41 protein-coding genes are annotated in these 46,632 nt (G+C 71.9%); 16 read left to right on the plus strand and 25 right to left on the minus strand.

Going from position 1 to position 46,632, the window contains the following annotated elements; translation table 11 throughout:
* Positions 1 to 292 precede the first annotated feature (292 nt).
* Together RL72_RS02925 and metX are read left to right on the plus strand one after the other, a co-directional pair.
* Positions 293 to 1,276: a hypothetical protein gene (locus tag RL72_RS02925; RefSeq protein WP_156156674.1), complete on the plus strand. Its 984-nt coding sequence runs from the start codon at positions 293 to 295 to the stop codon at positions 1,274 to 1,276.
* A gap of 192 nt (positions 1,277 to 1,468) precedes the next feature.
* Positions 1,469 to 2,677 (plus strand): homoserine O-acetyltransferase MetX, encoded by a 1,209-nt coding sequence (gene metX / locus RL72_RS02930; RefSeq protein WP_045249318.1) that lies wholly within the window; start codon positions 1,469 to 1,471, stop codon positions 2,675 to 2,677.
* A gap of 54 nt (positions 2,678 to 2,731) precedes the next feature.
* On the opposite strand, the gene RL72_RS02935 is transcribed toward metX, so the two are convergent.
* From RL72_RS02935 to RL72_RS02955, 5 genes are read right to left on the minus strand one after another with little or no spacing between them, the layout of a single operon-like run.
* Complete coding sequence (locus RL72_RS02935) at positions 2,732 to 3,379, minus strand: NUDIX hydrolase (protein ID WP_045249319.1); 648 nt, start codon at positions 3,377 to 3,379, stop codon at positions 2,732 to 2,734.
* A 51-nt stretch (positions 3,380 to 3,430) separates the two neighbouring features.
* On the minus strand, positions 3,431 to 4,672 hold the full coding sequence (locus RL72_RS02940; RefSeq protein WP_045249320.1) for an MFS transporter: 1,242 nt from the start codon (positions 4,670 to 4,672) through the stop codon (positions 3,431 to 3,433).
* Positions 4,673 to 4,681: 9 nt separating this feature from the next.
* Positions 4,682 to 5,014, minus strand: a complete 333-nt coding sequence (locus tag RL72_RS02945) for a thiamine-binding protein (protein ID WP_045249321.1) — start codon at positions 5,012 to 5,014, stop codon at positions 4,682 to 4,684.
* Positions 5,014 to 6,357 carry a hypothetical protein gene (locus RL72_RS02950; protein WP_248700357.1) on the minus strand — a complete coding sequence of 448 codons (1,344 nt, stop codon included), beginning with the start codon at positions 6,355 to 6,357 and terminating at the stop codon, positions 5,014 to 5,016. The genes RL72_RS02945 and RL72_RS02950 overlap by 1 nt, the downstream gene beginning before the upstream one ends.
* Positions 6,354 to 7,304 (minus strand): ADP-dependent NAD(P)H-hydrate dehydratase, encoded by a 951-nt coding sequence (locus tag RL72_RS02955; RefSeq protein ID WP_082071992.1) that lies wholly within the window; start codon positions 7,302 to 7,304, stop codon positions 6,354 to 6,356. The genes RL72_RS02950 and RL72_RS02955 overlap by 4 nt, the downstream gene beginning before the upstream one ends.
* Positions 7,305 to 7,412: 108 nt before the next feature.
* Between RL72_RS02955 and RL72_RS02960 the strand changes: the two genes are divergently transcribed.
* Positions 7,413 to 8,480 carry an NADH:flavin oxidoreductase/NADH oxidase gene (locus RL72_RS02960; RefSeq protein WP_045249322.1) on the plus strand — a complete coding sequence of 356 codons (1,068 nt, stop codon included), beginning with the start codon at positions 7,413 to 7,415 and terminating at the stop codon, positions 8,478 to 8,480.
* Positions 8,481 to 8,502: 22 nt separating this feature from the next.
* On the opposite strand, the gene RL72_RS02965 is transcribed toward RL72_RS02960, so the two are convergent.
* The 4 genes from RL72_RS02965 to guaB1 all read right to left on the minus strand — a co-directional run bounded on the left by RL72_RS02965 (position 8,503) and on the right by guaB1 (position 13,828).
* Entirely contained in the window at positions 8,503 to 9,564 is a 1,062-nt protein-coding gene (locus RL72_RS02965; protein ID WP_045249323.1) for a hemolysin family protein, read from the minus strand.
* A complete protein-coding gene (locus tag RL72_RS02970; RefSeq protein ID WP_045249324.1) occupies positions 9,561 to 10,874 on the minus strand; it encodes a hemolysin family protein in 1,314 nt (437 codons plus the stop codon). Before RL72_RS02970 ends, RL72_RS02965 begins: the two co-directional genes overlap by 4 nt.
* 261 nt (positions 10,875 to 11,135) lie before the next feature.
* Entirely contained in the window at positions 11,136 to 12,104 is a 969-nt protein-coding gene (locus tag RL72_RS19030; RefSeq protein ID WP_052674146.1) for a hypothetical protein, read from the minus strand.
* A 260-nt stretch (positions 12,105 to 12,364) separates the two neighbouring features.
* Positions 12,365 to 13,828, minus strand: coding sequence for a GMP reductase (guaB1, locus tag RL72_RS02980; protein ID WP_045249325.1), 1,464 nt, complete (start codon positions 13,826 to 13,828; stop codon positions 12,365 to 12,367).
* Positions 13,829 to 14,077: 249 nt separating this feature from the next.
* On the opposite strand from guaB1, the gene RL72_RS02985 reads away from it, so the two are divergent.
* Complete coding sequence (locus RL72_RS02985) at positions 14,078 to 17,776, plus strand: multifunctional oxoglutarate decarboxylase/oxoglutarate dehydrogenase thiamine pyrophosphate-binding subunit/dihydrolipoyllysine-residue succinyltransferase subunit (RefSeq protein ID WP_082071993.1); 3,699 nt, start codon at positions 14,078 to 14,080, stop codon at positions 17,774 to 17,776.
* Between the two features lie 10 nt (positions 17,777 to 17,786).
* Here the strand turns inward: RL72_RS02985 and RL72_RS02990 are convergent, their stop codons facing one another.
* Genes RL72_RS02990 through RL72_RS03005 form a run of 4 tightly spaced genes read right to left on the minus strand, consistent with a single transcriptional unit; the run spans position 17,787 to position 21,437 of the window.
* The gene (locus RL72_RS02990; RefSeq protein WP_045249326.1) at positions 17,787 to 19,127 is read right to left on the minus strand and encodes an APC family permease; all 1,341 of its coding nucleotides are present in this window, start codon (positions 19,125 to 19,127) and stop codon (positions 17,787 to 17,789) included.
* Positions 19,128 to 19,156: 29 nt separating this feature from the next.
* Positions 19,157 to 20,461 carry a GNAT family N-acetyltransferase gene (locus RL72_RS02995; protein ID WP_045249327.1) on the minus strand — a complete coding sequence of 435 codons (1,305 nt, stop codon included), beginning with the start codon at positions 20,459 to 20,461 and terminating at the stop codon, positions 19,157 to 19,159.
* Between the two features lie 59 nt (positions 20,462 to 20,520).
* Entirely contained in the window at positions 20,521 to 20,766 is a 246-nt protein-coding gene (locus tag RL72_RS03000; RefSeq protein WP_045249328.1) for a zf-HC2 domain-containing protein, read from the minus strand.
* The gene (locus tag RL72_RS03005; protein WP_082071995.1) at positions 20,763 to 21,437 is read right to left on the minus strand and encodes a sigma-70 family RNA polymerase sigma factor; all 675 of its coding nucleotides are present in this window, start codon (positions 21,435 to 21,437) and stop codon (positions 20,763 to 20,765) included. Before RL72_RS03005 ends, RL72_RS03000 begins: the two co-directional genes overlap by 4 nt.
* Positions 21,438 to 21,500: 63 nt before the next feature.
* On the opposite strand from RL72_RS03005, the gene aroA reads away from it, so the two are divergent.
* The 3 genes from aroA to bcp are packed head-to-tail and all read left to right on the plus strand — an operon-like array spanning position 21,501 to position 24,416.
* Positions 21,501 to 22,838, plus strand: coding sequence for a 3-phosphoshikimate 1-carboxyvinyltransferase (aroA, locus tag RL72_RS03010; RefSeq protein WP_045249329.1), 1,338 nt, complete (start codon positions 21,501 to 21,503; stop codon positions 22,836 to 22,838).
* Positions 22,835 to 23,902, plus strand: a complete 1,068-nt coding sequence (gene rsgA, locus RL72_RS03015; RefSeq protein WP_045249330.1) for a ribosome small subunit-dependent GTPase A — start codon at positions 22,835 to 22,837, stop codon at positions 23,900 to 23,902. Before aroA ends, rsgA begins: the two co-directional genes overlap by 4 nt.
* Before the next feature lie 37 nt (positions 23,903 to 23,939).
* Positions 23,940 to 24,416 (plus strand): thioredoxin-dependent thiol peroxidase, encoded by a 477-nt coding sequence (bcp, locus tag RL72_RS03020; protein WP_045249331.1) that lies wholly within the window; start codon positions 23,940 to 23,942, stop codon positions 24,414 to 24,416.
* 17 nt (positions 24,417 to 24,433) lie between these two features.
* On the opposite strand, the gene RL72_RS03025 is transcribed toward bcp, so the two are convergent.
* Positions 24,434 to 24,847 carry a hypothetical protein gene (locus RL72_RS03025; RefSeq protein ID WP_045249332.1) on the minus strand — a complete coding sequence of 138 codons (414 nt, stop codon included), beginning with the start codon at positions 24,845 to 24,847 and terminating at the stop codon, positions 24,434 to 24,436.
* A gap of 252 nt (positions 24,848 to 25,099) precedes the next feature.
* On the opposite strand from RL72_RS03025, the gene RL72_RS03030 reads away from it, so the two are divergent.
* Positions 25,100 to 25,348 (plus strand): WhiB family transcriptional regulator, encoded by a 249-nt coding sequence (locus RL72_RS03030; RefSeq protein WP_045249333.1) that lies wholly within the window; start codon positions 25,100 to 25,102, stop codon positions 25,346 to 25,348.
* Between the two features lie 75 nt (positions 25,349 to 25,423).
* On the opposite strand, the gene RL72_RS03035 is transcribed toward RL72_RS03030, so the two are convergent.
* Positions 25,424 to 26,914, minus strand: a complete 1,491-nt coding sequence (locus RL72_RS03035; RefSeq protein ID WP_045249334.1) for a sensor histidine kinase — start codon at positions 26,912 to 26,914, stop codon at positions 25,424 to 25,426.
* A gap of 60 nt (positions 26,915 to 26,974) precedes the next feature.
* Entirely contained in the window at positions 26,975 to 27,358 is a 384-nt protein-coding gene (locus tag RL72_RS03040) for an Rv3235 family protein (RefSeq protein WP_428838616.1), read from the minus strand.
* A 135-nt stretch (positions 27,359 to 27,493) separates the two neighbouring features.
* On the opposite strand from RL72_RS03040, the gene RL72_RS03045 reads away from it, so the two are divergent.
* The gene (locus tag RL72_RS03045; RefSeq protein WP_045249336.1) at positions 27,494 to 28,090 is read left to right on the plus strand and encodes a hypothetical protein; all 597 of its coding nucleotides are present in this window, start codon (positions 27,494 to 27,496) and stop codon (positions 28,088 to 28,090) included.
* A gap of 51 nt (positions 28,091 to 28,141) precedes the next feature.
* Here RL72_RS03045 and RL72_RS03050 read toward each other — a convergent pair whose 3' ends face one another.
* Complete coding sequence (locus RL72_RS03050) at positions 28,142 to 28,420, minus strand: helix-turn-helix domain-containing protein (RefSeq protein ID WP_045249337.1); 279 nt, start codon at positions 28,418 to 28,420, stop codon at positions 28,142 to 28,144.
* A 97-nt stretch (positions 28,421 to 28,517) separates the two neighbouring features.
* On the opposite strand from RL72_RS03050, the gene RL72_RS03055 reads away from it, so the two are divergent.
* Positions 28,518 to 29,078, plus strand: a complete 561-nt coding sequence (locus RL72_RS03055; RefSeq protein ID WP_248700358.1) for an SAF domain-containing protein — start codon at positions 28,518 to 28,520, stop codon at positions 29,076 to 29,078.
* Between the two features lie 43 nt (positions 29,079 to 29,121).
* Positions 29,122 to 30,369: a CpaE/TadZ family protein gene (locus tag RL72_RS03060; RefSeq protein WP_052674147.1), complete on the plus strand. Its 1,248-nt coding sequence runs from the start codon at positions 29,122 to 29,124 to the stop codon at positions 30,367 to 30,369.
* A gap of 24 nt (positions 30,370 to 30,393) precedes the next feature.
* Here RL72_RS03060 and RL72_RS03065 read toward each other — a convergent pair whose 3' ends face one another.
* The 3 genes from RL72_RS03065 to secA form a co-directional block, all read right to left on the minus strand.
* Positions 30,394 to 31,617 carry a pyridoxal phosphate-dependent aminotransferase gene (locus RL72_RS03065; protein ID WP_045249338.1) on the minus strand — a complete coding sequence of 408 codons (1,224 nt, stop codon included), beginning with the start codon at positions 31,615 to 31,617 and terminating at the stop codon, positions 30,394 to 30,396.
* A gap of 112 nt (positions 31,618 to 31,729) precedes the next feature.
* The gene (locus RL72_RS03070; RefSeq protein ID WP_045249339.1) at positions 31,730 to 32,389 is read right to left on the minus strand and encodes a GntR family transcriptional regulator; all 660 of its coding nucleotides are present in this window, start codon (positions 32,387 to 32,389) and stop codon (positions 31,730 to 31,732) included.
* Between the two features lie 123 nt (positions 32,390 to 32,512).
* Positions 32,513 to 35,314: a preprotein translocase subunit SecA gene (gene secA / locus RL72_RS03075; RefSeq protein WP_045249354.1), complete on the minus strand. Its 2,802-nt coding sequence runs from the start codon at positions 35,312 to 35,314 to the stop codon at positions 32,513 to 32,515.
* A gap of 232 nt (positions 35,315 to 35,546) precedes the next feature.
* Between secA and RL72_RS03080 the strand changes: the two genes are divergently transcribed.
* Together RL72_RS03080 and RL72_RS03085 are read left to right on the plus strand one after the other, a co-directional pair.
* Positions 35,547 to 36,140: a PadR family transcriptional regulator gene (locus tag RL72_RS03080; protein WP_045249355.1), complete on the plus strand. Its 594-nt coding sequence runs from the start codon at positions 35,547 to 35,549 to the stop codon at positions 36,138 to 36,140.
* Between the two features lie 90 nt (positions 36,141 to 36,230).
* Positions 36,231 to 37,559 (plus strand): coiled-coil domain-containing protein, encoded by a 1,329-nt coding sequence (locus RL72_RS03085; protein ID WP_045249340.1) that lies wholly within the window; start codon positions 36,231 to 36,233, stop codon positions 37,557 to 37,559.
* A gap of 68 nt (positions 37,560 to 37,627) precedes the next feature.
* On the opposite strand, the gene hpf is transcribed toward RL72_RS03085, so the two are convergent.
* From hpf to mtrA, 5 genes are all read right to left on the minus strand, one after another.
* On the minus strand, positions 37,628 to 38,281 hold the full coding sequence (hpf, locus tag RL72_RS03090) for a ribosome hibernation-promoting factor, HPF/YfiA family (protein ID WP_045249341.1): 654 nt from the start codon (positions 38,279 to 38,281) through the stop codon (positions 37,628 to 37,630).
* Between the two features lie 177 nt (positions 38,282 to 38,458).
* Positions 38,459 to 39,139 (minus strand): ComF family protein, encoded by a 681-nt coding sequence (locus RL72_RS03095; RefSeq protein WP_045249342.1) that lies wholly within the window; start codon positions 39,137 to 39,139, stop codon positions 38,459 to 38,461.
* A 96-nt stretch (positions 39,140 to 39,235) separates the two neighbouring features.
* Complete coding sequence (locus tag RL72_RS03100; RefSeq protein WP_045249343.1) at positions 39,236 to 40,951, minus strand: LpqB family beta-propeller domain-containing protein; 1,716 nt, start codon at positions 40,949 to 40,951, stop codon at positions 39,236 to 39,238.
* Complete coding sequence (gene mtrB, locus RL72_RS03105; RefSeq protein ID WP_045249344.1) at positions 40,948 to 42,639, minus strand: MtrAB system histidine kinase MtrB; 1,692 nt, start codon at positions 42,637 to 42,639, stop codon at positions 40,948 to 40,950. The genes RL72_RS03100 and mtrB overlap by 4 nt, the downstream gene beginning before the upstream one ends.
* Positions 42,640 to 42,703: 64 nt before the next feature.
* Positions 42,704 to 43,384 carry an MtrAB system response regulator MtrA gene (mtrA, locus tag RL72_RS03110; RefSeq protein ID WP_045249345.1) on the minus strand — a complete coding sequence of 227 codons (681 nt, stop codon included), beginning with the start codon at positions 43,382 to 43,384 and terminating at the stop codon, positions 42,704 to 42,706.
* Positions 43,385 to 43,584: 200 nt separating this feature from the next.
* Here mtrA and RL72_RS03115 point away from each other — a divergent pair, with 200 nt between their 5' ends.
* The 3 genes from RL72_RS03115 to RL72_RS03125 form a co-directional block, all read left to right on the plus strand.
* Complete coding sequence (locus tag RL72_RS03115; RefSeq protein ID WP_045249346.1) at positions 43,585 to 44,958, plus strand: glycerophosphoryl diester phosphodiesterase membrane domain-containing protein; 1,374 nt, start codon at positions 43,585 to 43,587, stop codon at positions 44,956 to 44,958.
* Positions 44,955 to 45,620: a DUF4129 domain-containing protein gene (locus tag RL72_RS03120; protein ID WP_052674150.1), complete on the plus strand. Its 666-nt coding sequence runs from the start codon at positions 44,955 to 44,957 to the stop codon at positions 45,618 to 45,620. The genes RL72_RS03115 and RL72_RS03120 overlap by 4 nt, the downstream gene beginning before the upstream one ends.
* Positions 45,617 to 46,632, plus strand: a 1,016-nt coding sequence (locus RL72_RS03125) for a DUF4350 domain-containing protein (protein WP_052674148.1), incomplete at its 3' end; no start/stop codon positions are given. The genes RL72_RS03120 and RL72_RS03125, both read left to right, overlap by 4 nt.

Consider the following 46,632-nt stretch of genomic DNA (forward strand, 5'->3'; position numbering starts at 1 on the left):
GGGTCCGGTCATGTGCGGACGGGCGTCCGATCCTGTCCTCCGCCCTCGACGGGAAAAACTCTCCCTCCCCGTGGTGCCCTTTCCCCAGCGTTTCCCTCCCCTGGGTGCCATTCCCTCCGCCGGCTGACGCAACTGCGGGGAGGGAACGATGCTGCGGGGAGGGAGAGTTTTTCCCGTCGAGGGCGGAGGACAGGATCGGACGCCCGTCCGCACATGACCGGACCCTGCGAGGATCTGCACCGGTTGCGTGCTCCGGATCCCGTGGCCGGCGCCGCACACTCACAATCTCGGCATGACGAAGACCCTCGGCATCGCCGACGCCCGCGCCCTCGTACACTCTCGCGAACAGTTGCAGTCCTCCGGGACGACTGACCGCGCGATCGAGGCAGCACTCGCGGCAGGCGCGTTGCTGCGACTGCGACGCGACTGCTATGTCGACGCGAGCGCGTACGAAGGCCTGTGGACCGAAGGCCGACATCTCGTCCAAACGATCGCCGCGGCCAGGAACCTCAACGACCGCGGCACGGTCTTCTGGGGTCCGTCCGCAGCCGTGCTGCACGGCTTGCCGCTCTACCGCCTCCGTCCGGCGATCGTGCACACGGTGGCGACCGGCGCACATCACGGCCGCACGCGGGCGGGCGTCCGGCAGCATGAGGTCGCTCTCGGCGAAGACGACGTCGTCGACATCGACGGCATGCTCTGCACCTCACTCGACCGCACAGTGCTGGATCTGGCGTGCACCCTCCCTACTGACGCGGCGCTGTGCGCAGCCGACGCCGCGCAACGTCGGGAAGCGGTCGACGGGCACGAGTTCGATCCGGATCGCGCCGCCTTATGGCAGGCACGGATGCACCATCGCGCCTCCGCGAGCCGGGCCTGGGGGATTCGGCGCGCCCGCGAACTGCTCGCGTTCTCCGACGGCCGCGCTCAGTTGCCGGGCGAAAGCGTCAGCCGGCTGCAACTGCAGCGACTCAGTTTTCGCGATGTGCTCCTCCAGGTTCCGATCACCGGTGCGGACGGTGACAGATACTGGCTGGACTTCGGCTTTCCGGGCTCGAAGGTGTTCGGAGAATTCGACGGCCGGGGCAAGTATCTCGACGACGACCTCCGCAGCGGGCGCACTGCGGAGGTCATCGTGCTCGATGAGAAGCGGCGCGAGGACGATGTGCGTGGCGTCACCGGCTGGCGCTTCGCGCGTTGGGACAGCACGCACATCCGGACGGCCGAGATCCTGGGCCGACGCCTCACGCAGTTCGGCCTGCGTCCGCCCGGCTGAACCGCCCGGGCGCAGCTCGCATTCCCCTCCGCGGTCTGACTTTCCCTCCCCTGGCACACGTCCATGCGGGGAGGGAAAGTCGCCGTGGGGAGGGAAAGTCCCCCTGCGGGGAGGGAAAGCACAGGATCGCGGATGACCGCCCCGAACCGTAACCTTCCGCGCTCGGCGGTTCGCACCCGGGAGAATGGATCCATGGACTGGCAGACCACCTCGGAGGACACGGTGCCCTCGGCGCGCGTCTCGGAGGCGGACGCCCGCCTGCTGCGCGCCCGCCCGCCCGCCACCGGCGCCTGGCGGGACGGGGACCCGGCCGGGGATCGGCTGTTCGAGGCGTTCGGCCCGTTCCGCACCGAGGGCGGCGAGGAGCTTCCGCTGATCCGGATCGCGTACGAGTCCTGGGGCCGCCTCAACGCCGCCCGCGACAATGCCGTGCTCGTCCTGCACGCCCTCACCGGCGACAGCCACGTGGTCGGCGAGGCCGGCCGCGGGCACGCGACGAGCGGCTGGTGGGGCGACGTCGTGGGTCCCGGCCGCGCGATCGACACCGATCGCTGGTTCGTGATCGCCCCGAACATGCTCGGCGGCTGCCAGGGCTCCACGGGGCCGGCGAGCATCGCCCCCGACGGCTACGAATGGGCGTCGCGCTTCCCCTACCTCACCATCCGCGATCAGGTCGCCGCGCAGGTGCTCCTCGCGGACGCCCTCGGGATCGAACGGTGGGGCGCGGTGATCGGCGGGTCCATGGGCGGCATGCATGCCCTCGAGTGGGCGGTCGGCCAGCCGGCGCGCGTCGAGCGTCTCGCGATCCTGTCCTCTCCCCCGGTGACCACCGCCGATCAGCTGGCACTGAACTTCGTGCAGCTCGAGACGGTGCGCATGGATCCCCGCTTCGCGGGCGGCGAGTACTACGACGCCCCGGTGGGCGAGGGACCGCACCGCGGGCTCGCCCTGGCCCGGCGCATGGCGCTGCTGAACTATCGGAGCCCGATCGAGCTCAATCAGCGGTTCCAGCGCTCCTGGCAGTCGGATGTGTCCCCGCTCGGCCACGGGGGGCGCTATGCGGTCGAGAGCTACCTCGACTTCCACGGCAACAAGTTCACCCGCCGCTTCGACGCCAACAGCTACCTGACGCTTGTGGAGGCGATGAACTCGCACGACATCGGACGCGACCGCGGCGGCGTCGAGGACGCGCTCAAGCGCGTGACCGCGACCACCCTCGTGCTCGGCATCGACACCGACCGGCTGTTCCCGGTCGACGGACAGCATCGCATCGCGCGCGGGATCCCGCGCACCCTCGACGGCAACGAGGCGGTCGTGCTCTCCAGCGACTTCGGCCACGACGGCTTCCTCATCGAGACCGACGAGGTCGGCATGCATCTGGAGCGGCTGCTCGGATCCTGATCCGCCCGGCGGAACGTCCGGTGGAACGGATCCGCGCCGTCGCCGGCTCCGCGATCAGCGGCCCTCGAGCCGCCAGACAGGGTCTTCCGCGATGAGACGCTCCCGCGAGCCGACCGGCGCTCCGGCGAGCTCGTCGCCGTCCCAGAAGAAGAGGATTCCCGCGGCCGTGCGCTGCATCCGGGTGCGGAAGACGCCCGGATCCGCGACGCGCGCCAGAGCATCCTCGACGTCCGTCGCGCTGCACAGCGCGTGCAGCGTGCGCCAGGTCGGCGGCATGAGCGCGATCTCCCCGGCGTCCCGCGCCGCGAGCGCCGACTCCGGCCCGAACCACCGTGTCTCCACGACCTCGTCGGGCGCCGGACGGATCGCGTCGCCCGGATCCGGAGCGAGGAAGAACCAGGTGCGCACGCGTTTGGGGATGCCCGCCGGCGGCACCCAGCACGACAGCGGCACGAGGCGCTCGAGCTCGAGTCCCACCTCCTCCGCGGTCTCGCGCACTGCGGCACGGCCCGCGTCCTCCTGCTCGGGCGCGCCAGTCACGCGGTCTCCGGGGTCGACCATGCCGCCCGGGAACACCCAGGCGCCCGCGAACGAGCCGCGATCCGGCCGGCGCAGCAGCAGCACCTCGACGCCTCGCGGTGCGTCGCGCAGGATCACCGCGGTTCCCGCGACGGGCAGGTCCTCGTCCTCGTCGACGCTCATCCGCCCATGCTAGGGCGTGCGCCGGATCCCCGCGGCGAGCGGTCTGACGGCCTACGCCAGGTCGCGCACCCGCACGGATCCGGTCTCGGTGTGGTACCGGCGCTGCACCGCGTACGACGCGAGCGCGATGCCGAGGCCGAGGACGGCGAGCCCGGCACCCACCCAGGACGGCGCGGCGAAGCCCCAGCCCCAGGCGATCACGAGTCCGCCCAGGAACGCGCCGAGGCTGTTGCCGATGTTCAGCGCGGAGTGGTTCAACGCCGCGGCGATGGACTGGTTGTCGCCCGCGACCTCCATGAGCCGGGTCTGGATGGCAGGGCTCAGGATGGACGACAGCAGCGCCATCACGAACGACAGCGGCACGAGCAGCCAGATCGAGAACGACAGGACCGCCAGCAGCACGAGCACCACGGCCATCGCGGCGAGGCCGACGAGCAGCGTGAGCCGCAGGTTGCGGTCGCCGAAGACGCCGCCCAGCAGGTTGCCGATCGTCATGCCGAGCCCGAACACGACGAGCGTGATCGGGACCATCCACTCCGGCGCGCCTGCGCGCTCGGTGACGACGGGGGCGATGTAGCTGTACACCGCGAAGAAGCCGCCGAAGCCGATCGCCCCCGTGGCGAGCGCGAACCACACCTGCGGACGGCGGAACACGCGCAGCTCGGCCCGGAAGGTGCGCTCCGGATCCCCCGCGTGCTGCGGTACGAAGAGGGCGATGCAGACGGTCGCGAGCGCGAAGACGATCGTGACGACGAGGAAGGCGCTGCGCCAGCCCACGTGCTGTCCGAGGAACGTGCCGGCGGGCACGCCCACGACGTTGGCGATCGTGAGGCCGGTGAGGATGAACGCGACGCCCTTCGCGCGCTTGCCCGGGCCGAGCACGTCGGAGGCGACCAGGGCGCCGATGCCGAAGTACGCGCCGTGCGGGAGCCCGGCGATGAAACGGGCGAGGCCCACCGTCTCGAACGTCGGCAGGACGACCGCGAGCCCGTTGCCGAGCGTGAGGGCGATGGCGAGGCCGACCATCACCCGGTGTCGCGGGAACCGGGCCACGAGACCCGCGATCGTGGGGGCTCCGAGCACGACGCCGAGCGCGTACAGCGAGACGAGGATGCCGGCGCGGCCGATCGCCTCGTCGGGGTTCTGCGCCCACAGCTCGGGCAGCAGATCCTGCGCGATGTTGGGCAGCAGGCCCATGGCGACGAACTCGGTCATGCCGATGCCGAAGCTGCCGATGGCGAGGGAGAGGAGCGCCCGCATCGCCGCACCCCTCGAGAGGCTCGAGGGTTTCATCCCCCCAGCTTAGAGGGCGCCGCCGTCCTCGATCGCACGCTCGAGCCGCGCGATCTTCCCGTCGATCTCGCCGCTGTAGCCGGGGCGGATGTCGGCCTTGAGCACGAGCGACACCCGGGATCCGAAGGGCATCACGGCCTCGGTCGCACGCTTGACGACGTCCATGACCGTGTCCCAGTCGGGACCCTCGATCTCGGTGAACATGCTGGTCGTTCGATGCGCGAGCCCGGAGGCGCGCACGACGGCGACCGCGGCGGCGACCGCGTCGTGCACCGAGGCGTCGGCGCTCTCGGGCCGGTCGGGGGCGGATCCGCTGGGAGCGACGGAGAAGGCGACGAGCATCAGGACCTCCGGGTTTCGGTGACGGCAGGGACGGCGATCGGCGTGCGCACGATCGCCCGGATCGCGACCACGCAGATGACCACGACGAGGATGTTGCGGGCGCTCAGCAGCGCGATCGGCAGCGCCTGCGCGGCCAGCAGCTGGTCGTACACCACCGGGTAGACCGCCTGGGTGAGCGCGTAGTCGATCAGGACGAGGATCGCGGGAACCCGCACGCGGGGCCCGTCGAACAGCCACCACAGCACCAGGGGTGCGAGCATCCACACCTGGAACTGCGGGGATCCGACCTTGTTGCACGCGATCAGCACGGTCACGAGCGCGAGCGCGGTCGCGGGCAGCAGCCGGCGCGCGGAGGCTCCGGCGCGGAGCTTCCACAGGGCCAGGGCGGCGATCGCCAGCACGGCGAGGGCCATGAGGGGCGTGAGCACGGCCGCCACGAGGTCGACCCCGGGGCCGGCGAGCTGGAAGGTCAGGATCTGCCGGTCGTACTCGATGCGCGTCACGCCGACCTGGGTGAGCCACAGCAGCGGCGTGGCTCCGACGGCCTCGATCTGCAGACCGCGGCCGCTCATCTGGCTGAGGAAGCCGAGGAGGTTCTTCCCGCCGCCCAGCAGCACGAGCCCGAGGACGACGACGAAAGTGACGATCGCCGCGGAGACGATCATCCGGATCCGGCCTCGCAGCAGCGCGAGAGCCGCGACGAACAGCGCGCCGGGCCAGATCTTGATCCAGGCGCCGATCGTGAACAGGGCGCTCGCGACCGCGGGCCGGGAGAACAGCCACAGGCCGCCGATGATGGCGATCGGCACCGTGACCGCGTCGATGCGGAACATCGCGATCGGCCCGAGCAGCACGAGGGCCGCCATCCAGAACAGCCCGGCATGCCGCCGGATCCGGCTCCGCCGCGCCTTCGCGCCGCCGAGCAGGAACGCGAAGCCGACCGCGTCGAGCGCGGTGATCAGGATCGACCACGCCACGACGTAGCTCGCGGATCCGACCGCGTAGGCGCCGGGGAACAGCGGATGGATGAGCTGCGAGATCCCCTGCGCGACGAGCATCGGCAGGAGCGCGAGCTGCGGGTAGACCCAGCTCTCCGTGACGCCCACGATCGCGCCGCCTCCGAGCGCGTTGCGCGACCACGGCTCGTAGACGAACACCGTGTCGCCCATGGGCAGCGCGGGCATCCGCCAGCCGATCGTGGCGACGTACACGTGGGCGACGGCGAAGGCGACCCAGAGCAGGGTCAGCGGCAGTCCCGCCCCGCGCACGACGGCGGCGCCTCGCGCCACCGCTCCCCCGCTCGTCTCGGCACGGGTCGCGCCCGTCGGCTCGGCAGCGCTCACGCGTGGTCCTCCTCGGTCCGGTGGTCGTGCATGTCGTCGGCGACGTCGGCCAGCGCTGCGGCGATCGCCGCAGGCAGCGCCTCGGCGACGTCCAGGGCGACGAGGGGGCGGCCGGGGCGGCCGCCGTCCACGTGGGCGGCGAGGCGTCCGGCTCGTCCGTGCAGCCAGGCCGCCGACGCGGCGAGCGCCGCCGGCGCAGACCCGCGTCCTGCGGCACGGTCGGCCGCGACGAGCGCACCGATAACGCCCGCGAGCACGTCCCCCGTCCCCGCGGCGGCGAGCCAGCCGGTGCCGGCATCGATGGCGATCACGGGCGCGGCTCCGGGGCCTGCGACCAGGGTGGTCGCGCCCTTCAGCAGTACGGTGCCGCCCAGCGCCTCGGCCGTCTCGCGCACGGCGGCGGCGCGCCGTGCCGGATCCTGCAGCGCCTCAGCGCGTTCCGGCGCCAGGCCGAGGCGCGCGCGCAGCCGGGCGAACTCCCCCTCATGCGGGGTGGCGATCACCGGGGCGTCGGCCGGGAGAAGATCGAGCGCGCCCGCATCCACGACGACCGGCACGGCACCGGCGAGGAGATGCCGCAGCGCGGCGGTCTCCTCCGGCGGGCGCAGCGCGGGGTCGGTTCCGGAGCCGATCACCCACGCATCGGCGTGCACCGCGGAGACGGACGCAGGCTCGGCCACGACGGTCTCCGGCCGGCGCGCGAGCACGAGGTCGGCCGGTCGCCGGGGGCCGATGTACCGCACATACCCGGCCCCGGCACGCCAGGCGGCCTCGACGCCGAGCACCGCGGCTCCGGGATACGCGTCGGATCCGGTGCGCATCGCGACCGTGCCCCTGGTGCGCTTGTCGTCGGACGCACCGGGGACGCGCAGCAGTGCGCGGACGTCACCGCCCGTCCACACGAGACGGCCCTGCGCGTCGAGCGCGCCGGCGGACGGAGAAGGCATGGGACCAACGGTACTGGGCCGCGGCTGTGGATGCCGCCGACGTGCGCGATGCGCTCGGATCGTGCGCGGGCGCGCCCGCACCCCCGTCACGGCGGGTAGCGTCGTCCCGTGAGCCTTCTGTTCTCCCCGCTGACCCTCCGTTCCCTCACTCTGCCGAACCGCCTGTGGGTGTCGCCCATGTGCATGTACAGCGCCGTCGACGGCGTGCCGCAGGAGTGGCATCACACCCACCTCGCACAGTTCGCGTCCGGCGGCGCGGGTCTCATCGTCGCCGAGGCCACCGCGGTGCTCCCGGAGGGACGGATCAGCCCGCGGGACACCGGTCTGTGGAACGACGCGCAGCGCGACGCCTGGGCGCCGATCGTGGACGCGGTGCACGCCCGCGGCGCGCACCTCGGCGTGCAGCTCGCGCACGCCGGTCGCAAGGCGTCGACGTGGTGGCCGTGGGCGGCCGAGAACGGATCCGTCCCGGAGGATCAGGGCGGATGGCCCACGGTGGCGCCCTCCGCCATCGCGTTCGACGGCTTCGCCGAGCCTGCGGCCCTCGACGCCGACGGCATCTCCGCCGTGATCGAGGGCTTCGCCGACGCCGCCCGCCGCGCCCTGGATGCGGGCTTCGACGTGCTGGAGATCCACGGGGCGCACGGCTACCTGCTGCACCAGTTCCTCTCCCCCCTCAGCAACCGCCGCGACGACGAATACGGCGGGTCGCTGGAGAACCGCGCCCGGCTGCTGCGGGAGGTCACCGAGGCCGTGCGCCGGGTGGCCGGAGACGCGGTGCCGGTGTTCGTGCGCATCTCGGCGACCGACCACGCGCCCGGCGGATTCACCCCGGAGGAGGCGGCCCAGGTCGGCGAATGGGTCATGGCCGACGGCGCCGACCTCATCGACGTCTCCAGCGGCGGTCTGGTCGCGCATCAGCGCATCGATGTGCACCCGGGCTATCAGGTGCCGCTCGCGGCCGCCGTACGCCAGGGCGGCCGCATCCCCTCCTCCGCAGTGGGCCTGCTCACCGACGGCGCGCAGGCCGAGGCTGTGCTCGCGAAGGGCGACGCGGACGCGATCTTCGCCGGGCGGGAGTGGCTGCGCGACCCGCACTTCGGCCTGCGGGCCGCGCACGAGCTGGGCGACGACGTGGCCTGGCCCGACCAGTACCTCCGCGCCCGCTGGCGCTGAGGCACTGGTCGCCGGCGCCGGATCAGCGCCCGAAGCCGCGCCGGGTGATGTCGCGCACCTCGCCGACCAGCTCCTCGATGATGTCCTCCAGGAACAGGATCGCGGTGGTGCGGCCGGCCGCGTCGCGCACCTGCGCCAGGTGACGTCCCGCGCGGCGCATGATCGCCAGCGCGTCCTCCAGATCCGTGTCCTCCTGCATCGGCACCATCTGGTGGATGCGCTTCGGGGGGATCGGGTGACCGGCGCGGGCGGCGGCCTCCGGCCCCTCGGCCGAGCGGATCACGTCCTTGAGGTGCACGTAGCCGAGCGGCAGGCCCTCGGCGTCCACGATCACGTAGCGCGAGAACCCGTGCTTGGCGACCGCGCGCTCCACGTCGTCCGGCGTCGCGCCGAACGGGAGGGTGACCAGGTCCGAGAGCGGCACCGCCACGTCGCGCGCGTCCTTGTCGGTGAACTCCACCACCGCGCTGACGGTTCCGGCGGAGTCGTCCAGCACTCCCTCGCGGCGGGACTGGTCGACGATCGTCGCGACCTCCTCGAGCGTGAACGTCGAGGCGGCCTCGTCCTTCGGCTCCACCCGGAACAGGCGCACGACGCCGTTCGCCGTGGCGTTGAGCGCCCGGATGACGGGGAAGAAGATCTTCGAGATCCAGACGAGCGGCGTCGCCAGGATCAGCACCGCGCGATCCGGCACCGAGAACGCGAGGTTCTTCGGCACCATCTCGCCGAACACGACGTGCAGGAACGAGACGATCACCAGGGTGATGACGAATGCGATCGCGTCCACGGCGCCCTCGGCGAGCCCGATCGCGCTCAGCGGCGCGGCGAGCAGATGGTGCATCGCCGGCTCCGAGACGTTCAGGATCAGCAGCGAGCACACCGTGATCCCGAGCTGCGAGGTGGCGAGCATGAGCGTCGCGTGCTCCATCGCGTACAGCGCGGTGCGCGCGGAGCGGGATCCGCGCTCGGCGAGCGGCTCGATCTGCGAGCGCCGTGCGGAGATCACGGCGAACTCCGCGGCCACGAAGAACGCGTTGAAGGCGAGCAGCACGAACAGCCATGCGATTCCGGCCCAGTCGCTCATCGCTCGCCCCCTTCCTCGGTCGCCGGCGCCGCGGTGAAGCGGATCCGGTCCACGCGGCGGCCCTGCATGCGCACGACGTGCAGCATGCCTCCCGGCACGGGCACCTCGTCGCCCGCCTTGGGCAGCCGCTCCAGCACGCTCATGACGTAGCCGCCGACGGTGTCATAGACGTCGCCCTCCGGCACCTCGATCCCGGTGCTGGCGCGCAGCTCGTCCGGGCGCAGCTCCGCGGGGAAGGTGATCCCGTCGCGGCCCCTGACCACACCGGCCCTGCTGCGGTCGTGCTCGTCGGACACCTCGCCGACGATCTCCTCGACGAGATCCTCGAGGGTGACGATGCCGGCGGTGCCGCCGTACTCGTCCACGACGATCGCGAGCTGGTACCCGCCTCCGCGCAGCTCCGCCACGAGAGCGTCCAGGTGCACCGTCTCCGGCACGCGCAACGGCTCGGACGACAGCGCGCCGACGGGCACGTCGGTGCGCCGCTCGCGCGGCACCGACACGGCGGCCTTGAGGTGCACCACGCCGGTGATGTCGTCGAGGTCCTCGTCGTAGACCGGGAAGCGGCTGTGGCCGGTGCGCCGGGCGAGGCCGATCACGTCGTCGGCGGAGTCCGCCGCGGCGATCGCGTGCATGCTGGGGCGCGGGGTCATCACATCCCCCGCGGTGAGGCGGGCGAAGCCGAGGCTGCGGTCCAGCAGCGTCGCGGTGTCCTCCTCGAGCACGCCGGCGCTCGCCGACCGCCGCACGAGAGAGCTGAGCTCCTCGGCCGAGCGAGCTCCGCTGAGCTCCTCCTTCGGCTCGATCCCCATCGCCCGCAGCACGGCGTTCGCGCTGCCGTTGAGCACGGCGACCACCGGACGGAACACCATCGTGAAGACGGTCTGGAAGGGGATGACCACCTTGGCGGTCGCGACGGGCAGCGCCATCGCGAAGTTCTTGGGCACGAGCTCGCCGAGGATCATCGACAGCATCGTGGCGACCGTCATGGCGACGATCACGGCGATCGTCACGGTGACGGGCTCGGGGATCCCCCATGCGCTCAGCACAGGACGCAGCAGGTTCGACAGCGCCGGTTCCATCGTGAATCCGGTGAGCAGCGTCGTGAGGGTGATCCCGAGCTGCGCCGAGGACAGATGCGTCGAGGTGATCTTGAGCGCCGCGATGGTCATGCCCAGCCGGCTCTCGCCGCGGTCCCGGCGCGCCTCCAGATCGGCGCGGTCGAGGTTGACCAGGGCGAACTCGCTGGCGACGAACAGTCCCGTCCCCACGATCAGCAGGAGCCCCACGCCCAACCAGATGTAATCCATCACGGTGTCACCTCCGCCGGAGCGGAGAACGGGCAGTGGGGCGATGTACTACACGAGGGAGGGTCGTCCATGGTGCGCTCGATTCTACTGGCACCCGGCGGCGACGAAGCTGAGCGATCGCTCCGTGCCGCCACGCGCCCGTCCGCGCAGTTCTGCACGAACCCGACCCGGATCCGATCCGCTGCCGAAACCTGACGACGCTGCGAACATCCGAGCAGCGCCCACGGCTTTCGACAGCGCAGCCGGTAACGCGTGTCGCACTCACCATTGCGCACCGCTCCGGGGGCGCGACAGGCGCGAGGGGAGGCCATCGGCGGTGAGGATGTCGTAGAGCAGCCGTGGATCCCTCAGTGCGGGTGTGCGCCATCGCGACAGCGTGCGCACCTGTCGACGAAGCGCGTCGCCGCGGTCTTTCTCGGCGAGAAGGGCCTGCTCGGGCGAACGACCGCCGAGGAGCACCGGATCCAGATACTTCCCGGTTCCGTCGAACTCCCCGACCTGATCGCGCTCCTCGAACCAGAAGTCCGCGCGTGCGATCCCGAAGCCAGGCAGCGCGAACTCCTTCTGGAGAACGGGTGCCGGGAATCCGAGGAGATCGATGAGCACTCTGCTCTGCGACTCGCGCACCGAGTCCGAGAGCTGCGTCGAGAACTCGACGGCACGGCGCACGCGGCTGCGCTCGCGCCGCTGTCCCGCGAGCGTCGTGCGGATCTGCTCGAGAGTCGCCAGCCGCCCGCCTCGCCTCCGCGCCCAGCGAGCCTGGTCGAGGGCGATCACGCCGTCGACGAACCCCGCCTCGGCGGCGAGATCGATCACGGTCTGTGCGGGCGAAGTGATCAGGTGCCCTCTCCACGGAACGAGGTCCACCCCGTCATAGCCCAGCGCACGCCGGCGGATCGCGCCCGACGATCGTCCGCCCGAGGCTGTCGGGATCCTCACCTCGACCTGTGGAGGCCACGCGGCGATCCTCTCGACACCCCAGCACGCTGCCGCGGCGGAATGGGTGAAGACGAGCGGCGCGCGGGCCCGATCCGCGACTTCGAGGACGCGCACGAGGTGCCGCTGCCGGGGTGTGAGATCGCGCCACCCCGAAGCGGACGCGTAACTGCCCGCGACGATCCGCACCTGCTGTCCCTCGCGGACGAGCCGCCGAAGTCTGCGGTCGTCGACGGGGCCGTGCTGTTCGCGCCGTCGATGGACGACGATCGGATGCTCGGTCTCGGCTCTCATCCGGCTACCGTGACACGCGGTTCGCTCCCCCAGGACGACTCCCGCTCGAAGGGTACGCAACTCCACTCGGAGCACAGCTGTGGAGGATCCTCCTCCTATCCCGGACGGCCGTGGACCCTGCCGCCCGCGCTGCGGAAACCTGATGATGCTGCGAACATCTGAGCCGCGTGAACAGCTTTTGACAGCGCGAGCGCTCCCGACTCAGGAGATCGCAACGCGAGCAGCAAACTGCAGCGCGACCGAGCTGCCGCTCGACGCGCTCACCAGCTGACCGGCAGTGCCTTGCCCTCTTCGTAGCCCGCGGCGGACTGCAGCCCGACGAGCGCACGCTCGTGGAACTGCGGGACGGAAGAGGCGCCCGCGTACGTGAACGACGACCGCACGCCCGAGGTGATCATGTCGACCAGGTCCTCGACGCCGGGGCGCAGCGGATCCAGGTAGATCCGCGACGACGAGATCCCTTCGGCGAAGAGCTCCTTGCGCGCGCGCTCGTAGGCGTCGAGACGGCCGAAGCGCGCCTGCACGGCCTTGGTCGAGGCCATGCCCCAGGACTCCTTGTAGATGCGCCCGTCGGGATCGGTCTGCAGCTCGCCCGGCGCCTCGATCGTGCCGGCGAACCAGGATCCGATCATCACCGAGGCGGCTCCCGCCGCGAGGGCGAGCGCGACGTCGCGCGGGTAGCGCACTCCACCGTCGGCCCAGACGTGCGCGCCGAGCTCGGCCGCGGCCTGCGCCGTCTCCAGGACGGCGGAGAACTGCGGGCGCCCGACCGCGGTCATCATCCGGGTGGTGCACATCGCGCCGGGCCCGACGCCGACCTTGAGGATCGATGCGCCTGCCTCGACGAGGTCGCGCACACCGTCCGCGGTGACGATGTTGCCCGCGACGATCGGGATGCCGAGGTCGAGCGCGGCGACGGTGCGCAGCGCCCGCAGCATGCCCTCCTGGTGGCCGTGCGCGGTGTCGACCACGAGCACGTCCACGCCGGCGGCCGCGAGGGCCTTCGCCTTCGCCGCGACGTCGCCGTTGATCCCCACGGCCGCGGCGACGGCCAGCCGCCCCGAGGCGTCGACCGCGGGGCGATACAGGGTGGAGCGCAGCGCGCCGCGGGCGGTCTGCGTGCCGACCAGGTGCCCGTGCTGCAGCACCGTGACCATCTCGGCCTCGACCGCCGTGATCGCGTCGAATGCCGCCCGCGGATCGGACACGTCCTCGGCGTCGAGGGACGGCGAGTCGGCGCGCGTGAGGTCGCCCAGCTGCGCGTCGCGCAGGGCGGTCGCGAGGCGCGACGCGGGCAGCACGCCATGGATCGCGTCGACATGGAGCCCGTCCCGGCCGCTCGGCGCGTCGGCGACGACGATCCCGTGCCCCTCGGAGGCGGGCATCAGGCGCAGCGCGTCCTCGACGGTCGCGAGCGGCGACAGCACGATCGGCGTGTCCCAGGCGACGGGCTGACGCTTGACCCAGCGGATCGCCTCGTCCAGATCCTGCAGCGGCATGTCCTGGGGCAGCACGCCGATCCCCCCGCGGCGGGCCAGCGTCGCCGCGAGCCGGGGGCCGGTCACCGAGTTCATGTTCGAGGACACCAGCGGGATGGTCGCGGGGGTGCCGTCCTGCGGGGCCAGATCCACCTGCAGCCGGCTCGTCACATCCGACCGGCGCGGCACCAGGAACACGTCGGAATAGGTGAGGTCGACCATGGGGAGCTCGCCGGAGAACTGCATGGTCTCAGGGTAGCCGTCCCGTCGCTCCGCGTCCCCGTGACGTGCCCCGGGCCGCCCGACGGGGGCGCACGCCGGATCCCCCACGGAGCCGGTGCGCGGACCAGTCCGGATCCGACCCGCCGCAACAGCGCTCAAGGGGCCCGCGATGCGCCCTCGACAGGTTAGGCTTGACACCCGGATGAGTGGCCATACCCGGAGACCACCGGGGACGGATCCCACCGATTCAGCGATGAAAGAGGGCGATCGAGCGTGTCGAGCCAGGTGACCGGCGTCGGGACTTCTGGAGATGGAGAGTTCGGGGCCAATTCCTGGCTCGTCGACGAGCTGTACGAGCAGTTCAAGGTCGATCGCAACTCCGTCGACAAGGAGTGGTGGCCGGTTCTCGAGAACTACCGTCCGTCCGACGCTCCCGCTGCCGCCCCCGCTGCTCCGGCCATGCCCCATTCGGCGGCGCCTGCCGCGGCGCCCGCCGCGCATCCGGTGACGGCGCCCATCCCGGTGATCGGCCAGCAGCCGGTCGCCCGCACCACGACCAAGCCGGCGCGTCAGGCGCCGATCCCCGCCCAGGCGCAGGACCGCGCGACGGGCGAGGCCGGCGCCGAGCAGCACGAGGACGTCGTGACGCCGCTGCGCGGCATGCCCAAGACCCTCGCGGCGAACATGGACGAGTCGCTGACCGTCCCGACCGCGACGAGCGTGCGCACGGTCCCCGCCAAGCTGATGATCGACAACCGCATCGTCATCAACAACCACATGTCCCGCACCCGCGGCGGCAAGGTGAGCTTCACCCACCTCATCGGCTGGGCGCTGATCCAGGCGATCAAGGAGTTCCCGAGCCAGAACGTCTACTACGCGGAGGTCGACGGCAAGCCCAGCGTCGTCGCCCCCGCGCACGTCAACCTCGGTATCGCGATCGACATCCCCAAGCCCGACGGCACCCGCGCCCTGCTCGTCCCGTCCATAAAGCGCGCCGAGACGCTGACCTTCAGCGAGTACCTCTCCGCGTACGAGGACCTGGTCACCCGCGCCCGCGGCAACAAGCTGACGGCCGCCGACTTCCAGGGCACCACGCTCTCCCTCACCAACCCCGGCGGCATCGGCACCGTGCACTCGGTCCCCCGCCTGATGAAGGGGCAGGGCTGCATCATCGGCGCCGGCGCGCTCGAGTACCCGGCCGAGTTCCAGGGCTCGAGCCAGAAGACGCTCGACGTGCTCGGCATCGGCAAGACCATCACGCTCACCAGCACCTACGATCACCGCGTGATCCAGGGCGCCGGATCCGGCGAGTTCCTCAAGAAGGTGCACGAGCTGCTGATCGGCGAACGCGGCTTCTACGAGAGCATCTTCCGCGCGCTGCGGATCCCCTACGCGCCGATCCGCTGGAACAAGGACATCGCGGTCGACCTGGCCGAGCGTATCGACAAGACCGCCCGCGTGCAGGAGCTCATCAACTCCTACCGCGTGCGCGGCCACCTGATGGCCGACATCGACCCGCTCGAGTACGTGCAGCGCACGCACCCCGACCTCGAGATCGAGACGCACGGGCTGACCTTCTGGGACCTCGACCGCGAGTTCGTCACGAACGGCTTCGGCGGGCACCGCCAGCTCAAGCTGCGCGAGATCCTCGGGGTGCTCCGCGACTCGTACTGCCGCACGATCGGCATCGAGTACATGCACATCCAGGATCCGGAGCAGCGCCGCTGGTTCCAGGACAAGGTCGAGGTCAAGTACGTCAAGCCCGGCCACGATGAGCAGCTGCGCGTGCTCAGCAAGCTCAACGAGGCCGAGGCCTTCGAGACGTTCCTGCAGACGAAGTACGTCGGCCAGAAGCGCTTCTCGCTCGAGGGCGCGGAGTCGCTCGTGCCGCTACTGGACGAGATCCTGCAGGGTGCGGCCGGCGCGGGCCTGGACGGCGCCGCGATCGGCATGGCGCACCGCGGCCGCCTCAACGTCCTCGCGAACATCGCGGGCAAGACGTACGGACAGGTGTTCCGCGAGTTCGAGGGATCCACCCTCCCGGGCAACCAGCGCGGCTCCGGCGACGTCAAGTACCACCTGGGCAAGGAGGGCACCTTCGTCGCCGACGACGGCGCCGAGCTGCCGATCCTCCTCGCCGCGAACCCGTCGCACCTGGAGACCGTGGACGGCGTACTCGAGGGCATCGCGCGCGCCAAGCAGGACCGCAAGCCGATCGGCACCTTCACCTGGCTGCCCATCCTCGTGCACGGCGACGCGGCCTTCGCCGGCCAGGGCGTCGTCGTCGAGACCCTGCAGATGTCGCAGCTGCGCGGCTACCGCACCGGCGGCACCGTGCACGTGGTCGTCAACAACCAGGTCGGATTCACGACCCTGCCGAACGACTCGCGCACCTCGGTGTACGCCACCGACGTCGCCAAGACGATCCAGGCCCCCGTGCTGCACGTGAACGGCGACGACCCTGAGGCCGTCGTGCACGTCGCACAGCTCGCCTTCGAGTACCGCGAGCGGTTCCACCGCGACATCGTGATCGATCTGGTCTGCTACCGCCGCCGCGGGCACAACGAGGGCGACGACCCGTCGATGACGCAGCCGCTGATGACCGACCTGATCCAGGCCAAGCGCTCGGTGCGCAGCCTCTACACCGAGGCCCTCGTCGGCCGCGGCGACATCACCCAGGAGGAGTACGACCAGGCCAAGGCCGACTTCCAGAACCGCCTGGAGATCGCCTTCGCCGAGACCCACGCGGCCGAGACCGGCGCGACGCCGATCGCCCCCGACCTCCCGCCGGTCGATGAGCAGATCGGCACCCCCGAGGTCACCGGCGTGCCGCTCGAGGTCGTGCACCTCATCGGCGACGCGCACGCGAACAAGCCCGAGGGCTTCACCGTGCACCCGAAGCTGCAGCAGGCGATGGACAAGCGCGTCGACATGAGCCGCAACGGCGGCATCGACTGGGGCTTCGGCGAGCTGCTCGCCTTCGGATCGCTGCTCGTGGAGGGCACCCCGGTGCGCCTCGCCGGCCAGGACTCGCGCCGCGGCACGTTCGTGCAGCGCCACGCCGTCCTGCACGACCGCGCGAACGGCCAGGAGTGGTTGCCGCTGGCGAACCTCTCCGACAACCAGGCCCGGTTCTTCGTGTACGACTCGCTGCTCAGCGAGTACGCGGCTCTGGGCTTCGAGTACGGCTACTCGGTGGAGCGCCCCGAGGCGCTCGTGCTCTGGGAGGCGCAGTTCGGCGACTTCGTCAACGGCGCCCAGTCGGTCATCGACGAGTACATCTCGGCGGCCGAGCAGAAGTGGGGCCAGCAGTCGAGCGTCGTGCTGCTGCTGCCGCACGGCTACGAAGGCCAGGGACCCGACCACTCGTCGGCGCGCATGGAGCGCTTCCTGCAGCTGTGCGCGCAGGACAACATGACCGTCGCACGGCCGTCCACCCCGGCGAGCTACTTCCACCTGCTGCGCCGGCAGGCGTATGCGAAGCCGCGCAAGCCGCTCATCGTCTTCACCCCGAAGGCCATGCTGCGTCTGCGCGGTGCGACCAGCCCGGTGGAGGACTTCACGCAGGGCCGGTTCGAGACGGTGATCGACGACAGCCGCGAGCTGGACCGCAACGCCGTCAAGCGCGTCCTCTTCCACTCGGGCAAGGTGCACTGGGATCTGGTCGCCGAGCTGGAGAAGAACCCGAACCCGGAGATCGCCCTGGTGCGGGTCGAGCAGCTCTACCCCGTGCCGCTGCGCACGCTCAAGTCGATCGCCGACACCTACCCCAACGCCGAGATCGTGTGGGTGCAGGAGGAGCCGGAGAACCAGGGCGCCTGGCCGTTCCTCGCCCTGCACTTCCAGACCGTGCCGGGACCGCGGGTCGTGCGTCCGATCACCCGCCCGGCGTCGGCGGCGCCGTCGACGGGATCCTCCAAGGTGCACGCCGCGGAGCAGGCGGATCTGCTCTCCCGGGCGCTGACCCTCTGAGCGGTCCCGCTCACACCACCGACGCGGTGTCCCGGTTCTCCGGGGCACCGCGTCGTCGTTCCCGCCCGCGTCGCACCAGCGTCACGCCGACGGCGATGACAGCGACGACGGCCGGGACCACGAGCGCGATGCCCGCCAGGAGCAGCAGTCCGATCGTGCACACCGATGCGATGACCGCCATCCACCAGCCGGCCGTGCGCCGGGGCAGGATCCGGATGGCCGCGATCATGCCGATCGTGTACACGGCCACCATGCTCGCCGTGTGGATGAGGATGAACGGCTGCAGCTCGAAGCCCGTGGCCACGGCGACCGCGAAGTACCCGAGCACCAGCGCCATCGACAGCATCAGCGCACGCCGCGGGACGGCGCCGGACTCCGCTCCCCTCGCGAACCAGCGCGGCAGGTCGCCGTTGGAGGCGAGCGAGGCGCCCAGCTTGCCGAACGCCGCGAGATACACGTTGAGCACGCCGAGGGCCACGACGGCCGACACCACGCCGATGAGCGCGGGCGCCGCGCGCACCCCGCCCGCCTCCGCGAGGTCCAGCAGCACCACGTCGCCCTGCCCGGCGCGCTCTCCGAGCGCGCCGACCGTCACGACCTGCAGCGCGAGATAGCACCCGCCGGCGAGCACCAACGTGATCGCGGTCGCGAGCGGGATGGTGCGCCGGGGACGCGCGAACTCGCCGGAGATGTGCGTGCCGACCTCCCAGCCCGCGAACGCCCACACGAACATGACGATCGCCGTCCCCACCCCGCCCCAGCCGTGCGGGAGGAACGGCGTGAAGCTCTCCGGGCGCACGGCGGGCGCCGAGACCGCGACGACCACGACGACGATCGCGAGCAGCAGACCGGTGAGCACGAGCTGGAGCCAGCCGGTCAGCCGCACCCCGAACAGGTTCGCGACGAAGGGCACTACGAGGAAGCCGAGAGCGAGCCAGGGGATCCCCGACCTGTCGATGCCGACGACCGTCGCGATGTAGCGGGCGCCGAGGATGGCGACGACCGGTCCCCCGGCCGCGACGCCGAAGAGGAACCAGTAGCCGGTGGCGCGGGCGGCCGTGGGCCCGAGCGCCGTGCGCGCGTAGCTGGCGACGCCGCCCGGGTCGGGGTGGCGGGCGGCGAGCGCCGCGAAGGCGCCGGCCAGCGGCACGGCGAGCACGGTGATCACCCCGACCGCGACCAGGCTGGCGGGCCCCGCCGTCTTCGCGGCCAGCCCGGGAAGCACCAGCAGGCCCGTGCCCAGCACGGACGCGAGATAGAGCGCGATGCCCTGCGCGAGCCCCAGCCCACCCGGCCGGAGAAGGCCGCGATCGGCGTCGTCGGATCCCTCGGCGGGACGCAGTGCGGTCATGCCCTCACGCTAGCGACGGGCACGGACGTTCAGTACCAGATGGTGAGCGCGGGCGCGACGGCGCACGCGAAGGCGTCCTGGACGGCCGCGGCGACCTCAGCGGACGCGGAGATCCGGCCGGCCGCGCGGAGCGTCGTGGCGCTCACTCCGCCCAGATACAGCGAGGACAGGGCGTCCACGCCGAGCACGAGATCCGGCGCGTCGGTCGTCACCTCGACGATGGCCCGCCCGTCCGATCCGATCCGCAGACGCCAGGAGCCGTCCGCGAGCCCGAGCGGGTCGGACACGCGCAGCACGAGCTCGAGGGGCGCGCGGTATGTCCGTGCGGCGAGGGCGGCCGGCACGTCCAGGATGCGCAGCCAGCCGTGGTCGTGCACGGTGTTCTGCACGGCGCGCTGGTTCGCGACCAGCCACGGCAGCGGATCGTCGACCGGCCGGAGATCGGCGTGCACGTCGCGCACGAGATCGTGGTTGACCGCGAACGCCCAGAGGGCGCGCAGAGCCTCGGGGGTCTCGGCATCGAGGTGGCGGATCGCGAGATCGGCGGCGAACTCGTCGTTCCGCTCGTCGAGCGTGTAGGCGAGCACGCCCCGCGTGACACCGTCGGCGTCGACGGCGCGCACTCCGCGCACGTGACGCGCGCGGTCGTCGCCCGGCACGAGCCCCGCCATCCGGCGCCAGCGCAGCGGCCAACCCGGCACATCGCCGACGCGGTCGAGACGGGCGCGCTCGTGCACCTCGTCGAGCGCCGCGATCAGGTCCTCCGGCTCGATGTACTCGACGGTGACGTCGTCGGCCGCCGGCAGGGAGATGCCGCCCGCGCGCCGCGCCTCCACCCGCAGCTTCGAGACGGGGACGGCGGGACCGAAGCCGTAGCGTCCGTAGATCGTCGCCTCGGTCGCGGTGAGCCCTGCCACGGGCACACCCGCCGACGCCGCCGCGCGCAACTCGCCCTCCAGGAGGTTGCGCGCGATGCCGCGCCGCCGATGCGTCGCCGCCACGGTGACCGCGCTGATCGCCCACAGGTCGATGCTCGCCCCGGATGCTCCGGGCACGGTCATCGGCGTCACCCAGGAGTCGACGGTCGCGACGGGCATGTCCGCGCCGGGCGCGTACACGCCCAGGTTGCGGCGTTCGCTCATCATCTCGCCCATCAGGCGGATCGTCTCGTCGTCCGGCTCCTTGTCCAGGAACCCCCGTGCGTCCGCGCGGGCGAAGCCGCGCCGCTGGCCGGGATCCGACATGTCCACGACGCGGTACTCCAGGCCGGAGGCGCTCAGACGCTCCTCCGAGACCGGGTCGGCGGGGACGTCACGGGCGTCGATGGCTGCCATGCCCCCAGCCTAACCACGGCGTCCGACACCGTGACGGCCGCGCGCGACGGCCCGGTGCGTCAGTGCACCGCGGCCTGGACGGCGCGCAGACGCGCCAGCACCTGATCGCGCAGCTCCTCGGGGGCGGTCTCCTTGCACGCCCGCGAGACGACCTCGGTCAGCGTGGTGGCGACCAGCGCCTCCTCCGCGCACGAGGCGCAGTTCTCGAGATGCTCGCGGATGTCGGAGTGCTCCGTCTTGCACATCTCGTTGCGGAGGTACTCCTCCAGGTCCTGCCGCGCCTTGGCGCATCCGCAGTCCGTCATTTCGTGCTCCTCGTGCCGGCCGCGGCGATGCCTCGCTCCGCGGCGTAGTCCGCCAGCAGCTCCCGCAGCATACGGCGCCCGCGGTGCAGGCGGCTCATGACGGTGCCGATGGGGGTCTTCATGATGTCGGCGATCTCCTGGTAGGCGAAGCCCTCGACGTCGGCGAGGTACACGGCCAGCCGGAAATCCTCCGGAACCGCCTGCAGGGCCTCCTTGACGACGGAGGCGGGCATGCGGTCGATCGCCTCGGCCTCGGCCGAGCGGCTGTGCGAGGCCGTGGTCGACTCGGCGCCGCCGAGCTGCCAGTCCTCGAGCTCGTCGATCGTGCCCTGGTAGGGCTCGCGCTGCCGCTTGCGATAGATGTTGATGTAGGTGTTCGTCAGGATCCGGTAGAGCCACGCCTTCAGGTTGGTGCCCTGAGTGAAGCTCGACCACGAGGCGAACGCCTTCACGAAGGTCTCCTGCACGAGGTCCGCGGCGTCGGACGGATTGCGTGTCATGCGCATGGCGGCGGCGTAGAGCTGATCCATGAAGGGGATCGCCTGCTCCTCGAATTCCCGGCGCGCGGAGGAGTCCGCGTCCGGCTGCGCGCCCAGCGGTGCCTGATCGTTCATCGCCAGCCAGTCTAGGCCGTCGACTTCACGGGGCACCCGCTCGAGCGTCGCCAGCATGAGCCCGTCCTTCTCCGTCTTCCCGCGGTCTCCGATCGGAGGCCTTCAGTAGGGTAGGAACCGATGAGCGCTTCGACGTATTCCCCCGCGCCGCGCGGCCGCTGGATCGCACCGCATGCCGCAGGCCCCCTGAGCGCGCGGCTGCGCGTCCCCGGATCCAAATCGCTCACGAATCGCGAGCTCCTCCTCGCGGCGATCGCCGACGGCCCGGGGCTCGTCACCGCGCCCCTGCACTCCGACGACTCCGCCCGCATGATCGATGCCCTGCGCGCGCTCGGCATCGGCGTGGAGGAACAGGACGGGACCGGCGACTTCGGGCCCGACCTGAGGATCACCCCGGGGCGGCTGACCGGTGGCGGCACCGTCGACTGCGGTCAGGCCGGCACCGTCATGCGCTTCATCGCCCCCCTCGCGGGCCTGGCCGACGGAGACGTCCTGCTCACGGCGCACGAGACCGCCCTGCACCGGCCGATGGGCGCCATGATCCACGCGCTGCGCGATCTCGGCGTGGATGTCGAGGACCACGGCAGCTGGTCGCTGCCGTTCACCATCCGCGGACGGGGCCACATCCGCGGCGGCCGGGTGGAGATCGACGCGTCCGCGTCGAGCCAGTTCGTCTCGGGGCTGCTGCTCGCCGCCCCGCGCTTCGACGTGGGCCTGCACCTCGTGCACACCGGCGAGCGGCTGCCCAGCATGCCGCACATCGACATGACCGTGGAGACCCTGACGCGCCGCGGGATCAAGGTCACGCGGCCCGGTCCGGGCGAGTGGATGGTCGAGGCCGGCGTGCCGCGGGCCCGCGAGACCGCGATCGAGCCCGACCTGTCCAACGCGGCGCCGTTCCTCGCCGCGGCCCTCGTCCTGGGCGGCGAGGTGTCGATCGCCGGCTGGCCGACCCGCTCCACGCAGCCGGGCGCCCTGCTTCCCGAGCTGCTGGGCGCCCTCGGCGCAGAGGTGCACCGCGCGGGCGACGTGCTCACCGTGCGCGGCACCGGCCGCATCCGCGGCGGCGAGTTCGACCTGTCCCCCGTCGGCGAGCTCGCACCGACCGTCGTCGGACTCGCGGCGCTGGCCGAAGCGCCGACGAGGATCACGGGGATCGGGCACATCCGCCTGCACGAGACCGACCGCATCGCCGCGCTCGCCGGAAACCTGCGCGCGCTGGGCGGCGAGGCGGAGGAGCTCGAGGACGGCATCAGGATCGTGCCGGCCGATCTGCACGGAGGCACCTGGCCCGCACACCACGACCACCGGATGGCGACGACGGGGGCGCTCATCGGCCTGCGCGTGCCGGGTGTCGAGATCGACGAGATCGGCACCACCGCGAAGACGCTCCCCGAGTTCACGCAGCTCTGGGAGCGCCTGCTGGCGAGCCGCACCCCAGGGAGCGAGACGGCGTGAGCTGGCTGGACGACGACGGCGACGACGACCTCGACGACTTCGACGAGTCGCAGATCCGGATGCGTCCCAACCCGAAGGCGAACCGGCCCCGCACCAAGCGCCGCCCGGCGCACACCGATGCGGAGATCGGGCGCGTGCTGGGCGTCGACCGCGGACGCTATGCAGTGCTGCTCGGCGAGGGCACCGACGACGAGCGCACGATCACCGCCGCCAGGGCGCGGGAGCTCCGCCGCACCCCGATCGTCACCGGCGACGCGGCGCGCGTGGTGGGCGACGTCACGGGCGAGGACGGCACCCTGGGGCGGATCGTCGGGATCCTGGAGCGCTCCTCGCTGCTGCGCCGCAGCGCCGACGACACCGATCAGGTGGAGCGCGTCATCGTCGCCAACGCCGATCAGATGCTCATCGTGGTGGCGGCCGCGGATCCGGAGCCGCGTGAGCGCCTGGTCGACCGCTACCTGGTGGCCGCGCTGGACGCCGGGATCCGACCGCTGCTCGTGGTCACCAAGACGGACCTGGCGGATCCCTCCGAGTTCCTCACGCACTTCGACGGACTCGATCTGGAGGTGTTCACGAGCGCACAGGGCGAGATGCCGGTCGACGAGATCGGCGCGGCGCTCATCGGGCACTCCACGGTCTTCGTGGGGCACTCCGGCGTCGGCAAGTCCACGCTCGTCAACGCCTTGGTGCCCGGGGCGGGCCGCGCGACCGGCCATGTGAACGAGGTGACGGGACGCGGCCGGCACACCTCCTCGTCCACGGTGTCGCTGCGCTATGTGGCGCCCGCGCTCGCACCCGGTGCCCCGCTCGGCTCCGGATGGGTCATCGACACCCCTGGTGTGCGCTCCTTCGGCCTCGGCCACGTGGATCCGCAGAACATCCTGGCCGCGTTCACCGAGCTCGCCGCGATCGCGGAGAACTGCCCGCGCGGCTGCACGCACCTCCCCGACGCCGAGGACTGCGCGCTCAACGAGGCCGCCGCGGACGGCGCCCTCGGGGATGCGGGCCTGGCGCGCCTGGAGTCCCTGCAGCGGCTGCTGGCGACCTTCGCCGACAAGCGCTGACCGGATCCGTTCCCCCGCCGACCGGTAGCCTGGAGGGGTGACTGCACAGCGCCTCGAACCCGGCAACACCGCCCCCGACTTCACCCTCCAGGATCAGGACGGCGCGTCCGTCTCCCTGCACGACCTGCGCGGGCGGAAGGTCATCCTCTACTTCTACCCGGCGGCGATGACCCCGGGCTGCACGACCGAGGCCTGCGACTTCCGCGACAGCCTGGCCTCGCTGCAGGGAGCCGGGTATGCGGTGCTGGGCGTCTCCCGCGACGACGTGGCGAAGCTGAAGCAGTTCGCCGAGCGCGACGGGCTCTCGTTCCCGCTGCTCAGCGACGCCGATCTCGCCGTGCACCACGCCTACGGCGTCTGGGGCGAGAAGAAGAACTACGGCAAGGTCATCCAGGGCGTGATCCGCTCGACCTTCGTCATCGACGAGGACGGGGTCGTGGAGCACGCGCTGTACAACGTCAAGGCCACGGGGCACGTGGCCAGGATCCGCAAGCTGGTCGGTCTGACGGCCTGAGGCGCCGGCGGTCCGCCTCAGTCCTGTCCGGCGCCGGCGTCGTCGGCGTGCCGGCGCGCCTCGGCCCCCGCGCGTCGCGTCAGCACGAACAGCATCACGACGCCGAGCACGGCGGGGACCAGCAGCGACAGCACGAACACGGCGGGGAACGGGCGCACGCCGATCGCGCTGAGCGCCACCGCGATGGCCAGGATCTGCGCCACCATGCCGCCGCTGCGACCGAACGACCGGCCCCGCAGCACGGCGACGGCGAGCACGGCGAGCCCGGCGGCGCCGACGACGCTGAGCCCGATGAGGCCGAGCGCGGACGGCAGGGACGCCGCGTCCCCCGAGCTGAGGCCGAACACCTCGATGAGGGTGAGCACGAGCAGCGCGACCGCCTCCAGGGCGAGCAGCGCCGCCGCCGCGATGGTCAGACTCGACGGGCGCATGGTTGGTCTCCTGGAAGGTCTCGAGGGCGAGGCGGTTCGCGCGCGGTTCTCCGTCCGTTCACTCCCGGTCCAGAAAAACCTTGATCGTTCGCCTTTCATGTAAGAGAATAGATGACAGCCATGTGCTCCCACAGCGGCGTGGGGCGAGCATCCGCTCGCATCACCGATGGGCGTCGGCCCCCGAACGCCGCCTACGAACTCAGGGCACGCGAACGTCGCGCGCCCACGATATTTCCACACTGAGGAGCCCCCATGGATTGGCGCGACAAGGCCGCCTGCCTCACCGTCGACCCCGAGCTGTTCTTCCCCGTCGGGAACACCGGTCCGGCCGTCGATCAGATCGAGAAGGCGAAGGCCGTGTGCGCCCGCTGCACTGTCACCGAGGTCTGCCTGCAGTACGCCCTCGAGTCCAGCCAGGACTCGGGCGTGTGGGGCGGACTCAGCGAGGACGAGCGCCGCGCCCTCAAGCGCCGCGCCGCGCGCGCCCGTCGCGCCGGCTGACCGGCCGCACTTCTCTCGCGCAGACATCGAGTCGGCACGCCGAAGGTCCGCAGAGCGGACCGGGAACGTGCCGACTCAGCCGTTCACCCACCGCATCGGGATGTCGATCGTGACGGTCGTCCCTTCGCCGTCCGAGCCCTCCCAGACGATGGTTCCTCCGAGCTCACCCTGGATCAGGGTGCGGATGATCTGCGTGCCGAGCCCCTGACCGATCCGGCCCTCGGGCAGCCCGTGGCCGGTGTCGCGCACGGTCACCCTCAGATTCTCGTCGGTGCGCTGCGCCTCGATCGTGACGAGCCCCTCCTGGCCCGCCAGGCCGTGCTCGACCGCGTTCGTGACCACCTCGGTCAGCGCCAGCGCCAGCGGCGTCGCGTACTCGCTCGGAAGCACGCCGAACCGTCCGGTCGACTGGGTGCGCGCCCGCGTGTTGGGAGCCGAGGCCACCTCGGCGACGAGCTTGAGCACACGGGCGAAGACCTCGTCGAAGTCGACCTTCTGCGCCAGCCCTCCGGCGAGCGTGTCGTGCACGACGGCGATCGACTCCACCCGGCGCATGGCCTGGGTGAGCGCATCGCGCGCCTCCTCGGAGTGCGTGCGCCGGGCCTGGATCCGCAGCAGGGACGCGACCGTCTGCAGGTTGTTCTTCACGCGGTGGTGGATCTCGCGGATCGTCGCGTCCTTGGTGATGAGCTCCTGCTCCTGATGCCGCAGCTCGGACACGTCGCGGCACAGCACGATCGCGCCGATCCGGGTGCCGTGGTCCTTGAGAGGGATCGCGCGCAGCGACACCGTCACCCCCCGCGCCTCCACATCGGTGCGCCAGGGCGCACGACCGGTCACGACGACCGGCAGCGACTCGTCGACCTGCCGTGACGGCGGGACGATGCGCGTGGTCACCTCGACGAGCGACTCGCCCTCGAGCTCCTCGTCGAAGCCCATGCGGTTGAAGGCGCTCAGCGCATTCGGGCTCGCGAACGTCACGACGCCGTCGACGTCGATGCGGATGAGTCCGTCCGAGGCGCGCGGGGCGCCGCGCCGCGGCGACGTCGGGGCGGAGAGATCGGGGAACTCGCCCACGGAGATCATGCTGAACAGGTCGTCGGCGGCCTCGTTGAACGTGATCTGCTGCCGGGACGGCGTGCGCGCCTCACCGAGATTGGTGTGCCGGGTGAGCACCCCGATCGGGCGGGACCGCTCGCCGTCGCCGCCGTTCCTGCGGGCTCGGACGATCGGCACGGCCCTGACCCTGGTCGGGGTCTCCTCGAACCAGTCCGGGTTGGCGGAGTCGACGATCTCGGCCGTGTCGAACGCGCCCTGCACCTGGGTGCGCCACTGCGGCCGCACCCGCTCCCCCACGATGTCGCGGTAGAACAGCGTGGCCGCCCCGCTCGGGCGCGTGTGGGCGACCGCGATGAACGATCCGTCGGCACTGGCGATCCAGATCACGATGTCCGCGGAGGCGAGATCGGCCAGGAGCTGGCCGTCCCCGGCGAGACGGTGCAGCCATTCGACGTCTTCGTCGTCGAGGCAGCCCTGGGCCTGGGCGAGATCACTGAGTGTCGACACCCTGACAGCCTAGGGCGTGTCGGTCATGCGTCGCCTGCGCGCCGAGGCGTCGCACGGCCGTCAGAGGATGGCGAGAGAGGTGGCGCGCCAGCGCCGATCCAGCCCTTCCAGGCGCACCGCGACGGCACGGGCCCGTCCGGGCGTCTGCACGATCAGCGTCGCCTCGACGACCCCGTCGGCCGGCTCGCACACATGCGTCGACAGGATGCGGAAGACGGGCCGCGCCGGCACGACCCCGCGCGCGCTGCGCGCCCTGGTCGAGAGGTTCGCGCGGGCCGTCAGCGAGAGGAACGCGTCCTGGGAGAGCCAGCGGGCCAGCTGGTCGGCCTCGCGAACGCCGGCGAGCACTTCCAGCACCCCGCGCGTGAGGCTCTGCAGCAGCGGCGTGGGATCGGGCAGGTCCGCGCTCGGCGTGGGCTGCGGTGCGAAATCCTCGAGCGTCATCATCGGCGTTCCCCCTCTGCCGTCCGGATGGGCGTGCCTCGCATTCGAGCACGATCGAACGCCGCGCAGTGCGCGGGCGCCGAGGAATGTGGATAACCCGTATGCCGGTCTCGCCGCTCCCGTACGCTCGTCCGCATGGAATGGGACCGGCTCTTCGAGGACCTCGAGGATCAGATCGCCTCAGGCTGGGAAGCCGAACGCGCCGCACTCGACGCCGAGAACGAGCGGCTGCGGATCGCACGGCTCGAGCTGCGCACCCGGCTCACCGCGCTCGCCGCCGAGGGCTGCGTCGCGACCGCCGTGCTCGCCGACGCGACCCCGGTGCGCGGCCGCCTCCGCGCGGTGGGCGCGGACTGGACGGCGGTGCAGCCCCACGAGTCCGCGGGGCTGTCGCTGCTGCCCGAGCACGCGGTGGAGCTGTGGTCGCTCGACCACGGCGCACTGCTGGCCAGCGGCGTCGCCACCGAGCCGCTGTCCCCGCTGCGCGAGCGGATGACGTTCGGTTTCGTGCTGCGCGACCTCGCCCGGCGTCGCCGCGGGGTCACGCTGCGGACCCGCACCGGGGCGCTCCTCACCGGTACCATCGATCGCGCGGGCGCCGATCACCTGGATCTGGCGCTGCACGACGCCGGGGCCCCTCGACGGGCGCAGGCGGTCACCGGATTCCGCGTCGTGCCGTTCGCGTCGATCCTGGCGGTCGGCACCGACGTCCCACCGCCCGGGGTGCCCTGAACGCACGCCGCCCGTATGGTGCCGACCGGAGACTCCGTCGACGCGGCGGGGTCAGTCCGCGCGAACGATCGGAGGCCCCCACAGCTCGGGGAAGCTCGCCGCGTTCGCCTGCCGCCACAGCGCCCGGAGGCGCGCCTCCTCGGTCTGCTCCGCGAGATACTCGGCGATCGAGCCCTCTTCGACGCGCCAGGCGCCGGGAGCGCCCAGACGCGCTCCGCGCAGCCGGCCCTGCATGATCAGCTCGACGATCTCGCCCGCCTGCACGTCGAGGAGCTCGGCGACCTGCGCCACGGCGAGGTAGCGCGGCACAGGAGCGGATCCGTCGAACATGCCCCCATTGTGCTCCGCTCCCGGCGGAGCGTGGTGCGCCGCCCGGTGCTGTGGATAACTTTCCCGGCGGAGGATCCGATTCTGTGACCATGGCCCGATGAGCACCGCACGAGCAGGCCGCCGACCATGGGCCGATCTGCGCTTCTTCATCGGCCTCCTGCTGATCGCCCTGTCGGTCGCCGGGGTGTGGCTGATCGTGGGCGCCGCGAAGCAGACCAGCCCCGTCCTGCAGGCGGTGCGCACGATCGTCCCGGGCGAGCCGCTCACCTCGGCCGACGTGCGCGTGGTCGACGTCGCGCTCGGCGCGGCGGGGGCAGGCTACCTCACCCCAGCCGGGCTCGGCACGGGGAACATCGCGACGCGCACGATCGCCGACGGCGAGCTCGTCCCGACCTCCGCCGTGGCCGACGCCGATCAGGCGCGCACGACCTCGGTCGTCGTGCGCAGCACGGCGCCCGTCCCCGCCTCGATCCGGACCGGCTCGGTCGTGGAGCTGTGGGCCGCCGCGCCGCTGGCGGAGGGCAAGGGCTTCGCGGCGCCCCGCGTGCTGCTCTCCGAGGCGACCGTGTCCTCCGTCGACCGGGACGATGGTCCGCTCTCCACAAGGGCGACCACGCTCGAGCTCGTGGTGAGGTGGGCGAGGTGCTCGCCGCGCTGACGGACGCGTCCTCGCTCTCCGTCGTCCCGATCGGCGCCCGCTCGTGACCGCGGTGCTGCTGGCCGTCGCCGCCGCGCGGGCGGAGGCGCTCGCGGAGGAGCTGGAACTCGCCGGCATCGACGTGCTCCGCCGGATCCCGCCGGCGCACGTCGTCGGCCTCGCCGTGCGCGCGGACGAGCTCCGCGGAGCCGGCGCCCTCGTGATCCCCGCCGAACGGGCGTGCCTCAGCGGCGCACTGCGCGAGACCTGCGATCGCGCCGGCGTGCGGATCCTGGCGCTGGGCGACGGACCGGCCGCCGCCCGATTGACACGCCGTCACGGAATCGGGGATCCGCTGCCCGCTTCCGCCAGCGGATGGGACATCGCCGACGCCCTCCGCCCCCGAGGCGCCCCTGTCGTCCCGCCGCCGGATCCGGCAGCCGGGACGGCGCAGACAGGCCGCCTGATCACCGTGTGGGGGCCGCACGGAGCGCCGGGACGGAGCACCGTCGCGGTGCAGCTCGCCGCGCTCCTCGCCGGTGCGGACCGCGCCGTCGCGCTCGTCGACGCGGACACGCACGCGCCCGCGGTCGCGCTGCTGCTGGGTCTCACGGACGACGGCCCCGGCATCGCCGCCGCCTGCCGTCGCGCCGAGCTCGGTCTGCTGGACGGCGCCGAGCTCAGCCGCCTGGCCACGCCCGTCGAGACGTCCGGCGGCACGCTGGACGTCCTGGTCGGGATCAACCGCCCCGCGCGGTGGCCCGAGCTCTCCCCCGCACGTCTCCGAGGCGCCCTGGACGCATGCCGGCGCGGGAACATGCTCACCCTGGTCGACGTGTCCGCCTCGCTCGAAGCCGACGAGGAGATCGTGAGCGACCTGGACGGTCTGCGCCGCAACGCCGCGACGCTGACCGCCGTGCACAGCGCCGATCGGATCGTCGCGGTGGCGGCGGCCGACCCGCTCGGCATCGCGCGCTTCGTCCGCGGCTACGCCGACCTGCGCGCCGAGATCGGCGACGTCCCGGTCACGGTCGCCGTCAACAAAGTGCGCCCCGGACCCCTCGGCGTCGATGCGCGGGGACAGATCCGACGTGCGCTGGACCGCTTCTCGGCGATCCGCGACGTGCACTTCCTGCCCTACGACCAGCGCGCGCTGGACGCCGCGGCCCTGCACGCGCGCCCGGTCGCGGACGTGTCCGGGCGCTCCCCGTTCACGACCGCCGTCCGCGCGCTCGCCGCGAGCCTGCTGCGCGATGAGCAGGCGCCCGCCACGACGCGCAGGGCGCGACGCCGCGAGGCCGCCGCCGGGTGAGCGTCGGCGGCAGCCCCGTGGGCGCTACTGCCGGTAGCTCGCGAGGAAGTTGCCGAGGCGCTCGATCGCCTCGGTGATCACGCGCGGCTCGGGAAGCGTGACCACGCGCAGGTGATCGGGCGTCGGCCAGTTGAAGCCGGTGCCCTGCACCAGCAGGATCCGCTCGGCGACCAGCAGGTCGTAGATGAGCTTCGCGTCGTCGTGGATCTCGTGCACCTCGGGATCCAGCCGCGGGAACGCGTACAGCGCCCCGGCCGGCTTCACGCAGCTGACGCCCGGGATCGCCGAGAGCCCCTCCCAGGCGGCGTCGCGCTGCAGGTGCAGGCGGCCGCTGGGGGCGATCAGGGCCTCGATCGACTGCACGCCGCCGAGCGCCGCCTGCACCGCGTGCTGCGCCGGGACGTTCGGGCACAGGCGGGTCGAGGCGAGCAGCGTGATGCCCTCGATGAACCCCTTGGCGTGCTGCTGGGGCCCGGTGATGACGAGCCACCCCGAGCGGTATCCGGCGACACGGTAGGTCTTGGAGAGGCCGTTGAAGGTGAGGCACAGCAGGTCCGGGGCGAGCGTGGCGGTGGGGATGTGCTGCGCGTCGTCGAAGAGGATCCGGTCGTAGATCTCGTCGGACAGGAGCAGCAGATCGTTCTCCCTGGCGACCTGCACGATGCCCTGCAGCACCTCACGCGAGTACACCGCGCCGGTGGGGTTGTTGGGGTTGATCACGACGATCGCCTTGGTGCGGGGCGTGACCTTGGAGCGCAGGTCCTCCAGATCGGGGTTCCACCCGTTCTCCTCGTCGCACAGGTAGTGCACGGGCGTGCCGCCGGCGAGGCTCGTCATCGCCGTCCACAGCGGATAGTCGGGCGCCGGGATGAGCACTTCGTCGCCCTCGTCGAGCAGCGCCTGCATGGTCATCGTGATCAGCTCGGAGACGCCGTTTCCGAGGTAGACGTCCTCGGGGTCCACGAGCGGGAAGCCCTCCACCTGCTCGTACCGGCTCACCACGGCCCGGCGCGCCGAGATGATGCCCTTGCTCTCGCTGTACCCGTGCGCGGTGGGCAGCGTCGCGAGCATGTCGCGCACGATCTGCTGCGGAGCCTCGAACCCGAAGATGGCGGGGTTGCCCGTGTTCAGCTTGAGCACCGAGTGGCCTGCCGCCTCCAGCCGCGCCGCCTCGACAAGCGCGTTGCCGCGGATCTCGTACAGGACGTTCTTCAGCTTGGACGACTGGTCGAAGGTTCTCGGTGTCATTGCGAAAGCCTATCCGCCGATCGCGGGTGCCCTTCGCACACGGGAGGCGCGGAAAGGCCACGTGCCGTCGATTGGCATGGAGCGGTCGTGCACGGCACCCCGCCCTGCGGGGTCAGCGATCGCCGGCGCGCAGCCCCTGGACGCGCGCGACCCGTGCCCGCCTGCTGGTGTCCACGTGCGCCGCGGCGAGATCCGCCGCCCGCTCCCCGTCGCCCGCCCGGATCGCTTCGAACAGGGCGACATGCTCCTCGCTGATGTGCTGCAGATCGTCATGCTGCGAGAGCGCCCAGCGCAGCCGGCTGCGGATCCCCTTCATCATGTCGCTGAGCAGCCGGTTCTCGGCCAGTTCGGTGACGATCTCATGGAAGTCGGCGGCGGCCCGGCGCGACCCGATCCCGTCGCCATCCCGCGCCCCGCTCTGCTCAGCCTCCAGGGACTCCTGAAGGCGGCCCAGGCCGTCCTGCCGGCGCCGCTCGGCGGCGAGCCGGAACGTCAGCGGCTCGAGCACGGCGCGCACCTCGTCCAGATCGGCGAGATCGGCCTCGGTGAACTCCCGCACCACCGCCCACGTGTGCGGGCGCAGCTCCACGAGGCCCTCGGCCACGAGCACCTTGAGGGCGTCGCGCACCGGAACGCGGCTGACGCCGAACTCGGACGCGAGGTCGCGCTCGATCAGGCGGCTGCCGGGGGCGCGCACGCCGTCGAGGATCGCGTCGCGCAGCCATGCCGCGATCCTCGTGGATTCGAGCTGCCGTACGTCCGTGCTGGTCACGCGCCCATTCTTCCATCGAACGCGCCTTCAGCCGACGCGGCGGCACGGCGGTCGACGCTCCCCGCAACGCGAAGAGGCCGGCACCCGAGCAGGGGCCGGCCTCTTCGCATTCCGGGGCGGCGGTTACTTCTTGCGCCCCTGGGCGCGACGCTCCGCGCGGTTCGCCGGAGCCGACTCCGCGGCGTCGACGCGCTGCCCGAAGGCGCCGCGCGCCGCCGGTGCGGCAGGCTCCTCGGCGTCGGTCTGGGCGCGGGCAGCGGCCTGACGGAGACGGTCCGTGGCGGCCTGCTGCACCTGGCCGCGGTCGTTGCGGACCTCGACGTCGCCGGCGTCGTTGGGCGCCGAGTACTCCAGCCTCTGGTCTCCCGCCGATTCGGCGAGCCCCTTGGCCTCGACCTCGGTGATGCCCTCGTCGCCGGCCTGGCGCACCTCGACCTCGAGGTTGTAGAGGTAGCCGACAGACTCCTCCTTGATCTGCCCCATCATGGCCTGGAACATCGAGTAGCCCTCGCGCTGGTACTCGACCAGCGGGTCGCGCTGCGCCATCGCACGCAGGCCGATGCCGTCCTTGAGGTAGTCCATCTCGTAGAGGTGGTCGCGCCAGCGGCGGTCCAGGACCTGCAGCACCACGCGCCGCTCGAGCTCGCGCGTCGCGGCCTCCCCGAGGGCGGCCTCGCGCTTCTCATAGGCGACCATCGCGTCGGAGACGAGCTCGCGCTTGAGCCCGTCCGCGGTGATCCCGCCCTTGCGCCCGCCCGCCTCGGCGACGACCTCGTCGATCGTGACGTCGACCGGGTAGAGCGTCTTCAGCTCGGTCCAGAGGCTGTCGAAGTCCCAGCTCTCGGTGTGGCCCTCTGCGGTGTGGTCGTCGACGACGGCCCCGATCGCGTCCTCGATGAAGTGCTTCACCCGGTCGGCGATGTCGTCGCCCTCCAGGATGTGCCGGCGGTCGGCGTAGATCGCCTCGCGCTGACGGTTGAGCACGTCGTCGTACTTGAGCACGTTCTTGCGCATCTCGGCGTTGCGCGCCTCGACCTGGCTCTGAGCGCTGCGGATCGCGCGGGTCACCAGACCCGACTCGATCGGCATGTCCTCCGGGAAGTTCGTGCGCGCGAGGATCGCCTCGGCGGCGCCCTGCTGGAACAGCCGCATCAGGTCGTCGGTGAGGCTCAGGTAGAAGCGGCTCTCGCCGGGGTCGCCCTGACGGCCCGAGCGGCCGCGGAGCTGGTTGTCGATGCGGCGGGACTCGTGACGCTCGGTCCCGAGCACGTACAGGCCGCCGGCCTCGACGACCTTGGCGCCCTCGGTCTCGACCTTGGCCTTCATCGCCTCATAGGCCTCGTCCCAGGCCTGCTCGTACTCCTCCGGGGTCTCGACCGGATCCAGGCCGCGGGACTTGAGCTCCTGCACGGCGAGGAACTCGGCGTTACCGCCGAGCATGATGTCGGTGCCGCGGCCGGCCATGTTCGTGGCGACGGTGACGGCGCCGAGGCGTCCGGCGCGAGCGACGATTTCGGCCTCGCGCGCGTGGTTCTTCGCGTTCAGGACCTCGTGCTTGATGCCCTTCTTGCTGAGCAGCCGGGACAGGTACTCGCTCTTCTCGACGCTCACCGTGCCGACGAGGACCGGCTGGCCCTTCTCGTGCCGGGCGGCGATGTCCTCGACGACCTGCGCGAACTTGGCCGTCTCGTTCTTGTAGACGAGGTCGGGCTTGTCCTGGCGGATCATCGGCCTGTTGGTGGGGATCGGAACGACGCCGAGCTTGTACGTCGACATGAACTCCGCCGCCTCGGTGTCGGCGGTGCCGGTCATGCCGGCGAGCTTGTCGTAGAGGCGGAAGTAGTTCTGCAGCGTGACCGTGGCCAGCGTCTGGTTCTCGGCCTTGACGGGCACGTTCTCCTTGGCCTCGATCGCCTGGTGGATGCCCTCGTTGTAGCGGCGTCCGACGAGGATGCGGCCGGTGTGCTCGTCGACGATCATGACCTCGTCGTTCATCACGACGTAGTCGGTGTCGCGCTTGAACAGGGCCAGCGCCTTGATGGAGTTGTTCAGGAAGGAGATGAGCGGCGTGTTCGCCGACTCGTACAGGTTGTCGATGCCGAGGTAGTCCTCGACCTTCTCGATGCCGGGCTCGAGCACGCCGACGGTGCGCTTCTTCTCGTCGACCTCGTAGTCCTCCCCCGGCTCCAGGGTGCGCGCGATCTTCGCGAACTCGGCGAACCAGCGGTTGGCCTCGCCCGAGGACGGACCGGAGATGATGAGCGGCGTGCGGGCCTCGTCGATGAGGATCGAGTCGACCTCGTCGACGATGGCGAAGAAGTGGCCGCGCTGGACCAGATCCTCCTTGCGCCACGCCATGTTGTCGCGCAGGTAGTCGAAGCCGAACTCGTTGTTCGTGCCGTAGGTGATGTCGGCGTTGTACTGCTCGCGGCGCACCTCGGGCGTCTGCCCCGACACGATCACGCCGGTGGTCATGCCCAGCGCGCGGTAGACGCGGCCCATGAGCTCGGACTGGTACGACGCGAGGAAGTCGTTGACGGTGATGACGTGCACGCCCTTGCCGGCGATCGCGTTGAGGTACGAGGGGAAGGTCGCGACGAGCGTCTTGCCCTCACCGGTCTTCATCTCGGCGATGTTGCCGTCGTGCAGGGCCGCACCGCCCATGATCTGGACGTCGTAGGCGCGCATGCCGAGCGTGCGCTTGGCGGCCTCCCGGACGGCCGCGAACGCCTCGGGCATGAGCTGGTCCAGGGTCTCGCCCTGCTCGAACCGTGCGCGCAGCTCGGAGGTCTCGTTGCGGAGGTCCTCGTCGCTGAGCTTCGCGAAGTCGTCTTCGAGCGCGTTCACGGCCTTGACGACGCCGTTCAGACGACGCAGGATCCGTCCCTCGCCGGCGCGCAGCAGCTTCTCAAGAGGATTCGCCACGGATTCCATCTCCCTAGGGGTTCTCGTGCCCGCGCGCGTCGCGCGCACGGCATACGGGTTCATGTTACCGGCCCGTGACCTCCGGATCCTGTGCACGTATGCGGACCGCCGGGGCGTTCGCTCCGAGCGTCACGCTCGACGAGCGCGCCCATGACACGCCGCGGACCCCGGACCCCGCGGGATTTCCCCGTATGCATATACTCGGCAACAGATTGCAGGAGAGGGGATGCGGATGTCGGTGCGTCAGAGCCTGCTCGCCATCCTCGACCAGGGTCCCTGCTACGGCTACCAGCTGCGGGCGGAGTTCGACCGCAGGACCGGATCCACCTGGCCCCTCAACGTCGGCCAGATCTACAACACCCTCGAGCGCCTCGAGCGCGACGGTCTCGTCGAGCGCGGGGAAGCCGACGAGCAGGGTCACGTGTACTGGGCCATCACGGACGCCGGGTCCGCCGAGGTCGCGGGCTGGCTCTCCTCCCCCGTGGAGCGCGGGAGCGGCACCAGGGACGAGCTCGCGATCAAGCTCGCGGTCGCCGCGACCCTTCCCGGCGTCGATCTGGCCGCGGTCTTCCGCGCGCAGCGGGCGGCCTCGCTGGCACGTCTGCAGGAGCTGCAGCGCTCGGCGTCCACCGCCACGGCGACGGACGGGCCGGAGCAGCTCGCCCGGGCGCTCGTGATCGACGCGCTGGTCTCCACCGCCGACGCCGAACTGCGCTGGCTCGATCAAGCCGAGCAGCGCATCGCCGCGCATCCGCAGCACACGCTGGCGCTGGAGCTGTCGACCGACCGTCCCAAGCGCGGTCGCCCCGCACGCGTCGTCGTCTGAGCGCCGCCGGCCGGCCGCGATCGGCGGCTGATCGCCGAGGGCGTAGCGGATGCACAGCCGGGGCACGGCCGGGGACCATAGGATCGGCCCATGGCCGGTTTCTGGGGCAGACGCAAACGTGAACAGGAAGAGCTGCAGGCGCAGGACGCGGATCTCGCGCGTCGCGCCGAGCAGGCGATCGTCGCCGCGGACGAGCGGATCCGCACCTCGGCCGACGAGCTCGCCTTCGCGTCCGCGGAGCTCGGCGACGACATGACCGCGGACTTCCGCGCCGCGCTGGACGCGGTGCGCACGCACATGGGCGAGGCGTTCCAGCTGCACCAGCTGAACCACGACGAGATCCCGGACACGGCGGAGGAGCTGCGCACCCGCAACGCGCGCATCGTGCAGCTGTGCCAGTGGGCCGAGGATCTCATCGACGAGAAGTCCGCCGCGATCGCCGACGCGGTCAACCGCGTGCGCAACGCGCCGCAGGTGGTCGCGAGGGTGCGCGCGGACGCCGCGGCGCTCGAGGCCAGGGTGCCGCAGGCGCAGTCCTCGATCGACCGCCTCGCCACCCGCTACTCCGACGCCGCGATGCAGCGCATCGCCAAGAGCGCGGAGGAGGCCGCCCAGCTCGTGGTGTTCGCGAACCACGGCGCCGACGTGTTCGAGCGCCGCCGCGATGCCGGCCGCAATCAGGAGGCGGTGCTCGCCCTCGAGACCGCGACCGAGGCGACGCGCCGTGCGGCATCGCTCCTCGATGCCGTGGACGACTTCGAGATCGAGGCCCTGCGTGCCGAGTCCACGCTCGCCGAGGTCGTCGCCGACTCCCGCAACGACCTGGCGGCGCTGCCGAGCGCTCCCGGATCGCCCGCGGTCTCCGCTGCGGCAGCCGCTCTGCAGCAGGCGCTGAACGCGCTCGCCCCCGCCGGCAGCCGCACGGATCCGTTCGGCGAGCTGACCCGGCTGCGCGCCGCGAACACGGCGCTGGATGCGGCGATCGCCGCCGCCCGGTACCGCGCGGAGCACCCTCTGCCGACGATCGAGGCCGTGCAGCATGCCCTCGACGACGCCGACCGCCAGCTGGGCATCGCCCGCGGCCTCGTCGAGGGGCACCGCGGCTGGATCGGCGCCGACGCGCGCACCCGTCTCGCCGAGGCCGAGCGCCTGCGCGTCGACGTCCCCTCGCTGATCCCCGCCGAGGAGACCAGGGAGCAGGCGCTGAGCACCGCTCGTCGCGTCGCCCAGCTGGCGGCGGAGGCGCTGCAGCTCGCCCAGCACGACATCGATCGGTCCCGCCCCGACCAGGGCTGGGGCGGAGGCGGAGGCAACGGCTGGGGCGGAGGCGGAGGACGCGGGTCGGGCGGCGGAGACATCGTCTCCGGAGTGCTCGGCGGCCTTGTGATCGGCGGCCTCCTCGGCGACATCTTCGACTGAGGCCCTTGCACAGCGGAGCGGCCCGGGACATCGTCCCGGGCCGCTGCGTCGTGTTCAGGGGATCCTGATCACGAGACGAGCTCCTCGGCGGGGGCCGCCTGCGTGGTGAGCGAGATCACGCCGTAGTCCCAGCCCTTGCGGCGGTAGACGACGCTCGGGTGGTCGCTGCGGGCGTCCACGAACAGGAAGAAGTCGTGACCGACCAGCTCCATGCGGTCGACGGCCTCCTCGACGGTCATCCACTCCGCATCGAAGCTCTTCGTGCGGATCACGACGGGCGAGTACTCCTCCTCGACCTCGAGCGTCGGGATCGCGCCGGTGGAGACCGCGTGCAGGGTGTCTGCGGAGACGGGGTGCACATCGATGCCCGACAGTTCGCCGGTGCCCTTCTCGAAGCGCGCACCGCGCGGATGATGCCGGCCGTCGATGCGGCGCTCCTTGGCCCGCCGCACCTGTTCGATGAGCTTGTCGACGGCGAGATCGAGAGCGGCGAACTTGTCTGCGTCGCGCGCCTCCGCCCGGACCAGCGGGCCCTTGCCGTTCAGGGTGAGTTCGACGGTCTCGTCCTCCACGTGACCGCCGCGATAGGAACGATGAGTGACCTTCACGTCCAGGCTCGTCGCCTTCGTCGCGATAGTCGCGATCCGCGCGGTCTTCTCTTCGACCACCGCTCGGAATCGATCGCTGATGCCGACTCCGACACCGACGATGTTCGTTTCCATCCTGACCTCCTTGTTCCGGTCCGCCCGGCCAAGGGCGGACCGTGGTCGCCTTTGTGAGTCCCCACCGTAGTCGCCGTATCCCGCGATGTCATCCACTATTCATCTGTGTGTCGTGGGGATCTCCCCCGAGACCGGCCAGGATGCGCTGCGACGCTGCCGGGACCGCGGCGGACCGTCTCATCCGTGCCGCGGCGTGGCGGCGACGGCCACCGCGCCGACGATGTGGAAGCCCGCCGCCCGCAGCGCCCGGACGGCCTCCGCGCACGTCGCGCCGGTCGTGACGACGTCGTCCACGACGAGCGCGCCGGCGCCGGCGCCGGGGCGCTGCGCGATGAGCGCACCCTCGACGTTGCGATGCCGGTCCTCGGCGCCGAGCCCGCGCTGATCCCGCACGCGCCGCGCCGGGACGAGCAGGCGCCGCATCGGGATGCCGGTCCCCCGTGCGAGCAGTTCCGGCACCCGGAATCCTCGTCGCCGGAACGCCGACCGCGACGTGGGGATCGGCACGACGACGTCGATGCGGTGCCGCTCGTCCAGCCCCGCGCGCTGCGCGTCGACGGCTGCGGCGAGCGCCGGCCGGAGCGTTCGGATCAGCGACGTCTGACCGTCCTCCTTGATCGCCCGGAGCACGCCGGCGGCGACGCCGTCGAAGGCGAGCCCCGCCCACAGCGGCACGCCTCCGGACGTCCTGCGGATCGGGCTCGGCACGAGCGCCGCCTCGCAGGCGCGGCAGAGCGCTGTCCCCGCCGTGCCGCATCCCGCGCACACGGATGCGAAGACGAAGTCGGCGACGTCGAGGAGCAGTCGTCGGACGCGATCGCGGTCGGAGGGCGGGAGCGGACGGATCTCGGCGGGCATCCTGCGAGCATGGACCGGCCCGGCTCGCGTCCCCGGCGCCCGACCGCGATCGGTGCACAGCGCCTCCGGCGCGACAGCTGTGCGGAACGTTGCCGCTCAGCCGGTCGCCTGGCCGCCGAGCTGCACGGCCAGGACCTTGACCCCGCTGCCCTCCTGCTGCCAGTTGGGGCCGCTGCGCTGGTACAGCACGCCCCCGCCGAGCACCCGGACGTTCGCCGTCGGAGACCCGGGCGCCACGGTCTGGGCCGCATCCGGCGCGTCCACCGTCTTGGCGGGCCCGCCGACCTGCTGCTCGCGCAGCACCACGTTGGATCCGTCGACGCCGAGGATCCCGACGGTCGAGTCGTCCAGCCAGGCCACGTCCGCGGCGCCCGAGGGCCACGAGATGACGTTCGGCGCGCCCAGGGCGGACGGCGCTCCCCGGTCGTCGCGGGTGATCGCGAAGACCTCGACCCGGAACTGGCCCCCTGCGACCACGGCCATGGCGAGGCGCGAGCCGTCCCTGCTCACGGCGAACGACGTGACCTGCGCGGCGTCCTGCGGGCCGCCGACGGGCCGGGCGTTCCCTCCGGACGCCGGCCACGCCTCGATCGAGGCGGGCGCCTGGGCGGGGACCGTCCAGATGTAGCCGAACGGGTCCAGCGTCGGCGCGATGAGACCGGCCCTGCCGTCGATCTGGTCGGTCTTCCCGTCGGAGATCGCGGAGACGACCCCGTCCGCACCCTGCACGGCGATGCGCTGCGCCCCGCTCGCCGCACTGATCGCGGTGACCTGCTGCGGGAACGCCTGCAGCTGCGCGGAGACCCCGCCGATCGCGGCGAGCTCGCCGGCGGCGAGGTAGCCGAAGCCCTTGTCCGTGAGCACGAGGGGCCGTGGGTCGACCGCGGTGGACGCCGGGGACGCCGTCCCGGCGTTCGTGTCGCGACCGCCGATCGTGATCTTCACCTGCAGCACGCCGATGCCGGACAGGCTCCGCTCCAGCTGGGTGCGCATCCGCGCCAGCATGACGGGATCCCGCGTGGGCAGAGCGTCGTTGAGAACGACCTCGGCCACCTGCGACTCCGGAGTCACGGTGTTCCGCGCCAGCGCCACGTCCCCGGTGAACGCGGTGCGCACGCCATTCGCCAGCCAGGGGCTGGGCTTGCCTGCCACGAGCGACTGCACGATCCTGCTCGCCGTGTTCTCACGCTTCGGGAACCACCGGACGTCGGGCACCAGATAGGTCCACGACGGGTCGAAGTACTGCAGCGCGTACGGTGCGAACACGTCGGCCGCGGCGAACGAGTCCGCGTCCAGCACGATCCCGTCCGGCGCCTGAGCGATCCGCCACTGGCCGTTCTTGTTCTTGGTGAGCGCGAAGGGCAGCTCGGCCGCGCGGCCTGTGGGCTGCCCCGAGTACGCGCCGGTCTCGTCCACGGTGGCCGTCTGCTGCAGCGTCAGGCGCACGGAGGTGGACGTCGTCTGCTTCGTCACCTCGGGGACGTCGAAGCGCCGCTCCGTCGAGCCGGTGTCGATGGTCACCCCTGCATCGGGCTTCCACTTCTGCGCCTCGTCGGGCGTGAGGAACTGCCGGGCGATGCTCCAGCTGTCCTTGGGGCTGGACGCGGCGTCGATGAACCCGCGCACGATCTCCTTCGGATCCATCCCGTCCGAAGGCCCCTGCGGCACGAACGCCAGATCCGACCCGCCGCTGTTCTGGTCCGCGGCCAGGCCCGGGCGCACATCGCCGGTGACGGGGAGCGACGCGCAGGCGGTCAGCGCGAGCAGCGTCACCGCGACGGCCGCCGCGTGGACGATGCGTGCGATCCTCATGACTCCCCCTCGGCGTTCTCGGGCTCCTGGCTCGGGGCGCTCGCCGTGCCAGCCGGCGCGATCACGATCGGGTCGGTGCTCACCCCGATCTCCGCGATCGCCTCGACGGGCTCGAGCGGCACCGGCGACGTCCCGTCCAGCGGACGGGAACCGCGCGGCAGCGTGAGCACGAAGTTCGTGCCCTCCCCGGGACGCGACCAGACGGCCAGCGTGCCGCGGTGCAGCCGGGCGTCGCCCAGCGCGATCGACAGCCCGAGCCCGGTGCCGCCGATGGTGCGCTGGCGCGACGGATCCGCTCGCCAGAACCGATCGAAGACCCGCTCCGCGTCCTCGGGCGTCATGCCCATCCCCTGATCGCGCACCCCGACGGCGACCGCGTTCTGGTTGCTGTCCACCGTGATGACGATGGGACGGCCCTCGCCGTGCTCGATCGCGTTGCCGATGAGGTTGCGCAGGATGCGGCGCACCCGCCGAGGATCGAGATCGACCGGGGTGTGACCGCCCGGGGCGACGAAGCGCAGCTCGGTGTCGTGGGTCTGCGCCAGCGGGCGCATCTCGTCGGCCATGTCCTCGGCCAGGTGCGCGAGGCTGATCGCCTCGGTCTCCAGCTGCACGGATCCGGCGTCGTACCGGCTGATCTCCAGCAGGTCGGCGAGCAGCGTGTCGAAGCGGTGCACCTGCGTCTGCAGCAGCTCCGCGGTGCGCGCGGTGGTCGGATCGAACTCCTCGCGGCGGTCGTTGAGCATCTCCGCGGCCAGCCGGATCGTGGTGAGCGGCGTGCGCAGCTCGTGCGAGACGTCGGACACGAACCGCTGCTGGACGAGCGACAGCTCGCCGAGCTCCTTGATCTGCGCCTCGATGCTGTCGGCCATCGCGTTGAACGACCGCCCGAGCGTCGCGAGCTCGTCCTGACCCCGCACGGGCAGGCGCACGTCGAAGTCGCCGCCGGCGAAGCGCGCACTCGTGTCGGCCGCCTCGGTGATCGGGTGCACGACGGTGCGCAGGGCGAACCACGCGATCAGCCCGATCAGCGCGACGAGCACGATGCCCGCCACCCACAAGCTCCCCTGCACGAGCACCAGGGTCTGCTCGGTGTCGGTCAGGTCATAGGCGATGTAGAGGGCGTACGAGCCCGACCCGGAGGCGGTGAGCTGCTGACCCACCAGGATCCCCGCGTGCGTGGATCCGTCGACGTCGCGGAGCGCGATCGGCTGCCACCACTGCTTGGCGCTGTCCTTCGCCACGCGCTGCTGCAGCTGATCGGTCACGAGCTCGTCGCGGCTGAAGCCGCCGAGCGTGAATCCGGCGGATGACGGCCGGGAGTCGAGCGGGAAGACGCCGACCACCCTCGACGAGGAGACGCTCTGGACGGTGTCGCTGACGTCGCGCATCAGGCCGAATACGGCCGTCTGCGTCCCCTGCGTGTTGGCGGAGCTCAGTACCGTCTGCGCCGACTTGGCCGCACGGGACGCGTCGTTGAGCGCCTGGTCCTTGCGCGACTCCCAGAGGTTGTTCTGCACGGCGAGCGCCATGAGCACGCACGTCACCAGCACCGCGACGCTGGTGAGCGCCAGGGCGATGACCAGGGTGCGGAACCGGAGCGACTGGCGCCACAGCCGTGCGAGACGGCGCCCGCTGCGGCGCGCACCGCGCACCGCAGCGTTCGCCAGCGCCACGGTGTTCGTCATCGGCGGACCTTCATCGGCGGGAGGGCTCTGCGGCGGCGGTCGGCGCGGACGGGACCCCGAGGGGTCAGACCACGCTCCCCGCGCGGTAGCCGACGCCGCGCACGGTGGTCACGATGCGCGGGTTGTCCGGGTCGAGCTCGACCTTCGCGCGCAAGCGCTGCACGTGCACGTTCACCAGGCGGGTGTCGGCCTTGTAGTGATACCCCCAGACCTGCTCCAGGAGCATCTCCCGGGAGAACACCTGCTGCGGCTTGGAGGCGAGGGCGACCAGCAGCTGGAACTCCAGCGGGGTCAGCGCGATGGGCGCGCTGCCGCGCCGCACCTCGTGCGCGTCCACGTCGATCGTGAGGTCGCCGATGCGCAGCACCTCGCTCGTGGACTGCGGCGTCGGACGCAGCCGGGTGCGGATGCGGGCGACGAGCTCCTTCGGGTTGAAGGGCTTGACCATGTAGTCGTCGGCGCCGACCTCGAGTCCGCGCACGACGTCCGCGGTGTCGCTGCGCGCCGTGAGCATGATCACGGGGACGCCCGACTCGGCACGGATCCGCGTGCAGATCTCGATCCCGTCCATGCCGGGCAGCATCAGGTCCAGCAGTACGAGGTCGGGACGCTGCGCGCGCCACTCGTCCACGGCCTTGGCGCCGTCCGCGCAGAACACGGGCTCGAAGCCCTCCGTGCGCAGCACGATTCCGATCATCTCGGCCAGAGCCGTGTCGTCATCGACCACGAGGATGCGTGAGGTCATGGGCGGGCAGTCGTCTTTCGGATCTCGCGGTGTTCGGATCTTCTGTGACGTGCGGGCGCGTACCGGCGCCCCCACGTCGGTCCAGCGTACTTCACCGCCCGCCGAAGTGGCCCGAGCAGCCGCGCCGGCGCCTTTCGCGCCGTCCTCCCGAGCCCGTCGGCGGTGTGACACGATGGAGCGACACGCGAACCGGAGGACTCGTGAGCCAACCCAGCTGGACCCCTGCTCCCAAGCCCGGCCTGATCCCGCTGCGCCCCCTCGGCTTCGGCACGGTGCTGGGCAAGTCGTTCGCCGCGCTCCGGCACAACCCCAAGGTCCTGTTCGGGTTCGCGGTCGTCGTGCAGCTGGTCGTGATGCTCGTGGTCCTGGCCGTGGTCGGCGCCGTCGCATTCACCACGCTGAGCCGGCTCAACACGGTGCGGCCCGGCAGCGACGAATGGACCACCCTGTCATTGGGCTCGATCGCGTTCATCAGCGGCGCGGGTCTGCTCATGGGACTGTTCTCGGTCGCGTTCACCGCGATCGTGCAGGGAGTCGTGGCCGCGGACGTGCGCGCCGCCGTGCTGCGCGAGAACGCGACGCTCGGCGCCCTCTGGGCACGCGTGCGCCCCGCGGCCTGGCGGCTGATCGGCTACACCCTGCTGTACGGCGCGGCCGGCGTCGTCGCCGCCGCGGTGATCCTGGGCGTGCCGTTCGTCGCGGTCGGCCTGCCGACGGGCTTCGACGCCATGGGAACCCTCTTCACCGTGCTCGGGATGCTGTTCGGGATGCTGTGCCTCGTGGTGCTGGCGGCCTGGATCGGCACCAAGCTCATGCTCGTGCCGTCGCTCCTGGTGCTCGAGGGCGCCGGCGTGCGGGACGCGATCGGCCGCTCCTGGCGGCTCACCCGCGGCCGGTTCTGGTTCGCCTTCGGGATCGTCTTCGTGATCGGGGCGATCCTGTGGGTCGTCACGCAGACCATCAGCGTCGTCGGCAACGTCATCACCTCCTTGTTCGGCCCGGTGTTCAACCCCACCGGCATGACGGAGCTCTCGGTGGGCGTGGGCGGCATCGTCGGACTGGTGATCACCCAGGTCCTCATCGTGATCCTCCAGTCGATCGGCGCGGTCGTGCAGTCCACCGCAGGAGCGCTCGTGTACGTCGACTGCCGGATGCGCTACGAGGGACTCGATCAGGATCTGATGGCGGCCATGGAGCGCCGGGCCGCCGGCAACGACGACGGATCCGATCCGTTCCGACCGGATCCGGCACGCGCCGTCCGGACCGGGTTCCGCCCGCCACGGCCCGTACCGCCCTCTCCTCTGCCCCCGGGTCCGGTGCCCGGCTATCCGGCCGCCCCGGGTTATCCGGCGGCTCAGGGCTATCCGGCCGCCCCGGGCTACCCGACGGCTCAGGGCTATCCGACGACTCAGGGCCAGCCCTCCGCACCGTCGCCGTATGTCGCGCCGGCGCCCTACACCGCGCCGGCCGCTCCTCCGCCGCCGCCCGTCGCGCCGATCCCGCCCGCGCAGGAGAGCCCGTGGACGCCGTCGCAGGACGAAGGCTGGGCCGCGCCGGGATCCGATCGCCCATGATCGTCTCCTCCGTCCTCGTGGCGCTCGCCTCCACGCCGCTGATCCCCGACGGGGACGGCGCGCGCGAGCTCGCGGAGAAGGAGCTCGCCAAGCCCGAGTACCAGGCCGCGAAGCCGACGCTCATCGACCAGTGGGCGCGCGCCGTGGCGGACTTCCTGATCGACCTGTTCACGCCGCAGCACGGCGCGGACCTGGGTCCGTGGGCCGCGATCGTGATCGGCGTCCTCCTCGTCGCCGTCCTGATCGCGGTGCTGCTGATCTGGGGGCGCCCGCGCCGCTCCCGGGTGCGCAGCTCGCCGTCGGTGCTCCTCGGCTCCGCCGACGACCGCACCGCCGCCGAGCTCCGCGCCGACGCCGACCGTGCCGCCCGCGAGGAGGACTGGGCTGAAGCGATCGTGCTGCGCTACCGCGCCGTCGCCCGGTCGCTCATCGAGCGCGACCTCATCGCCCCGGCACCGGGCGCGACGGCTCAGACGATCGCCCGCGAGGCCGTGGCGCCCTTCCCCGCCGAGAGCGACGCGCTGCATGAGGCGGCCGTCGCGTTCGACGACGTGCGCTACCTCGGCCACCCGGGCTCCGCCGACCTGTACCACGCGCTGGTGCAGACGGACGAACGGCTCCGCTCCCAGCGCCCCGTGCCGATCGAAGCGGTGCCCGCGTGACCGCGGCACCGCCCGCGGCCCCGGCGCGCGTCCCGAAGCATACGGACGCGGACCCCGCGCCGTCCGGCACGCTCGTGCGGATCCCCGGCCGGCTGCGCCGCGCCCTGGGCTGGGTCCTCGTGATCGTCCTCCTCCTCGCCGTCGCCACGGCAGGACTGCTGCTCTCCGCGCCGACCGCGGCACAGCGCGACAGTCTGGATCCGGAGCGACCGGGGCCGGGCGGCATGCAGGCGCTCGCCCAGATCCTGCGGCAGCAAGGGGTGACCGTCGACGTGGTGCGCAGCCGCACCGAGGCCGCGCGCAAGCTCGACGGCCAGACCACCCTCGTGATGAGCGACCCCTTCCCTCTCACGGATGCCGCCGTCACCGAGCTGACCGACGCCGCGAGCGATGTGGTGCTGGTGTCGGCGAGCGGGCGGATGCTGCGCCTGCTCGACCTCGGCGACTACGCGTTCTCGTCGGCCCCGCCGACGGTGAGCGCCGGGTGCGACGTGCCGTCGTTCGCGCATGTCGGCACGATCGCGCCCGGGCAGCTCTTCACTCCGGGCGCCGGCGTCACCGCGTGCTTCGGCGACGCGGACGGTGCCGCGGTGCTGATCTCGCAGCACGACGGCCGGCGTCGGGCGATCGTCGACGGCACCGCCCTGCTCACGAACGATCGACTCGCCGAACGCGGGAATGCAGCCCTCGGCCTCGCCCTGCTCGGCACGCGGCCGCACGTGATCTGGTACGTGCCGTCCTTCGACGACTCCGACCGCTCCGACATCGACGTGCCGAAGAGCCTCGCCGACCTCACCCCCGGCTGGGTGACGCCCGTGATCGTGCTCGGCATGATCACGGGGCTGCTCGCCGCCGTCTGGCGCGGCCGCCGTTTCGGCCCGCTGGTCGCGGAGACCCTGCCGGTCACCGTGCGCGCCTCCGAGACGATGCTCGGCCGCGCCCGGCTCACCGCGAAGGCGGCCGACGCCGCCCACGCCGCGGAGGCGCTCCGCGGCGGCGCACTCGCCCGCCT

The organism is Microbacterium azadirachtae, assembly GCF_000956545.1.
Classification (GTDB): Bacteria; Actinomycetota; Actinomycetes; order Actinomycetales; family Microbacteriaceae; genus Microbacterium; species Microbacterium azadirachtae.

Coding starts and splice junctions, on each gene's coding strand:
- RL72_RS02925 (WP_156156674.1), top strand. CDS start 293: ATGACGAAGACCCTCGGCATCGCCGACGCCCGCGCCCTCGTACACTCT.
- metX (WP_045249318.1), top strand. CDS start 1,469: ATGGACTGGCAGACCACCTCGGAGGACACGGTGCCCTCGGCGCGCGTC.
- RL72_RS02935 (WP_045249319.1), bottom strand. CDS start 3,379: ATGAGCGTCGACGAGGACGAGGACCTGCCCGTCGCGGGAACCGCGGTG.
- RL72_RS02940 (WP_045249320.1), bottom strand. CDS start 4,672: ATGAAACCCTCGAGCCTCTCGAGGGGTGCGGCGATGCGGGCGCTCCTC.
- RL72_RS02945 (WP_045249321.1), bottom strand. CDS start 5,014: ATGCTCGTCGCCTTCTCCGTCGCTCCCAGCGGATCCGCCCCCGACCGG.
- RL72_RS02955 (WP_082071992.1), bottom strand. CDS start 7,304: ATGCCTTCTCCGTCCGCCGGCGCGCTCGACGCGCAGGGCCGTCTCGTG.
- RL72_RS02965 (WP_045249323.1), bottom strand. CDS start 9,564: ATGAGCGACTGGGCCGGAATCGCATGGCTGTTCGTGCTGCTCGCCTTC.
- RL72_RS02970 (WP_045249324.1), bottom strand. CDS start 10,874: ATGGATTACATCTGGTTGGGCGTGGGGCTCCTGCTGATCGTGGGGACG.
- RL72_RS19030 (WP_052674146.1), bottom strand. CDS start 12,104: ATGAGAGCCGAGACCGAGCATCCGATCGTCGTCCATCGACGGCGCGAA.
- guaB1 (WP_045249325.1), bottom strand. CDS start 13,828: ATGCAGTTCTCCGGCGAGCTCCCCATGGTCGACCTCACCTATTCCGAC.
- RL72_RS02990 (WP_045249326.1), bottom strand. CDS start 19,127: ATGACCGCACTGCGTCCCGCCGAGGGATCCGACGACGCCGATCGCGGC.
- RL72_RS02995 (WP_045249327.1), bottom strand. CDS start 20,461: ATGGCAGCCATCGACGCCCGTGACGTCCCCGCCGACCCGGTCTCGGAG.
- RL72_RS03000 (WP_045249328.1), bottom strand. CDS start 20,766: ATGACGGACTGCGGATGCGCCAAGGCGCGGCAGGACCTGGAGGAGTAC.
- RL72_RS03005 (WP_082071995.1), bottom strand. CDS start 21,437: ATGCTGGCGACGCTCGAGCGGGTGCCCCGTGAAGTCGACGGCCTAGAC.
- aroA (WP_045249329.1), top strand. CDS start 21,501: ATGAGCGCTTCGACGTATTCCCCCGCGCCGCGCGGCCGCTGGATCGCA.
- RL72_RS03025 (WP_045249332.1), bottom strand. CDS start 24,847: ATGCGCCCGTCGAGTCTGACCATCGCGGCGGCGGCGCTGCTCGCCCTG.
- RL72_RS03030 (WP_045249333.1), top strand. CDS start 25,100: ATGGATTGGCGCGACAAGGCCGCCTGCCTCACCGTCGACCCCGAGCTG.
- RL72_RS03040 (WP_428838616.1), bottom strand. CDS start 27,358: ATGACGCTCGAGGATTTCGCACCGCAGCCCACGCCGAGCGCGGACCTG.
- RL72_RS03045 (WP_045249336.1), top strand. CDS start 27,494: ATGGAATGGGACCGGCTCTTCGAGGACCTCGAGGATCAGATCGCCTCA.
- RL72_RS03050 (WP_045249337.1), bottom strand. CDS start 28,420: ATGTTCGACGGATCCGCTCCTGTGCCGCGCTACCTCGCCGTGGCGCAG.
- RL72_RS03055 (WP_248700358.1), top strand. CDS start 28,518: ATGAGCACCGCACGAGCAGGCCGCCGACCATGGGCCGATCTGCGCTTC.
- RL72_RS03065 (WP_045249338.1), bottom strand. CDS start 31,617: ATGACACCGAGAACCTTCGACCAGTCGTCCAAGCTGAAGAACGTCCTG.
- RL72_RS03080 (WP_045249355.1), top strand. CDS start 35,547: ATGTCGGTGCGTCAGAGCCTGCTCGCCATCCTCGACCAGGGTCCCTGC.
- RL72_RS03085 (WP_045249340.1), top strand. CDS start 36,231: ATGGCCGGTTTCTGGGGCAGACGCAAACGTGAACAGGAAGAGCTGCAG.
- hpf (WP_045249341.1), bottom strand. CDS start 38,281: ATGGAAACGAACATCGTCGGTGTCGGAGTCGGCATCAGCGATCGATTC.
- RL72_RS03095 (WP_045249342.1), bottom strand. CDS start 39,139: ATGCCCGCCGAGATCCGTCCGCTCCCGCCCTCCGACCGCGATCGCGTC.
- RL72_RS03100 (WP_045249343.1), bottom strand. CDS start 40,951: ATGAGGATCGCACGCATCGTCCACGCGGCGGCCGTCGCGGTGACGCTG.
- mtrB (WP_045249344.1), bottom strand. CDS start 42,639: ATGACGAACACCGTGGCGCTGGCGAACGCTGCGGTGCGCGGTGCGCGC.
- mtrA (WP_045249345.1), bottom strand. CDS start 43,384: ATGACCTCACGCATCCTCGTGGTCGATGACGACACGGCTCTGGCCGAG.
- RL72_RS03120 (WP_052674150.1), top strand. CDS start 44,955: ATGATCGTCTCCTCCGTCCTCGTGGCGCTCGCCTCCACGCCGCTGATC.